Here is a 42,110-nt window from a genome sequence, read left to right on the forward strand (position 1 = left end):
AGGAACACCAGAACGGCAATGCCGATGGCGAGCCCGGTCAGCCGGCCAAGGGTGAGTCCCGCGATGCCCGCTTGCGCGAGGTCGTCCTGCATGGCGGCCGTCATGGCCGTGCGGCGTCGCGTGCGGGCCCGTTCTGGCCGCGGCCAGAACGACCACCAGATGCAGAAGAGCCCCGCCCCGAATACCAGGCCGATGACGCTCGTCATCGTAAGCTCTCCCCGGGCCACCTCACGAAGTCCCCCTTCATGCGCGGTCTCCCAGCACCTCTGCGACGTCAAAACCGGCGCGCGCGAAGCGATCCTGATGCGGTGGGAACCCGTCACCGCGCACGAGCGCGTCGTCCCGTTGAACGAACAGCTGGGACAGCTCGATCACGTCACCCTCGGCACGCCCTGGCACCGCGACGATCTCCCGCACGCGACGTCGACCGTCACGCTCCAGTGCCAGCTGCACGATGACGTCGATGGAGCTCGCAACGGTCGGCACGACGAAGCTGGTGCTGACGTTCGGGCCCGCGAGCAGCGGCAAAGTACACATCTTGACAATCGCCTCCCGCGCCGAGTTCGCGTGCAAGGTCGCCATGCCGGGCAACCCACTGTTCAAAGCAATGAGGAGGTCGAGGCTCTCCTCCTGCCGCACCTCGCCGACGATCATCCGGGAGGGCCGCATACGCAAGGCCTCCTTGACCAGGCGCCGAAGCGGGATCTCACCCGTCCCCTCGAGGCTGACCTGCCGGCACTGCATCGGTGCCCAGTCCCGCAGGCTGAGCTGCAGCTCAAAGACCTCCTCGCAGGACACCACTCGTTCATTGGCCGGGATCGCGGAGGCGAGGCAGTTCAGCATCGTGGTCTTGCCCGCCTGTGTACCGCCCGAGACCAGAACGTTCAGCCCGGATGCGACGGCCGCAGTGAGGAATCGCGCCGCAGGGCGGGTGAGGCTACCCATCCGAACCTGGTCGTCGAGCGTGCGGGCGCGGACAACGAACTTGCGGATGTTGACGAACCACGAGCTGCGGGTGACGTCTGGAATGACGACGTGCAATCGACTGCCATCCGGCAGCGCCGCGTCCACAAAGGGCGACGACAGGTCGATCCGCCGGCCAGACGGCTTGAGCATCCGCTCAACCAGGGTCTTGACCTGTTCATGGGTGAGGATGGTGGACGTCAGCTCGGCAACCCCCTCGCGCGCGATGAAGACGCACGCCGGGTCGTTGATCCAGATCTCTTCGACGGTCGGGTCATCGAGGTACGGCTGGATCGGTCCGTAGCCGAGCACGGCATCCAGCACGTGCCGAGTGGCCCTCTCCGCATCCTCAAGTGGCGCGAGTCCACCGCGGATACTGCGCTCCTCATAGTCCTCGACGACATCGCGGACCAGTGCCTGCAGGACGTCCCGGTCCCGACCTGGGTCCAGCCGCTGCCGGCGGATGAGCTCGCGCACCTCACCCTCGACTACCTCGATGCCGTCCATCACATCGCTCCCCAATCCTTCCGGCTCGCCCTCCACGGCCGCTCGCGCATCGATCAACCCAATGTGCTATCAAAACCGGCTTGACCAGATCTTGTACATTGATTGGCGAAACCCATACCAAACGCATACCTTCTGGCCGAAGCCCGCTGAGACCAGAATGCCAGGAAGTTCCTTCTCCACTCGAAGTTATCCACAGGCCCCTCACGGCCCTGCGCCCCTCGCCGCATACTTCGTGATGTGCCACCCGTTCCCGTCGCCGACGAACGCGCCGCCTTGCGCGTGTCACTCGTGCGAACCAGTGACGCGGCGACCCGCACCCTGTGCCTTCGCTACGCTCCCGGGACCCCGTGGTCCAGCGCGCGCGCCGCACTCAGGCGAGCGGGGATCGACCTGCCGGGAGCCCTGTATGCCGGTCACACACCGATCGAGGCGGACACGCCCCTTGGCCTGCCGCCCCTGATCAACAACTGCGTACTCACCGACCGCCCGTCGGATCCACCCGCCCGGCGGCTGCTCGAACTCGTCGTGATCGAGGGACCTGACACCGGCCGCCGAGTCACCGTCGGTGCAGCCGACATCACTGTGGGCCGATGGCACGGCTGCACCCTGAGGTTGGACGACCCGGACATCTCGAGGCACCACTGCACCATCGCCCTCGATCAGGGGCGCATTACGGTGATGGACTGCGCGTCGACCAATGGCAGCCATCTCGCCGAGCAGCGCCTACTGCCCCACGCCCCTGCCGAACTGAGGGTCGGCGGCCGGCTGCGCATCGGCTCCTCGACACTCTGCCTCATCCGGACCAGCGGGCCGCCGCGCGCCGTCGAGTGCGACGGTGCCGGTCATATCCTGGTCAGGCGCGCGCCACGCCGTGGAGACGCCACCCCTCCGGCTCGCATCGATGCACCGACTCCGCTGCGAGCCGTCGAGCCACGCTCGATGCCGTGGGCCATGGCGCTGCTGCCGCTACTCCTGGCGGTGGTGATGGTGCTGGTCTTTCACAACACGATGTTCCTCATGTTTGCACTGCTCAGCCCCGCGATGATCATCGGGCAGCATGTCACGGAGCGGCGCATCGGTGGCCGGAGCCGAAAGCGTGACATCCGCCAACATGCCTACGATCAGGCCGACTTCGCCGGCCGCCTCGCATCCGCCCTACAGACCGAGCTGTACGCACGGCGCCGCAGCAGCCCACCACTTACCGACCTGGCCCAGACTGCCGCGCTTCGCGACGAGCACCTCTGGGAGCGCAACCCCTACGACGCCGACTACCTCCTATGGCGGGTGGGCACGGGCACCCTGCCCAGCGACACTGTGGTCCACGACCAACGCGGCGACCGCCATGAAGATGTCGAGGAGTCTCCAGTCACGCTGTCGCTCCGGCAATCCCGAGTCACGGGCGTATGCGGTGACGCGACCGTCGTCGACGCCCTCCTCGCCAGTCTGCTGGTGCAGCTCGCAGTCCTGCACACCCCACGAACGACCCGTCTGATCATCCTGTGCAGCACCAGTGACCACGCGGCCCGCTGGTCGTGGGCGCTGGCGCTGCCGCACCTTTCGCCACGACCCGATGCAGGCGCATCGGTGTTTCTTGCCGACCCGGACACGCCGGGCTTCAAGCCCATGATCGCCGCGCTGACTGCCCTGGAGGCGAGCCGAGACTCCCCATCAGAAGTGGCCCCGCCGCATACGGTCCTCCTTCTCGACGAGGCCGCCGACTGCATGGCTCTGGCACCTGTCGCCGACATCGTCAATCGCGCGGCCGAGCTCGGCCTGACGGTCGTTGCGCGATCCCCGCAGCATGCCGACCTGCCGTCAGAGTGCACCGCGGTGGTCTACGTCGACCAGCGGCTGGTCCAGATTTCGGGGGTCCTGCACGCAAGCGCCACACCCGATCTGCCTACCGCGCCGCTGCTCCATGACACGACGCGCGCGCTTGGCGGCCTCGCGGATGCCACGCCAGACACGTCTGCCGCACAGCTTCCGAGTGACATTCAGCTCCTTCCGGTCTTGCACTCGGTGACCGGCGTCGACATCACCAACCAGACTGAGGTGGCGGCTCTTTGGGCCGCCACCCAAGGCTCCACTGCCGCTGTTCTCGGCGTCGATACTCAGGGCCCGACAGTCGTCGACCTGGCCACCGACGGCCCGCATGCGCTGGTTGCCGGCACCACGGGCGCGGGCAAGTCCGAGCTCCTGCAGACACTGATCGTGTCGCTCGCTGCCCGCAACCGCCCAGATCAGATGGTCTTCGTCCTCATCGACTACAAGGGCGGCGCAGCCTTCAAGGGCTGCGCTGACCTGCCACACACCGTGGGCCTGGTGACAGACCTGGATGGTCACCTCACCCGCCGCGCGCTGACATCCCTGGAGGCCGAGCTGCGTCGGCGCGAAGGCATGCTGGGTGCCGTCGGGGCCAAGGACATCATCGACTACCAGAACGCAGCGCGCGACGAGCCCCTTCCGCGGCTGGTCCTGGTGATCGACGAGTTTCGCGTTCTTGCAGAGGAACTGCCCGACTTCATCGCCGGGCTGGTCCGGGTCGCGACCGTCGGCCGGTCCCTCGGTATCCACCTGGTGCTCGCGACACAGCGCCCCGCAGGGGTGGTCTCGCCGGACATCCGGGCCAACGTCAACCTGCGCATCGCGCTACGTGTCAGGGACGATGCGGACTCTCTGGACGTGATCGGCAGTGGCTTCGCCGCCCGCATCAGCGCCGCCGAGCCGGGACGTGCCGTCCTGCGCGCCGGCGGTGGACCGGTCACCGTGTTTCAGACCGCTCGGATCGGTGGAGCCGGCCGCGGCAGAAGCGACGGTGACGTACAGGTGGCGACCACCGACCCGGTCACCGGTGCTCCCCTGTGGCGGGAGACGTCGACCGAAGATCAATACCCAACCGACCTTCAACGGTGCGTGCTGAGTCTGCGGGCCGCGGCGAGCGTACGGGATGCCACATCGCCCCGATCGCCCTGGTTGCCACCGCTGCCCGACCTGCTGGACATCGCCGATCTCACCGGAGAGGCACGCTGCTTCTCGAATGCCGTTGCGAACGCCCCAGGGTCCACCTGGATCGTTGCGCTGATGGACCTTCCAGCGGAGCAGCGGGTTCGACCCGTGGGGTGGTGCGCCGACCAGGACGGTCAGCTGTGTCTGGTCGGCGGCCCACGTAGCGGCCGCACGTCAGCCCTACGGACACTGGCAGCGCAGGCCTGCCGCCAAGAGACACCCGATGCGCTCCATCTCTACGCACTCGACTCGGGCGGCGGGCTGTCCGCACTCAGACACCTGCCGCACTGCGGAGCCGTCATCGGCCGAGACGACGTCGGCCGGCTGTCGCGTCTGGTGGACTGGCTCGGTGACGAGATTCGCACTCGTCAAGAACGATTCGCGAAGTCGCACTGCAGCAGCTACGCCGAGCATCTCGCCGCGTCGGATGACCGGGTGCCTCGCATCGTCCTGCTCATCGACGGGTGGGAGACATTCGCCGAGGTCAGCGACGAGGTGACCGGCGGTCGACTCGTGGAAGAGCTCGGGCAGGTCCTGCGCGACGGAGCCGCTGTCGGTGTGTATGCGGTTGCCACCGGTGGCCGCGCGCTCACCAGCGGCCGGGTCAGCGCCTGGTTCTCCACTCGAGTTGCGCTGCAGACAGGCAATGAGGCGGACCTGCTGATGCTCGGCCTGCGCGCCGCGCAGGTGCCCGACACGATGCCGCCGGGCCGCGGCCTGCTACTGCCGGATGCCACCGAGCTGCAGATCGCGCTGGCCGGTGGCCAGGTCTCGGGCGCAGCGCAGGCGCGCGCCATCGCCGCGGTCCCGCAAACCTGCGCACCGGGCTGCGCGGGGCCACGAACGTTCACCGGCCTGCCGCACCGGACCGCACGCGATGAACTGCCGTTGCACTGTCAGGACACCCTCCTGTTTGGGGTCGGGGGTGAGCGGGCGGCACCGATCGGCATCCCGTGGCCGGCTCGAGGTGGCCTGGCAGCGTTGATCGCCGGCCCAGCACGCAGCGGAAGAACCACCGCGCTGATCACCGCGGCGTGTGGCCTCGCGGAGCACGCCCCAGTCGCGTTCGTCGGATCACCCGGGCCAGACTCGTTACCCCTCGGGGTGACGGTGCACGACCCGGACGACGTCACCGGCGTTGCGCAGTGGTGCGGTGCGCATCCGGCCGGGGCGTTGCTGATCGACGAGGTCGACCGCATCGCGGGCAGTCCGAGCGAGGAGCCACTCCTGCAGCATCTCGCCAGGATCCGCGCCACCGGCGGCACGGTCATCGCCGCCGGGCAGGCCGGCGAACTCGCGAACATCTTCCGCGGCCTGGTCCCCGAGTTGCGACGCAGCCAGACCGGCGTGCTGCTGCAGCCCGGGCGACACGACGGGGACTTGTTCGGCATACGCCTCGGACCGACCGACCGGCCAAGACCAGGGCATGGAGTGCTGGTCGTGCACGGACGAGCGACCGAGATCCAGGTCGCGACGTGAGTCGACTGGTCCGACGGACGCGCGACAAACCGCCTCGATCTTCAGATCCCGATAACAGGCGCAGAGGCGCCATCTGCCGGAAGCCGAAACGGCATGCACGCACTGGCGGTCCAGCCGTGCCGTCATCCGTCCTGCCGAGGACGGGCAATCCGTTCATCGACAGCTCCACGTGGCCGAAGTCCTTCACCATCTCAACTCGATAGAACTGCGATCCGACGTCTTCTACACCGGGGAGTGGGTCGGCACCCTGCGCAACCACTCACCCTCGACCGTCCAACCCTCCAGGTCGGCGAGACCACGAAGCGAGTTCTGGTACGTCATGACGAGCGGCTCGACACATTTCCAGCCTGATCGCCACGCTCAGCAACGCAACCCCCGAGAGTTCTGCTCGAGCGGCTAGCACTCGAAATGGGATCGATCAGACCGGGCAGACCATGTCACGGCGTCTTCGGATCAATGACGGACAAGTGACCGAGACACCGTTCGAAGTGTCCGCGCAGTGGTTAGCGTCGGAAGCACCCTGCTCCCCGACCGATAGGACCAAGACTCGTGCCGAAGCCCCTCCGACTCGCCGTCGGTGTGCTGGGTGCCGCGCTTGCCGCATCCGCGGTCAGGCGTCCCCCTCGACCCGGGGTCGCGCCGCTTCCCGCCGACTTCCGGTGGGGCGTCGCCCTCGCCGGGGTCCAGTCGGAGGGCCACTGCCCCGACAGCAACTGGCGACGCTACAGCGAGCAGCACGCACCGACGGTGTCCGACGAGATCGGTGACACCGCCGACTGGTTCTGCCACGTCGAAGAGGATGTGGCACGCGCCAAGGACCTCGGCATCGGCACGTTCCGCTACTCCGTCGAGTGGGCCCGGACGCAGCCGGCGCCCGGTGAGCTCGACCCCGAGGGCTTCGCGTTCTACGACAAGGTGATCGACACGATCGAGGCGACCGGCCTGAAGCCGATGATCACGCTCGACCATTGGGTGTATCCCGGGTGGCTGGCCGACCGTGGCGGGTGGCTGTGTGACGACGTGGTCGAGCTCTGGCTGCAGCATGCGCGCCGAGTCGTCGAGCGGTATGCCGGTCGCGACGTCACCTGGATCACCATCAACGAACCCGGCATCTATGTCGGCTTCGAACGCCGCAACCGCAAGCTGGGTCGCATGGAGGTCGGCACGATGAAGCGCCGACTCGTCGAAGCGCACCGCGGCGCCTACGCTCTGGTCAAGTCGCTGGACCCGGGCGCGCTGGTCACCAGCAACATCGCCTACCTACCCGCGCCGCTGAACCTCATCGACGACCGGTGGTTCTTCGACCAGACGATCGACACCATGGACTTCCTCGGGATCGACTACTACTACGGCCTGTCCGTGGGCAATCCGACCGTGGTCAACGATCTCGTGGGTCGCCTGTGGCGGATCCGCACGCAACCGGACGGCCTGCTGCACGCCCTGCGCATCTATCACCGCAAGGCGCCACACCTGCCGATCTGGATTGTCGAGAACGGCATCTGCACCGACAACGGGAAGCCTCGCAGCGACGGACTCACCCGCAGCGACCACCTGCTCGACCACCTCTATTACCTGCAGCGCGCCGCCGACGAAGGCATCCCGGTCATGGGCTACAACTACTGGAGCCTGACCGACAACTACGAATGGGGCTCCTATCGGCCGAGATTCGGCCTCTACCGAGTCGACGTCCTCACCGACTCGGCCAAGACGCGCCACGAGACCGACGGCGTCGCCACCTATCGCGCCGCGATCGCCCGGAACGGTGTGCCCGAGGGCTACCGACCGGTGCGACGTGAGGCGTGGGGCTCCCCCGCCGCGCCGTGGTCGACCACCCTCGGCCGGCTGACCCACCAATGAACAGACCACCCGCCCCGTTGTGCGCGCCTCACGTGCTTGGTTCGAGCGTCACCTGGGATCCGGGCATCACTTGGGATCCGGGCGCCGATTGGGACTCGCGCGTCGCTGCAGACCGACGGCCATGAGCAGCACGCCGACCAGGATGAGCCCGGCGCACCACCACATGGCGCTGCGGTAGGCGTGCCCGACCACCGGGCCCACCCGGTAGTCGCTGCCGCTGAGACCCACCACCAAGGGCAGCGCCGCGATGACGAGCAGACCGGCCGTGCGGGAGACCGCGTTGTTGATGCCGCTCGCCAGGCCGCTGAGGTGATCGGGCGCGGCCGCCAGCACCGTGCCGGTCAGCGGAGCGACCAGCATCGACAGCCCGAGCCCCATAAGCACCACCCCGGGCAGGATCTGGGTGACGTAGGACGGGTGATCCGGTGCCAGCGCGAGCGAGCCGAACGCGACCACCAGCGTTGACCCGCCGGCGAGCATGGGGCCGCGCGCGCCATACCTGGTGGCGACGCCGCCGAATCGGGAGGCAAGGAAGAACATCATCACCGACATCGGCACGGTTGCCGCGCCGGCCGCGAGCGGCGACCAGCCGGCGCTGAGCTGCAGATAGACCGCAAGGACGAACATGCTCCCCGCCAGCGCGCCGTACACCATCAGGGTTACCAGGTTGATGATGCTGAAGTCGCGGTTGCGCCACAGAGAGGGCGGGACCATCGGGAACTGCACGTGGCGTTCGACAATGACGAACGCCGTCGCGGCGCACACCCCGATCACGAGTGCGGCAACAGTCGGCGGCGAGGCGCCCGTGTCGGGCCACGCCGTCAGGGCCCAGCTGAGGCCGGCGAGCGCGAGCGGGGCGAGCACCAGCGCGGGCAGGTCGACCCCGCGGTGAGCGTCGGCGTCGCGTGACTCCGGAGCGGTCCGCAGCAGCCACAGCACAACCGCCGCGATCGGCACGTTGATCCAAAACGCTATCCGCCAGTCGATACCGACCAGCCAACCGCCCACGACGGGACCACCTGCGGTCGCGATGCCGAGGGTGCCGGTCCATGCCCCGATGGCTCGCATCCGGTCATCTCGGTGGAAGGACGCCTGCAGCATCGCCAGGCTGCCCGGCGTCAGTAGCGCGCCCGCGACGCCCTGCAGCAGCCGGGCGAGGACCAGCAGCTGGATGGTCGGTGCGAGCGCGGTCAGCACCGATGCGACAGCAAACCCACCGACGCCCCAGGCATAGACCCGCCTGCGTCCGAGACGGTCGCCGAGCGAGCCACCTACCAGGATCAGTGACGCGAGGGTGAGCGTGTAACCGTTGACCACCCATTGCAACCCGGCGAGATCGGCATGAAAGTCGGCGCCGATGTGCGGAAGCGCCACGTTGGCCACGGTGCCGTCCAAGAACGCCATGCCGGACCCCAGCACGGTGGCCGCAAGCAGCAGCCGCCCCGCCGGCTCACTGGTCCGAAGGAGCCCGCTGTCGAGCGGTACGACTGGGCCGGTCACCTCCTGAGCAACCGCACCGGTGTCAACGGCATTCCCGCAGACCTCATCCGTCGAGTGGACCACGTAACCGGCGACTGGAGCACACACTTGTACTCCACTCGAGCCCTGCGTACTCCACTCGGGGGGCGCGGGGTCCGGCTCGGTGGCGCGGGGTGGGATTGGGGCCGGGTGGCCGTTCAGGCGTCGGGGTCGCCGAGGAGCGCACTGGCCCAGGCTGCGTGCGTCGAGTCGTCGCTGCTCGGATGGAAGAGGCCTGCCAGCACATCGCGATAGAGGCGGGACAGCTCGGAGCGGTTGAAGTAGGCCGATCCGCCGGCCACTCGGATCGCCTGCTCTACGACGCGCAGCGCCACGTTCGTCGTGCGCGACTTCACCGCGGACAGCTGCGGCAGCCACAGTGACCCGCGATCCACGCCATCGTCGACGTCCTGCGCCGCCTGCGTGATCTGCGGCCAGATCCCGTCCAACGCGATCGCCGCATCGGCGATGCGCCACCGCACGTCCGAGTCGCCGGCCAGCGAAGCACCGTCGTTCTGGCGCGAGGTGCGCCGGTGCGCGCTCTCGACGGCAAGATCGAGCGCTCGCTGGGCCACGCCCGCATACACCGAGGCCACCAAGATCTCGAAACTGGCGAAGATACCGACGATGAACGGGTCCGCCGTCGGGCCGGGCGGTATACGGCGCGCGATCCGCTCTGCCGGCGCCGGCGCGCCGTCCAGGACCGTGGTGCACGACTGAGATGCGCGCATCCCCAGGGTGTCCCAGTCGTCCTTGACCTCGACGCCACCGCCGTCGCGAGTGATGAAGCCGTAGACGCTGCGCGGTCCGTCACCGCCGCTGGCGTCGGTGCCGAAGGTGCCAAGGCGGGTCCAGGCCGGGGACAGTGACGTGAAGATCTTGGTGCCGTGGAAGGTGTAGCCGCCGGACCCGTCCGGCCGCGCCTCACTGTCGGAGCCGAAGAGCACCAAGTCGTTGCCGGGTTCGGAGATGCCGAAGCCGAAGACCTCGCCGGCGCCTGCCTCTTCGAGCACGAAGTCCATGGAGTCGTCCCCGCTGCGACGCACCACCTGGGCGACGCTCATCCACACCTGGTGCATGTTGACCGCGAGGGCCGTGGCTGGTGCGGCACCTGCCAGTCGCCGCTGCTCGCAGACCATCTCCCGCAGTGAGAGGCCTGCACCGCCCAGCTGGGTCGGCACCATGGCCGTGAGGTAGCCGGCCGCCTTCACGTCTGCGAGGTCCTCGACGAAGAAGGCATTGTCCCGGTCGTATCGAGCTGCTCGAGCACGGATGCGCTCGAGCAGCTCGTCGGTCAGGACCTGCCGAGACACGGCCCGGTCAGCGATCGCCGGGCGTGTCCATCACGGCGGAGTCGGGCCCGTCGTGATGCTCGATCTCCTCGGGTACGACAATGATCGGCCGGGTCCAGGCCCACACCGCCATGATGATCGAGACGATGATCAGTCCGATGCCCGTCCACAGGTTCAGGTTGAGCCCGTCACTCTTGGCGATCTGCTGGCCACTGTGATGCACGATCCCCATCACGGTGAGGACGATGCCGTAGATCCCGAGCAGCGCGGCGATGATGTTGCGGACGTCGAAGAGTCCCGCAGCGCTTCGACCGGAGCTGGTCTTTTCTGACATGGCATTTCCTGTTCTTCAAGTGCTGGAAGTCAGTTCGGGGCGCTTGGTCAGTGGAAGATGATGTTGAGGATGATCACCATCACCAGCGACACCAGCGCGAGCTTGACGGGCGACAGCCACCAGTGCGCGACTACCTCGTTGGCGCCGTGATGATCTCGCGGCGTCTCGGAGTGAACGAGACCGACCAGTTCGGCCGCAGGCTTGGGTGCAGTCACGAGACTGACGACGATGCTGACCACGATGTCGACGACGAAGGCCGCACCGGCGCAGACGAAGCTTGCGCCCTGACCGGACAGGTTGAGCACACCAACCGACATGCCACCAAGCGCATCCTGCGACAGGACGCCGACGACCACAGCACCGACCGTCCCGGACACCAGGCCGACCCAACCGGCCGTAGCCGTCATCCGCTTCCAGAACATGCCGAGGATGAACGTGGCAAACAGCGGGGCGTTGAAGAACCCGAACAGCGTCTGCAGATAGTTCATGATGTTGGAGTATTGGCTCGCGAACACCGAGGTGCCCACCGCGATGAACGTGGCGACGACGGTGGCGATCCGGCCGAACGACAGGTAGTAGTTGTCGTCGCGGTTCTTGACGATGTACGTCTCCCAGATGTCATACGACATCACCGTGTTGAACGCGGAGATATTGGCGGCCATACCGGCCATGAACGCAGCGAGCATGCCGGCGATGGCGACACCGAGCAGCCCATTGGGCAGCAGGTCACGCATCAGGAAGAGCAGCGCGTTGTTGTAGTCGGGGTTCTTCTGCCCGCTGAACGCCCCGAGACCGGCGGCGGCCATCCCCGGAATGATGATGATGAACGGGATGAACATCTTCGGGAAGGTGCCGATGATCGGTGCGCGGCGGGCCGAGTTCATGTCCTTGCTCACCATGGCGCGCTGGACCTCGACGAAGTTGGTCGTCCAGTAGCCGAAGGAGAGCACGAACCCGAGACCGAACACGATGCCGACCACGGAGAGGAACGAGCTGCTGAAACCGGTCAGACCCTGACCTGGCCAGGACTGCATCGGGTCGTGCGCGAAGTTCATCGAGTGCAGCTTGGCCGACAGTCCGCCCCAGCCTCCGATCTTGTGCATCGCGACGATCGTCACCGGCAGCAGCGCGGCGACGATGACGAAGAACTGCAGCACCTCGTTGTAGATCGCCGCGGACAGACCGCCGAGCGTGATGTAGGACAGCACGATCAGCGCCGCGATGATGGTGGAGATCCAGATGCTCCAGCCGAACAGCGTGTGCACGATCGTGGCGAGCAGGAAGAGGTTGATGCCGGCGATGAGCACCTGCGCGACCGCAAAGCTGATCGCATTGACCAGGTGCGCCGCGGGCCCGAAGCGCCGGTTCATGAACTCCGGGACGCTGCGCACCCCGGAGCCGTAGTAGAACGGCATCATCACCACGGCGAGGAAGAGCATCGCCGGGATCGCGCCGATCCAGTAGTAGTGGAAGGTCGCCATGCCGATCTGTGCGCCGCTGGCCGACATGCCCATGATCTCGGTGGCACCGAGGTTTGCCGAGATGAAGGCCAGACCGGTGATCCATGCCGGCAGGGAGCGCCCGGACAGGAAGAAGTCGATACTGCTGGAGACCTGGCTGCGCGCCAGCAGGCCGATCCCGAGCACGAAGCAGAAGTACAACGCGATCAAGACATAGTCGACCGGACTCGCGTCCAGTCTCAGCACGGATGCGTCCATCAGCATCAGGAGTGCCTCCCCTTCTGTTCCGGTCCAACGGCTCACGCTAGCGAGGCAATCGCCCGCGATGGGCAAAGGCGACCGACGTGTCGTCCACTGCTCTCGGCGGAGAGCAATTCCCGCACGATACGCCGGAGCCCCGAATCCGCGACGCAGGACGCGCCGACTGGTCTATACCAACCGTGTGATAGCTCGATCGTCACAGACCTGCGGAGGGAGCGTCCCGATCGGTAGGCTGAACTGGCGATGGCGCCCGTGCACCATCCGAAGGAGCACCTGATGGGAACCAAAGAGAAGTTCGTGATCGTCGGCGCGGGTCTGGCGGGGGCCAAGACTGCGGAGGCCCTGCGAGATCAAGGCTTCGACGGCCGGATCCTGCTGATCGGCGAGGAGTCCGACCGCCCCTACGAGCGCCCACCGCTGTCCAAGGACTTCCTGCGCGGCCGATCGGAGCGGAACACGATCTACGTCCACCCGCAGAGCTGGTATGCCGAGCACGACGTCGACCTGCGCCTCAAGACGTCGATCACGGGGATCAACCCGGCACGGCACGAGGTGAGTCCGGCCCTGGGCGAACCGATCGCCTATGACAAGCTGCTGCTGGCCACCGGGTCGACCCCGCGCCGTCTCACGGTCCCAGGGGCAGACCCGCACCGCGTGTTCTATCTGCGTCGAGTGGAGGACTGCATGCAGCTGCGGTTCGCCATGACGAGCGCCTCGAAGGTCGTGGTCATCGGTGGCGGCTGGATCGGCCTCGAGGTGGCCGCCGCCGCAAGTGAGGCAGGGCTGGACGTCACCGTGCTCGAGGCCGATGACCTGCCGCTGCTGCGCGTGCTGGGCAGCGAGTGCGCACAGGTCTTCGCCAAGCTGCATCGTCGGCACGGCGTCGACCTGCGCCTGGGCACCCAGGTCGTCGAGTGCACCGGCGACGACCCACGTGCTGCCGCCGGTGTGCAGCTCGCCGACGGCAGCGTGATCGAAGCCAACCTCGTGGTCGTCGGCGTTGGCGCGTCACCGAACACGGCTCTCGCGCGGGACGCCGGCCTGGTGCTCGACAACGGCATTCGCGTCGATGAGCACCTGCGCACCTCCGACAACGACATCTATGCGGTCGGTGACGTGGCCAACGCGTTTCATCCTGCGCTCGGCCGGCATCTACGGGTGGAGCACTGGGCCAACGCCCTGCATCAGCCCGCGGTTGCCGCGGCGTCGATGCTGGGTCGGGATGCGGTCTACGACCAGGTGCCCTACTTCTACAGCGATCAGCACGAGCTGGGCATGGAGTACCGCGGTTACGTGGAGCCGGGCGGATACGACGAGGTGGTCTTCCGCGGTGACACGGAGCAGCTGGAGTTCGTGGCGTTCTGGTTGCGCGACAAGCGCGTGCAGGCCGCGATGAACGTCAACGTCTGGGATCAGGGCGACACCATCGAGTCGCTGATCCGCTCGAACCGGCAGGTCGACTGCTCCGAGCTGGCCGACCCGCATACGCCGATGGCCGAGGCACTCGACGGCTAGCACACCTGCCGATCTGAGGCAGCGGCCTGGGCGCTACTGGCTCGCCGTCGTGAGCGCGGGTGGGGTTCTGCGCACGCCGTCCCGCAGGTAGATCGTCCTTCCCTGCATCATGGCCACACGGTGATAGCGACGTGCCAGGACCCGATCCAGCTCAGTCGTATGCGGGGCGCCCGGGTCCGATGTGACGAACCACGTCGGCGCCCGCACACCTCGAAGCGTCGAGGCGAGCAGGGTGTTGTCCGGATCGAGGGTCTCCGCAGGCAGGGCCCACAGGTAAGGGTACGGCGAGCGCAGGCCGGTGGCACGCATGAGCTCGGTATTTCCCCACACCGAGACGACGGTGTCGCCGGGACGGGAGACCTGGCCGATCGCGCCCCCGACCCGTGAAAGTCCTCCGTCGGTGGGCGCCAGCCCACCCACGATCGTCGAGACCACCGCAGACGCCGCCACCAGCCCGGCAACCGCCGCAGCGGGACGCCGATGATGCCCGGCGACGATCCCCACGCCGAGGGCGAGCGGCACGACCAGCTGGACGAGATAGTGCGAAAAGTAGTTCTGGCCCATGGCAACTGACGCGGCCTCGTAGATCAGCGTCACAGCCAGGGCATACGGCACGCACCGTCGAACTCTCGAATCCCTGCCGTCAGAGGGGTTGTCGTGCCGAGCGCGGATCACTGCGAGGGCCAGCAGCGCTGCAGAGAACGCCATACCGTTCAGCAGCACCAGCAGCATCATCGAGTGCTCACGAGCAACTATCGGAGCAGGCGATGATGCTGCCATCACGCGGTCGGCCTCCAACCGGAACCGATACATCGCAAACCACACGCCGGACAGAGAGGTGCCATGCGCAACCGTCCATCGTGCCATCACCAAGATCACTGCGATCGCTCCAGCGGCGAACCCCGCTGCGCACATGGCAATCCGGCGAATGCCAAGGGCGCGGCCGCCCATGACTACGAGGGCACCGGCAAACACCGCCACATCGACCATGTTCTGCTTCACCAGCACGGCCGCCGCGGCGCTCGTACCGGCGACCAGTCCTGCGAGCAGCATCGAACGGCCTGTAGCACTGAGCGATCCACTGACGAGGGCCGCGATGCCGACGGCGATGAACGGTGCCGCGAGCAGCTCACCATCGACCGACAGCGCGCCCGCATGACAGTTGCTCAGCAAGCCGCCGGCGACGATCGCAGCACACGTCGCGGCACGGCGACCGCCCAGACGGTTGGCCGTCCAGCCGACCACACCTACGGTCACCGCGGCAGCGACCGCGCCGATGACTCGCAGCGGCACCGCCCCGCCGAGCACTGCGGCCAACCGGAAGATGGTGATCAACAGCGGCGGGCGGTCGACCCAGAGGTTGCCGTAGAGCGAGGTGCCACCCGCATGCCATTGTCCGGCCACCGTGAGATAACCGGCCTCGTCCGACCCCAGGTTCTCCCCAGCAAGTGCCAGGCGGGCCAGGATGGTCACGATCATGGCCGCTACGACGCCCAGGGGGACGACCAACCGCGACGTCTGCCGGGATTCCGACCCCACCTGACGCGGCACAAGAACCGTCACCATTCGAGGCTAGGGAAAATTCCTGCCAACCACCTGACTGTTCCTTGGGCGCTGTGCGACGTCGACGCACAGGCCCCTGGCAACGCCCTTGACCGGCTGCTGGACCGGGTATCGGCCGCCGCCCGAAATGAGCGCCGGATCATCGTGCAGTCCCCGCCTGCCACGCTGTGACCGGCACTCAGGGTTCGGGCAAGGGAGAAGGCCCGGACTCTGCGAAGAGTCCGGGCCTTCTGTGTCCCGACGTGGGACCGCAGTAGCGGGGGTAGGATTTGAACCTACGACCTCCGGGTTATGAGCCCGGCGAGCTACCGAGCTGCTCCACCCCGCGTCGGTGATCCCTACCCTACGGGATCGATCAGGGCAGACACAAATCGAGGTCCGCGCTACTTGCCGGACGGACTGGCCGTGCTGGAGTTGGACGGCGTCGAAGGCGAGTTCGCATTGCCACCCTCGAGCTTCACGGCGCCCTCGATCGCCTTCTGCAGCTCCGCCTGCGCCCTGCCGTAGGCCGTCCAATCGCCCTTCTTCAAGGCAGCCTGACCGTCCTGGTAGTACTTCTCGACGTCCGCGAGAGCCTGGTCCAGCTCGGCGCTCGTGCCCTTGCTCGAGGACTTACCCGACGACGGAGACGGCGACGGCGTTGGGCTCGAGCCGCCCTTGGGGGTCACTCCGGCATCGCCGGCACTGGCTCCTGAGTTGCCACCGAAGAGGTCGTCGAGCGCGCCATCAAGTGTCGCCCCCCAGGCCAGCTTGTTGCCGAACTCCACGACGACCGCCCGCTCCAACGGGAACGACGTGGCGCCGTTGGCCTTCACATAGATTGGTTCGACATACAGCAGTCCCCCGCCGACGGGCAGCGTGAGCAGGTTGCCGTACTCGATCCGAGCACCCGACTGCGAGTTCAGCGTCAGGAACTGGGCAAGCGTCTGGGGGAACGACGACGACTTCGCGTTCGAGGAGTTGATGTCGTTCTGGAACTGCCCCGGACCCTTGACCGTGGTACTTCGAGGCATCTCCAACACCCGGAACTGGCCATAGTCAGCGGCCTTCTTGCCGGGCGTGGACCCCGGGTCGGAGTCGACCGACATGAAGGCCGCCAGGTTCTGCCGCTGCCCCGTGGGGATGAAGGTCGTGGTCAGCGAGAACGCCGGCTTGGACTGCCCCGGCATCGCCAGCGACAAGTAGTACGGCGGCTGCTGCTCGCCCGAGCTCTTCGTCGGGTCGGCCGGCACCTGCCAGAAGTCGTTACCCTGGAAGAACGAAGCCGGGTCGGTCACGTGGTACTTCGTGAGCAGCTCACGCTGCACCTTGAACAGGTCCTCCGGGTAGCGGATGTGCGACATCAACGCACTGGACATCTTGGACATCGGCTGCACCGTGCCACCGAAGGCGTGCTCCCACGCCTTCAGCACCGGGTCGGTGGGGTCCCACGCATACAGCGTCACCTTCCCGGTGTAGGCATCGACGGTCGCCTTGACCGAGTTGCGGATGTAGTTGACCTGGCCCTGGTTGATGCTGTGCACGTTGGAGGTGCCGGTGGTCAGCGAGTCGGTGGTTGCGGCGCCCAGGGACTGCAGTTCCGAGTAGGGGTAGCGCGCGGAGGTGGTGTATCCATCGACGATCCACTTGACGTCGCCGTTCACGACGACCGGGTAGGGGTCGCCGTCCACCGTCAGCCACGGTGCGACCTTCTTGACCCGATCGATCGGCGTGCGGTCGTAGAGGAGCCTGGACTCTTTGTTGATCACGTCCGAGAAGAGGAAGTTGTACTGCCGGTACTTGATCGCATACGCCAGCTTGCGAGTGAACGAACCAATGGACACGCCGCCCGAGCCGGCGTAGGTGGTCTTCATCTCACCTCCGGTCGCCGAGTCCGGATAGTCGAACTCGCGCTGCGGCCCACTCTTCGGGCCGCCGACGATCGAGTAGGACGATAAGGACTCCCCGAAGTAGATCCGTGGCTGGAACGTGCCGAGCTTGCCGACCGGCGGGATGCCCTGCTCGAAGAAGACCGGCTCACCGGAGTCCGAGCGCTGGTTGCCGTAGGCCGCGACGACGCCGAAACCGTGGGTGTACACGGAGTGATCGTTCACCCAGTTGCGCTGCCCGGCTGGAATACCGTTCAGGTTCAGGCCACGCACGCCGATCACGGTGTCGACGGACTTGCCGCCGATTTGATAGCGATCCACGTCCAGTGCATCGGAGAACTGGTAGTAGTTCACCCGCCCCTGCAGCTGCTGAAAGGTCGGCGACACCACCATGGGGTCGAGCAGCCGGATACCAGGCACCGTCGAGGCGTCCTTGCGCAACTGGCCCTGCGCGGTCTTGGTCGTCGGATTGTAATTGCTGGTCTTGACGTCGGTGAGCCCGTAGGCCTGCCGCGTCGCCGAGATGTTGCGGGAGATGTAGGGCGACTGCAGTGCCTGCTCCGACGGCTTGACCTTGAAGTTCTGCACGATGGCCGGGTAGATTCCGCCGAGCACGATCGCACACACCAGCAGCATCACGACACCGATCAGCGGCAGCCGCCAGGTCCGCGTCCAGATCGTGGCCACGAACAGCACCGCACACAGCACGGCGGCGACGGCGAGGATCTCCTTGGCCGGCAGCACCGCATGCTGACCGGTGTAGTCGATGCCGGTGATCAGGTTCGAGTTGGACGTCGTGAGCGAGTAACGGCTCAGCCAGTACGCCACTGCGCGCACCAGCACGAGAGCGCCGGCGATCAGCGAAAGATGCACTCGTGCAGTGCCGGTCGTGCGCGGGCCGTGCCCCTGCAGGGAGATGCCGCCGTAGATGTAGTGCGTCACCATCGCGGCGATGAAGCCGAGCACGATTGCGAGCGTCAGGAAGCCGACGATGAACTGAAACCACGGCAGCGTGAAGACGTAGAACCCGATGTCCTTGTGGAACTCCGCGTCCTTGGTCCCGAACGGCTGGCGGTTCAACCAGAGCAGAAGCAACTGCCATTGCCCGCTGCACGCCGACCCCGCAAAAAGACCGAAGATCACCGGGACGGCAACGAAACTGACCTTCCGAAACGGCTCCAGGACCTCGCGATAGCGGTCCATGCTGTCGAGCTCGGCCGTGGTCGGCGCGTAGATCGGCCTACGCGCGTAGGCGATCGCCATGCTGGAGTAGACCGAGCCGGCAACGACCAGCCACCCTACGACGAACATCGAGGTCTTGGTGACCAGCTCCGTGCGGAACACCGTGGAGAAACCGACGCTGTCATACCAGAGCTTTTCGGTCCAGAGGTTGGCCCACAGGCTGACCAGCACGATGACGACGATGACCGCAAACACGACCCACAACAGGCGGCGCCGTTGCGCGCGCAGCACGACCGGCATACCTACATGAGGGTGCGGAGGACGGTTCGAACCGTCGCCAGTGTCGTCCGATGAGCTCACGTGTTGCCCGTTCCTCGCGTGGTCAAGTGGCTCCAACCTAACGCCCGACCTTGTGGGTGCGAGCGAGGACCCATCACCATCGCGCAACGACTCGTACGGCAGCATGGTTCCATGCGAACCCCGCTCACCCCTCTGACCGAGTGTGCGATCGACACCGAGCGCCACGTCTCGGCCGCCGGGTGGGACCAGCCTCCCCGGCTCTTCGCGATCGCGGGCAACGCCGGTCTGGTGGAACGCGAACCCGCGCTCGCCGGCCAGCTCAGCGGCACCGACCCCGCCGCGCTGAGCACCATCGAACAGGAAGGCTTTGCCCCGACCTCGTCCCTGGAGTCGTTGCTCGGCAGGCTGGCCTGGCCACCCGAGGTTGACGGCGCCGCCATCGCGATCGAACGGATCGTGGTGCCGCCGGAGGCGGAGCGGGGCCTTCCCGATGACCCACAGAAGGCGACCGAGGTGCTCGCCGCGCACCCGGACCGGCAGGATGTGCGGCTGCTCGTCGCCGTCCTACGCACCGGTGAGTCCATCTGTCTGCTCCGACAGCGCGCCAACGACAGCGACGACAGTGTCGCGGTCGGGGACGACATCGCGCCTGGGCTGGTGCAGGCGCTGAAGGCGACTCTGGCCGACTGATCGGGCCCCGGTCGCCGTTCAGCAGCCGGGCAGTCCGGTCGTCTGGCCCGCAGCGACCTTCTTGACCACCGAGACGGCCTGCCCGAACGAGGAGATCTTGATGACGGTCAGCCCGGCGGGCACGTGCCCCTTGGCCTGGCTGCAGTCGCTGGCCGGTGCGAGGAAGTACTGGGCACCCGCGCTTCTGGCGCCGGCCAACTTCTGGCGGAGACCACCGATGGGGCCGACCACGCCGTCCTCGCTGATCGTGCCGGTGCCGGCGAACTTCTTGCCTCCGGTCAGCGAACCGGGCGTCAGCTTGTCGTAGATGGCCAGCGACAGCATCGTGCCGGCCGATGGGCCGCCGACGTCACCGACGTTCAGGTTCACCTTCGCGGGGAACGTGTAGGACGGGGTGATCCCGATGCCGAAGACGGCCCGGCCGGAATTGTCGGCGGTCGGCACCGACAGCCGGACGTCCTCGCCGTTGCGGCTGACCACCATCGCTACCTTGGCACCTGGTTTCACCTTGCCCATCACCTGAGCGACGGTGTCGAGTCGGTCGATCGCGGTCTTGTTGATACTCACGATCACGTCGCCGACCTTCAAGAGCTTGCCCGACGCCGCGTTGTCGGCGACCATCGCGACCTTGATCACCTCGGGCACCTTCAGCCCGCTGGCCCGCAGCGCGACGACCTTGGCGGTCTGCTGTGCATCGGTCATCTCAGAGGTGTTCTGCTGCTGCACCTGTTTGCCGCTGACACCGGACTGAAACCACATGCTCGCCGGGTCGATCTCGGCGTCGTGATCGAACTTCGCCCCGATCCACTCCATCACCGACACCGGATACTGCGGTCCACCGGCCATCGAGACGGTGGTGAAGTCGAGCGTGCCGCTGGTGGGGTAGGTCTTCGCGCCGGAGATCTGCAGGACCGGCTTGCCGTTGATCTCACCGAAGATGTTCTGCACCGGGCCGGGCCGCAGGATCGCCACCGGCACGTGGATGACATTGAGCAGCGCCACCGCAATCACGATGACGATCCCGACGGCGAGCAGGACGACATTGCGGGGTCGAAGACCTGCCCGACGTGGACCGTGCTGCTGCGCGTCGTCCTCGGCTACGGCAGTCCCACCCATTCATCCGTCCCATCGCTGAAGGCCTGGTGCTTCCAGATCGGCACCTGGTGCTTAAGGGTGTCAATCATTGCTGAACACACTGTGAGTGCGTCACCCCGGTGAGGTGCCGCCGCGGCGACCACGACCGCGAGATCGCCGACCCGCAGCGTACCGATCCGGTGGATCGCGGCGATCGCGGTCACCTCCTCGGTCAGGACCTCGGCGGCCACGCGAGCCAGTTCCTCGACTGCCGTGGGGTGCGCGGTGTAGTCCAGTTGCTGCACGCCAAGGCCCTGGTCCTGCGATCGGACCTGGCCGACGAACAGCGCGATGCCACCAGCGCGGTCGTCACGGACCGCTTGCATGACCTCGTCGACGGACAGCGGTTCGTCACGGATGTCGATCAGCCGAATTCGTGGATCCCGCGGTGTGCTCATCTGCCCATTCTCCTGATCTTCGGCGCCGCCGGCGCCTGCTTGCGGCCAGCGCTCCGACCGCGACTGCGACTCGGGCGACGTGAGATGGTTGATCGCGGCACGTGTCGGCGCGCCGTCTGGCCGGGTCACCGCGATCCGATCGCTGCGCCCTGAGCGAACGCGGCGACCTGTGGAACTCAACGGTGGCTCCTCGTGGTTATCTGGTGGGAGACCGACATCCTCTCATCCACCATTCGTGGCAAGGAGATCATCGTGGCAGACAACGACCCCGCCCAGCCCGACGGGCCCGACGAGCCAGACTTCGGGGAGCTGCTGCGCAACCTGATGGGCGGCAACCTCGCCGACAACCCCCAGCTGGCCGACGCGCTCAAGCAGCTTGGCCTGGAGAACATCGATCCGGCCATGATGCAGATGGTGCAGTCCCAGATTCAGGCCATGATGAGCGCGCCGGCCGACGGTGGTTTCAACGTGGCAATGGCCACCGATGTGGCCCGCAAGGCCGTCGCCGCCGAGGGTGACCAGTCGATCGGCGCAACCACCGCCCGCGACGTCGAGCAGGTGGCGCATGTGGCAAACCTGTGGCTCGATGAGGTCACCGACTTCCCCGCCACCAGCGGCGTCAAGGCGTGGAGTCGTGCCGAGTGGGTCGAGCAGACCATGCCGATGTGGCGTCAGCTGGTGGAACCAGTGGCCCTCGGGGTCGGTGCCGCGATCCAGAAGGCCATGCGCGAGCAGTTGAGCCAGCTCGGCGGAGCAGAGGCCGAGGAGCTCGGCCTGCCGCCCGGCATGGACCCCGCTGCCCTGATGGGGCAGATGGAGCCGATGGTGGCACGGATGAGCAGCGCGATGTTCGGTATGCAGGTCGGCCAGGCCGTTGGGGCACTCGCCGGTGACGTCGTGACCGGCACGGAGATGGGCCTACCTCTCGTCGAGGGCAACCCGGTCGTCGTGCTTCCGCACAATGTGGCGGCCTTCGCGGACGGCCTCAGCGTCGACGCCGGAGAGGTTCACCTCTACCTCGCCGTCCGCGAGTCCGCTCGCGTGCGGCTCTTCCAGGGCGTCCCGTGGCTCGGCCCGGCGCTGATCGCCGCCGTGCAGTCCTACGCCGGAGACATCAGCATCGACACCGAACGCATTGAGGAGGCCATCCGCGACGCGGACACCTCCGACCCCGCCGCCATGCAGTCCGCCCTGCAGGGGTCGATGTTCACGCCGGAGCCCAGCGAGGCCCAGCAGCGTGCGCTCGGACACCTCGAGACACTGCTGGCTCTGGTCGAAGGGTGGGTCGACGTCGTCACCGAACGGGCTGTCGCGGCGCATCTGCCACACGTGTCCGCACTCGCCGAGACAGTGCGTCGCCGCCGGGCGACCAGCGGCCCCGCCGAGCGGGTCTTTGCCTCCCTGGTGGGACTCGAGCTGCGGCCACGGCGGATGCGGGAAGCCGCCGCGCTCTTCTCCGCGCTCGAGGAGGCCAGTGACGCCGCCACCCGCGACGCGTCCTGGAAGCACCCGGACTTCGCACCGACGGGCGCCGATCTGGATGACCCGGCCAGCTATGTCGAGCGCCGCACCTCCGGCGAGCAGACGGTCCCCGAGCGCGACGCGATGGACGATGCGCTGGACCAGCTGCTCGCGCAGGGACGAGCCGAGTTCGACGCCGAGGGCGATGATGGTGGGCCCGACGACACCTCGCGCACAGCGGAGAGGGACTCGGACTCCGATGGCGGCGAGCCCACCTAGTGGCTCGCCCGAATCCGGTCACCCCAACAGGACTCGACCACCGCCGAACGAGTCGCAGCGTTGCCTTTCCGGGCTGCTTGGCTCTGCGGACACGCTCGAGTCCTGTTGGTAGGACGGGTCGCCTGACATGGTGACCCGAGCCACCGCGCCGGAGGGGTTCCGCCGGCTGCATGCCGACGCCCGCGCACTGCTGGCGGACTGGCGCACCCCGGATGCGGCGCAGGAGTCGCTGCGCCGGTCCTACCTGTCCCACCTGGACGCCCGCCCCGAGGCGATGTGGCGCGGCGGACCCGCCGAGCACTTCACCGCCAGCACGTTCGTCTTCGACCACGACCTGCAGCGGGTGCTGCTGGTGCTGCACAAGAAGGCGAAGCTCTGGCTGCAGGTCGGCGGCCACTTCGAGGAGCACGATCGGACCGTGGCCGAGGCCGCGACCCGGGAAGCCGTCGAGGAGTCCGGGCTTGCCTCGTTGCGCGCCCTTCCGCAGATCGTGCACCTCGACCACCACCAGCTCGCCGCCACGTTCGGCCGATGCCGCTCACACCTTGATCTGCGCTTCGCCGCAGTCGCCGACGAAGGAGCGACTCCCGTGGTCTCCCACGAGTCGCACGAGATCGCCTGGTGGCCGGTCGATGCGCTGCCCGAGCCGACCGACCCCGCGCTGCTCAGTGCCCTGCCCCGCGTACGCGACAGGCTGGCCGACCAGACCGCCTGACGACTCGTCACGGTCATCGCGGTCCTACTCCCACCCGGCACCGACGCCCCATTGTCCCCGCCGTTCGGCCCGCGTCGGGCTCACGCCTCGGGCGTGGCCGAATCGGTGTCATCGTCATCCATCGTGGTGCCCGAGCTGAAGGCGGCGCCTTCGAGGAAACCCCGCGCCCGCTCGAGGTGGGGGTAGTCGCGCAGGAGTGACCAGAAGCTCTTGCTGTGATCTGGCTGCAGCAGGTGCGCCAACTCGTGCAGCAGGACGTAGTCGATGACGTAGTCCGGCATGCCCTGCAACCGGTGCGACAGACGAATCGTGCCGTGCAATGGGGTGCACGAGCCCCATCGGCTGTTCTGGTTGGTCACCCACCGCACGGACTGCGGGTGCGCCAGTCCGCCGAGATGGCGCTGCGCCAGGCGCAGCGCACGCCGGTTCAGCTCGTCGTCTCCGAGCGGTCCTCTGGAGGTCTTGGCCTCGATCTTGCGCACCATCTCCTCCACCAGGCGAGATTCCTCCGCCTTGCTGAGGCGGGCGGGCACAAGCACGACGATCCGGTCCCCGTCGCGATATGCGGAGACGGTCCGACGGCGGCGGGCAGACCTGCGGATCTCAACCTGTGCCGTCGTCTCGGGCTGCACCGCGCTCATCCGGGGTGGCCTTGTGAGGTACCTCTCATAGGAAGAACCTACGTCGTTGCACCGACATGCGGGGCAATTCGGCGGGGCCGGTGGACAGATCCCCGTGCTCCCGGACGCAGCTGTGGATAACTTCTCACCCGTCTCCCCGGTCCGTGTCACCGTGGTCTCTCGCGCTCGCCGGAGCCCGGTGACGCAGCCTCTTTGAAGGACCGGCCATGACCCAGACCGCACCGCCCCCCGACATTCCACGACTGCGGGCACGGCGCCGCAACGACCATGAGGTCCAACTCGGGATGGGCGAGCGTCGGGGCACGATCCTGTCCGGACTGAGCGACGAGGAGACCCGCGCGATCACCGAGCTCGGCCCGCTCACCGCGTTCCAGTGGAGCCGGGCAACCAGCACCCGGCCACCATCGGCGCGCTGGGACCACATCGTCGAGCTCCTGGGCCGCGCCGCACACGAGGTCACGCAGCACGCCGGCCGGACCGGCACGGTGATCGTGGCAGGAAGCGGCCCGATCCCCGACGCGCTGGCGGGCGTGCTGACATCCATCGCCGGGCGCGTCATCACCGAGACGCACGAGATCCACCAGCTCGAGCAGGGCGTCGCCGGGCCGGCGCACCAGCCGCTCGACCTGGTCGTGCTGCCCTGCCAGGAAGGGCTCGCGCCGCCCATGTATGCCGGGTGGCAGCGCCTGCGCATACCTCACCTGCCCGTGGTCGTCGAGGCAACACAGGTGATGATCGGCCCTCTCGTGCGGCCCGGAACGCACGGTCCATGCCTGCGCTGCCTCGACCGGCACCGCACGGCTCGCGACCCGCACTGGCCCGACCTCGTGACGCAGCTGGACAGTGCCGGCCCGCTGCCGGGCGAGGTCACCACAGCGCCGGACCTGGTGGCGATGACTGCCGGACTGGTCGGCCTGACCACACGTGGTCTGCTGGCCGGCCGGCCACTTCCCGCCGGGACGTGCCTGTCGGTCGCAAGCCCCCGCCCGCAGGTGCAGTACCACGTGTGGACGCCGCACCCGGAGTGTGCCTGCATGCGGGCCGACCGGTCCGACACCCGCGGGGCAGTCTCGCGTGCCTGACCTCGCGGGAGACAATGGACTCATGAGTCGAACCCACGAAGGCGCAGTATGAGTGATCTGCCGCGCAGAGCGGTCTCGCGGACCGCACGACTGGCCACCTTGCCCCTGGGCTACGGGGCCCGGGCGGCGCTGGGGCTCGGCAAGCGCGTCGGTGGGCGCCCCGCCGAAGTGGTGGCGGCCGAGCTGCAGGCACAGACCGCCGCGCACCTGTTCCGAGTGCTGGGCACTCTCAAGGGTGGGGCGATGAAGTTCGGCCAGTCACTGTCGATGCTCGAGGCGGCTGTGCCGGAAGAGCTGGCGGGTCCCTACCGGGCAACGTTGACCCGGCTGCAGGACTCTGCACCCGCGATGCCGGTGGCCACCGTCCACAAGATTCTGGCCGAGGAGCTGGGGGTCGACTGGCGGGACCGTTTCGTCTCCTTCACCGACAAGCCGGCCGCGGCAGCCTCGATCGGTCAGGTGCACCGCGCCGTGTGGGAGAACGGCCAGGAGGTTGCTGTCAAGGTGCAGTACCCGGGCGCCGGCGAGGCGCTCATGTCCGACCTGAACCAGCTGGCGATCGTCGCCCGGTTGACGACCGGGTGGGTTCCCGGCCTGGACATCGGCCCGATCCTCGACGAGCTGAAGGGCCGGATGGCCGAAGAGGTCGACTACGACCTGGAGTCGGCCATGCAGGAGCAGTTCGCGCAGGCCTACGCCGACGACCCCGCATACCTCCTGCCGCAAGTGGTCGCGTCCTCCCAGCACGTCATCATCGGTCAATGGGTCGAGGGGATCCCGCTGTCCAAGATCATCTCCGAGGGCACCCAGGAGCAACGCAACGTCGCGGCCGCCCGCTACCTCGAGTTCCTCATCGGTGGGCCGGAACGCTCCGGCCTGCTGCATGCCGACCCCCACCCGGGCAACTTCCGCCTGCTGTCGGACGGGCGACTCGGCGTGCTCGACTTCGGCGCGGTCAACCGGCTGCCCGACGGCCTACCGCCCGAGCTCGGCCAGCTGGTGACCCTCGCGATGCAGGGTGACGCCGAGGGAGTGCTGGACGGCTTGCGCGACGAGGGGTTCGTCAAGTCCAGGATCAGCATCGACGCGGACGAGCTGCTCGACTACCTCAAGGTCTTCCTCACGCCGCTGGCGAGTAGCGAGTTCACCTTCTCCCGAGAGTGGATTCGCGGAATCTTCAACTACATCAACGATCCTCGCAGCACACAGTTTCGGGTAGGCCTGCGCCTCAACCTGCCGCCACGCTACCTGCTGATTCACCGCACCTGGCTAGGTGGCATCGCCGTGCTCTGTCAGATCGGCGGCACGGTGCCCGCCCGCGAGATCTTCGACCGGTGCGTGCCCGGCACCGAGCTGCCACCGGTGCGCTGACAGCGCCCTCACAAGCGTTGAAACCCCTGCTGCGACGGTTGTTCCAAACATGACAAAGCCGGCCACGGCAGGCGGCCGTGGCCGGCGTGGTGATCATCACCGCGTCTGACCGCGCTGTTCGACGCGCCGTCCTGAATCTCTCTGTGTCTTTGCGCGTAGGCGCTCAAGCTCGAGATGTCGACTCCTCGCGAGCTCGACATGAAGCAACTGATACATCGTCATTCTCCTGGACAGCAGGCTGTATCCCGAACAGGTAGGTCGGCGTGCCACACCGGATACGGTGCGGTGCCTATTCGTGCAACGGATCATGGTCGGCCTCAGGCGGCTTCGCGCTGCTTGCGCGGACGACCACGGGGGCGCTTTCGGGCGATCACGACGCCCTGCATGAAGAGCTCACCGCCCCAGACACCCCATGGCTCACGCCGGTCCTTGGCGCCGGCGAGACACTCCTGGCGCAGCGGGCACTCCCGGCACATCGTCTTGGCCAGCTCGACGTCCTCGGGTCGCTCGGCGAACCACAGCTCCGGGTCGTTCACCCGGCATGGCAGCTCCAGTCCCCTGTCTGCCGCCTTCGATGTCTGATCGATCAGATCGCACAGCATCATCGGTGGCACCTCCTTCGTGTTCGTGCTCCTGGTGCGGAGCTCGGGTGTGCACACAACGCCGCTGGTTCGACGCTGGATGGTCTGGGTGGTCGTGCTCTTGGGCATTGAGCTCGGCTTCCTGCTGGTCATGGGTGGACCGCAACACAAAAAGGGCCGCGGACCCTGGTGTCGGGTTCCGCGGCCTGAAGGACGACCTGCCTGCTTTAGCTGATCAGGCAGGTGGTCTATCTGGTGCGGAACGGCTGACACCGTCGGCAAACTTGTTGATGGACGGGTAGTCGATGACGCCGGCGTGAACGGCATCGCGAGCAGCGAAGGCCCGGTCACGCATGGACGTCTGCAGGACGCCGAGCGTGGGCACAGCGATCCCCTGGAATCCGCCGCCGACGGGTGAGAGGGTCGGCATGCTGATCTGGATACACCGCATATCGCCGCGCGTCATGTCTGTGGTCTTCATCTCGCCAAACCCTCCTTCACTGGTTCGCTGTCCTCAGCCGGCCGCCTAGACCTCTGAGCTGAACGTGCTAAACGTTACGTTGCTCCCTTGAGGCGTGGCAACTGATTTTCGGCCATTTTCGCAAGAACTTTTGCGAAACTCGCACCGTTGGATGCAATCTTCTTTTGCATCAACGGAATTCAAACGAAAAATAATCTGAAAACTAATCGTCGTCAGCGCTGCGCAGTGCCGCTACACACCGCTGCGCCAGTTGGTCCGGATCCTGCCCGGAGAGCACCCCGATCACGGATTCGCCGTAGGCCGCGAGCTTGCGGGCACCCACACCGGAGACGGCGGTCAACTCGGCAGGCGAGGTCGGCCGACGTTCGGCGATGGCGATCAGCGTCGCATCGGTGAACACCACGAACGCCGGCACCTTCTGCCCGGCGGCCACCGCGAGTCGCCAGCTGCGGAGTGCCTCGAACTGATCCTCGTCGTAGGTTGCGGGACAGTCCGAGCACCGCCCGATCTTGCGCTCGGCAGCCGTGTCGAGACTCGAGTCACAGGTGCGGCAACGCTTCACCCGCACCGGCTTGCGCGCCTTTGCAGCGGATTTGCGGGGTGCGCTGCGGGCACCGTCGCCGAGCAGGGAGGCGGCAACGTCGAGGAACCTGGACGGCCGGCGCGATGCCCGGCCCCCGGGGTTGCGCGCGGCCGCCCAGCTGAGCTCCAGGTAGCGGCGTGCCCGGGTGAGCCCGACGTACAGCAGCCGCCGCTCCTCCTCGATCTCGGCAGCGCCTTCGGCCATGGAGATCGGCATCAGCCCGTCGGAGCATCCGACCATCAGCACGGCATCCCATTCGAGGCCCTTCGCGGCATGCAGCGAAGCGAGGGTCACCCCCTCCACGGTCGGCGCATGCTGCTCGGACGCGCGTCGCTCCAGCTCCGCGACGAAGTCTCGCATCCGAAGCTCGTCCCGCTCGGCGAGATCGTCGGCCAGCTCCGCCACGGCGTTCAGCGACTGCCAGCGCTCGAGCGTCGCCCCGCCAGAGGGACGTTCCGGCGACCACCCGGCCGGTGTGATGACGTCGCGCACCAGGTTGCCCAAGGGCACGGTGCCGTCGTCGGATCGCACCGCCCCGCGCAGCAGCAGCATCGCGCCCCGGACCTCCTTACGCTGGAAGAACCGCTCACCACCGCGCACGAGATAGGGAACGCCGGCGGCCGACAGCGCCTGCTCGATCGCCTCCGACTGGGCGTTGATGCGATAGAGCACCGCGATCTGACTGGCGGGATACCCCTGCGCGAGAAGCGCCTTGATGCTCGACGCAGTGCCGGCGGCCTCCGTCTGGTCATCGGTGTAGGCCGTGAGCAAGGGCGCGGGTCCACCCTCCTGTTGCGCCTGCAGACGCACGGTGTCGCTGCGCTGCGGTCCTGACGAGAGCAACAGGTTCGCCAGGGCGATGATTTGCGGCGTGGAACGGTAATTGCGCACCAGCCGCACCGTGCGCGCCTGCGGATGACGACCGCTGAACTGCGTCAGGTGCTGCGGGGACGCGCCGGTGAACGAGTAGATGGTCTGCGCCGGATCGCCCACGACACACAGATCGCCCCGCCCGCCAACCCACAGGTCCAGCAGTGCCTGCTGGACCCGGTTGACATCCTGGTACTCGTCCACCACGAAGTGGCGGTACTGGCTGCGCACCTGCGCGGCGATGTCCTCCCGGTCCGACATGATGCCGGCCATGGTCAACAGCACATCCTCGAAGTCGATGACGCCGCGCGCGGTCTTCACCTCCTCGTAGGCCTCCCACAGCCGGGCCATCGCGGTCAGGTCCAGCTCCGCGGGTTCGCGCCCGGCGCGCTGGGCCGCGGATCGGTAGGTCTCCGGGGTCAGCATCGACACCTTGGCCCACTCGATCTCGGACGCGAGGTCACGAACCACCGTGCGGTCCAACTGAAGGCGCAACCTCGCGCCGGCCTCGCCGACGACGGGCGCCTTGTGGGCGAGCACCTCCGGTGCCGGCCCACCGATCGCCTGCGGCCAGAAGTAGTGCAGCTGACGCAGGGCCGCCGAGTGGAACGTGCGCGCCTGCACGGTCGGCAGCCCGAGCGACCGCAGCCGGGTGCGCATCTCCCCTGCGGCCCGCGCGGTGAACGTGACGGCCAGCACTCGCCCGGCCTGATACGCCCCCGAGTGCACGCCGTAGGCGATGCGGTGCGTGATCGCGCGGGTCTTGCCGGTGCCGGCGCCGGCAAGCACGCACATCGGCCCCAGCGGGGATGCCGCCACCTCACGCTGCTCCGGGTCCAACCCGAGGAGCACCTCGTCCGCTGTGATCACGAGTGCTTCCACAGACCGGAGACCGGACCGCCGTACCAGTGCTCGATGAGATGCCGCGCAATCGACAGCCGTGCCGGGACGGTGAGGGTCTCGTCCTTCAGCGCCTGCGCGAACTCCTCTCGACTGAACCAGCGTGCCGCACTGATCTCCACCGGGTCGGTGCGCAGCGTGGTCGCCGTGGCCCGCGCCGTGAACCCGACCATCAGCGAGGCGGGAAAGGGCCAGGGCTGGTTGCCGAGATAGCGCACATCGGTGACCGGCACGCCGACCTCCTCCATCACTTCTCGCTCGACTGCCGCCTCGAGCGACTCGCCTGGCTCCACGAAACCAGCCAGCACCGACATCCCCACGCCGCCACGGAATCGGGTGCCGTGTGCCAGCAGCAGTCGGTCGTCGTCGTCGACCACCGACATGATCACCGCCGCGTCGGTTCGTGGATAGTCCTCCGAGCCATCTACTGTGCACCGACGCACCCAGCCGGCCTCCATCACAGTGGTCGGAGCGCCGCAGCGCGGACAGAAGCCCTGCCGGGCGTGCCAGTTGACGATGCCGACTGCCGTGGTGACCAGGCTGACATCGACGTCGTCGCCCAGCTGCATACCGGCAGAGCGCAGCGAGTGCGTCTCGCCCGGCGCATCGTCCAGGTCGCGCACCACCGCCACCACCTGGATCTCGCGGGCAACACCCAGATAGATGGCGAGGCGGCCGGCGTCCGCAGCCTCGGGCGGACGCACTGCGAGGCGCTGGCCCGCAGCGTCCAGCACCACTCGATCGCCCCACAGATCCACCACCTGCGTGGCCGGATCGGCGAGCAGTCTCGGCAGCAGTTGCTCGTCCCGGCGGGAAGTACCGGCGCGATCATGGGTCGCGCGGGTCAGGATCAGGTCAAAAGGAGTTTGCGAAGTCGCGGGCACGTCTCCCAGGCTAAGGCGTCGGTCCGGCATACCGTGGGCACGTGCTTCGACGTCCGCTGGTTCTCGCCGCCCTCGCTCACTCTGCCGTGCCCCGGCTGCACCCTGTTTCGGTGCATGGCACGACCACGCGTCCGGGCGCGCACTACCAGGTCGCACTCGTGGTCACCGACGATGACCGGACCTGGGATGTGAAGGTTGCCCTCAGCGCGGCCGCCGGCGCCGCCCTGGAGCAGTCCGATGCCCTGACCCGTCTGCTCGCCAAGAGACTGCCGTATGCCGTGCCACGCCTCGAGGGGCTCACCGTCACCTCCGATGGGGACACCGTCGCCGTGCTGCCACATCTGCCCGGCGAGGCGACCACCTGGCGCACCCTGGAGGCCGGCGGTGCGCTGGCTCGCAGCGTCGGTAAGGCGCTGGCCGCCCTGCACGACATCGACCCACGGGTGGTCGAGGAGTCCGGACTGCCGACCTACGACGCCGACGCCTACCGGGCTCGCAAGCTGGCCGGCCTGGATCGCGCCGCCATCACCGGCCACGTGCCGGCCGGTCTGCTGGGCCGGTGGGAGCGAGCCCTTGAGGAGGTGACCTTGTGGAAGTTCGCCACCTGCACCACGCACGGCCCGCTCGAAAGCGCGGATGTGCTCGTCGACGGCGGCGTCACGGCGATCATCGGCTGGGAGCACGCCGGCGTCTCCGATCCTGCTGAGGACTTTGCGCCGCTCTCGGTGCTCGCGCCATCAGGGGCGTTCGACACCGTCATCGAGTCGTATGCCGGTGCCCGCCGGGACGCCCCCGACCCGCACCTGTCCAGGCGTATCCGCCTGGCGGCCGAGCTGCAGCGGGTCACCGCGCTCATGGATGCCGTCGCCGCTGATGATGACGAGCTCGTGCACCGGCGTGCTGCGGCACTGCGGCGGCTCGACGAGGAGACCGAAGGCGACGAGGGCTTGCTGCCGTCCACTCCCGGGCGTCGAAGGCCGCGGCCCGGCGACGCGGCGCAGCAGGATCCGGTCGATCCCGCCGACATCCGCGTCGTCGACCTGCACGACACCGGCGACGAGGACGAGACGGTGGAGATCCCCCTGCCGGACGAGGAAGACCCGGCCAATCGATCGAACGCGCCGGGCTCTGAGAAGTCCGAGCGGGTGGCACGCACCCCGCAGCCGTCGAAGAAGCCGTCGCCACCGGATGAGACCGCTGATGACGCTGAGGACGATGACCAGGCGGCGCCGGACGCCACCGCATCCTCGGACGCCGATCCCCAGTCCCCAAACGCGAGCCGGCCCGACGAGGGACGAGACTGACGAGTTGTCGAGGCGGCGACACACTCACGCCGCGGCGTGTGTCTCGCTCACGCCGCGGCGTGTGTCTCGGTTGATTCGAGCAGGTCGAGGCTGAACCGGGCAATGGCGGCGCGCTCGGTGGCTATGTGGTGAAGGGTGGACGTCGGCTTGGTGCCGAGATGCTCGAACGGCGGTGTCGAAAGTCCGGTGAACAACGCCAGGTGCAGCGGCAGAAGGAACAACGGAATGGAAAGTGCCGGCAGCGGCGCTGACCGATGGATCAGGTGGACTGAAATCCCAGCCTTCAGAGCGTCTCGCAGCTCGCCTCGGAACGGCGGTCACCCAGCGGGTACTGTGAGACGTCGTGTGGACGCGGAACGCACCCGTTCTGCGTCATCGCTGGGCGGGTTTCGGAATCCCTCGTTTTACGAGTCACACTTGATGTGCCGCAAAAGGTCCTCGTCCCGGGACGGCCAGGCGGACGACCTCTACGGGACGCGCAACGCCAGCGCCTCCTTCATCGACATCGCACTTTCCCGCCTTACCCTCATCGGGATCGCATTATCCGGCCCCGTTTCGCAATTTTCGGGCAGGATAGTGCGATCTCGCGCGAACATCGGTCCAAAGAGTGCGGCTTCGCGCAACAAGCCATCACCGTAGACCGACCGTCAATCGGACATCAGTTCCGGGGCTTTGCCTGCCGGTCCTTCATTGCTCGTCCGGCAGGTCGACAACGGCGAGCACGGACTCCAGGCCGATGAAGTCGCTGCCGTTCCGGGTCAGCAGTATCAGTCCGTGGCGTGCTGCAGTCGCAGCGATTTGCAAGTCCATGCGGCGTGGCCGCGGGTTGCGGCCGTGCTGGCGCACCAAGCTGGCCAGCGCCCCGTAATACTCGGCCGTGCTCACGTCGAACGACAGCACCTCGAACCGGTCCAGGGTCGCCTGCACGCGCCGGCGCCGGGACATCTGCGTCAGCGGGTCACTCGCGACGGCCACGCCGTACTGCAGCTCGCCGATCGTCACAGCCGAAACCGCGACCTCGTCGGCGAGCTCTGCGACTTGCGCCGCCGGGAAGTCGATCACCACCGAGGTGTCCAGCAAGGCACGACGCGGTCCGCTGGAGGTCAACGCCTCTGCCGGTCAAACGGGTCGGTGGGCTCATCCGGGCCGAAAATCTCGTCGTCGGCGGCCAGATCGTTTCGCCACGCCATCGGGTCGGGCACCGGCTCCGCGGCGAACGCCGCTGCCACCTCGGCGACCGGCACGAACCGCCGCAAGCCCGTATCGCGCTGATGTGGCACCACATCGGCCACCGGACGACCGTTGACGGTCACCACGAAGGACTCGCCGGCGGCCACCCGCCGCATGACCGCCGCATTGTCGTTGCGCAGTTCGGACTGCTGTATCACCACGCTCATAGCGATACTATAGCGTTCTTGTAGCGTCTCGTCGATCAGGTCCGTAGAGCAATCGTCTTGCAGTGCGGCCGTCATCGTCGTGGGCGTCCCGTATAGAACACCTCTGCGGAACGTGGACCGGTGTGCTCGATGATCCGCCCCGTCCGGCTGACGATCGTCATATTCGTCGCCGGTGATCGTTCCCCTACCGAGGCAGTCCGTTCAGACTGCCCTCGTGGTGCCATCGTTCGGCAGCAGATCGCATCACCCGTCGCCGGGGATGCTCTGCGGGGCCGAGCTGGGCGGGTTCAGGACGGTCCTGCCCTGTGGTGCTGGTGCCGTAGGTGTTCTTCTCCAGCGTGTTCCGGCGCGTGATCGCCGCCGGCTTCGTTCGGGGGCTGCTTGAGCTTCGGGAACTGTTGGGAAGAAGAGGTCCTCGATGGGCTTGTCGAAGAGGCGGGAGATGCGGAAGGCCAGCGGCAGCGAGGGGTCGTACTTGCCGGTCTCGATAGCAACGATGGTTTGACGAGACACGTTCAGATGTTCGGCGAGCACCGCCTGGGTCCACCCGTGCTCTTCGCGTTCCGAACGGATGAGGTTCTTCATCAGCGCCGGGGGGCTCCGACTGCGAGGTTGGTGATCTGCCAGGCGAGTACGCCGATGATGCACACCGGCCATCCTGCGTTCGGCACGCTGATCCCGGCCTGGCTCAGTGTGCCCAGGGTGAGGGCGGCCATCATGGCGAGGATGAACCCGACCGCTAGTCCGGGGAAGAGCAGTTTGACCTGGTATTCGTCCAGCTGCCGGGCTCGAAGCGCCGTGTTGACGACGAGCCACACCATGATGAGCAGTGACAGCGCCGCCGAGACCAATCGCCAGGGGCCGCCCGACAGGGACAGCGCGAGGCTGGCAAGCAGGTAGCACCCGCTGCCGAACCACATCCGCACGCGGAAGCTTCGCCGACATCGCAGGCGCGCTGCTGACCTGCCATCGAAGTCAAGGTTGCTTGTCATGCCTCAACGGTAGGCCGAGAGCACCGTGGAGTCAAGGAGACTTGTCATGTTGGGTCGCCCTTCGTCACGGACAGGCAATGCTCCACGAGCATCCGGAGCTGCTCCACGTATGGCTCACACCCGCACACGTCAGACGTGTGCAAGAGGTGAAACACCGCACGCATCCGGGTGGGAGCGGGACAGTGAACGGGTCATTGCTCGTTGCCGGCAGGGGTTCACGGTTGCGGGTTCTTTCGTGCACGATGAGGTGAGGGACACGAAGGACTTCGGGGAGGTGGAGCATGGTGGATGCGGTTGCCGAGATCCAGGCGGCCCGGGCACACACGCTGTCTGCGGGCACCGCTCGTATCGCATGTTCGACCGACAGGTCATGGTCGTGGCCGTCGGCGCCGGCCGATCCCGGGCGCAGCGCGGCACGTCGCGCCGGCCGGCGGGCCGCCAAGACTGTCGGGAAAGCCCTCGGCAAGGGCGCTTATCGACTGGCGACACGCAACCACGGCAGCGAGCATGATCCCTTTCACCAGGAGTTCTCCGAAGGGGTGATCGACCTGATCGGCCGACGGTCGATGATCCGCGACGGCAACGCCGGGAAGGTTCAGATCGGCGCCGAGCAGTGGTTCGGCCGGTCCGGGCGTGCCCGTAAGACCATGCACGCAGAGCCCGCGCGGGTCGCGTCGCCACTGTGGTTGGTCGATCTGCTCGGTGGAATCGTCCGGGCCGATGACCAGGGAGTCGACGACGTTGGCGGTGAGCAGTGGAGGCATTTCGCCGTGACCGTCAACTTGGCCGTTGCGTCGGCCGCGGTCGACGGCGGCATGCCAAGCCCGCGGCGTGACCGCCTCGAGGATCTGCTGGCGTTGCCGGTCGAGGTGTGGTTGGACGCCACCGATCTGCGTCGGATCCGTTACACCGAGAGCATGCCCTTCTCCACGGCGGTAGACGCCGTGACGTTGAGCGACTTCGGCGTCGATGTCGAGGACCTGGACTGGTCCCGGATCCCCTCATACCGCTCGCCCGGCGAGGCGCAATAGTTGCGCGACCGCGCAAAGGCCACAGTCCCACCTCGCACAGGTACGAAAGCAGGGGCACGCATCCGCACATATGTTGCACACCACCGGCTGAGGGTCAAATCGGCGCGACGCGTCCGGGGCTGTTCCACATCGCCATCGGCGCCCGAGACGCATCCAGAGGCGCTCCGTATGGCATCCCCATGTGGCATGCTCCGCATGCCAGCTCTATGGCGACGTTGCACGCGCCGGTCAGGTCCGGTAAGCATCCGAGCGGTGCCGAATCGCGGTGACCTCGACGACCCGATGAGCGTCGTCGAGGAAGTAGAGGATGCGGTATGTCCCGCGTCGCGCCGTCCACGCCGGAGCCAGCGGCGGCTCGAGCGGCTTTCCAACCCGGTGAGGGTTATCCAGCAGTGGCCCGGTGATGAATTCGTAGGCGGCTGTGGCCACCTTCTCCGGGAGTACCTCTGCGAGGGCTCTGGCCGCTGGACGGGCGATGCGCAACCGGTAGCGTTCACTCACTGTGGGAGGCGCCCGGCCTCGCGCATGGTACTGGCGAGCTGGTCTGCGTCGAGGTAGTCGTCGGCATCGATGGCTGTACGGCCCTCGCGGTGAGCAGCGAGCAGTTCGGTGTCGGACAGGACGGCGATGGTGTCTTGCAGCGTGTCGTAGTCGTCTGCGGACAGCAGAACAGCAGTCCGTCGACCGTTGCGCGTGATCTGAAAGCGCTCGTGTGTCGTGGTCGCCTCATCGATCAGTTGGGACAGGTGCGCTCGAGCGTCTGCAATCGGTAGTACTGGCATGTACGCAATTATAGCGCAGTTATCTCATATGTACGCAAGGCAGGCGCGGCAGCTCACCCATGTGAGCGAACTGGCCGGTCAAGGTGTGCCGGCTGTCGATCGTCAATCGACGCTTGTGAGCCAGTCCTCGATCGTGGCTACTCGGCGGACGTGTGGATGAAAGTAGAAGATGCTCTCACGCCGAATCGGACCGACGACGACCACATGGTCGAGCGCGCCCGTTGCTGCGCGTGCCAGAGCCGCCCCCAACTCGACGAACATCCCCCGCCCGTCGTCGTCTGATGTCACGACAATCACCGCGTCGGCATCAAGCACGGCCGCCAGCATTTCGTGCGCCATTGCAGCCGACGCGTCCGGACGGGAGGCATAGTTCTCGGCGACAAGGGCTTCCTGAGTCCAGTCCAACGTGAGACGGTGGCCAGCGGCCACCAGGGCCGACTGCACTTCTCGGACTGCCTCGGCATCGGCCAGGGGTCCGGCCACGTACACCTTCATCGGTTGGCCTCCTCGCACACGATCATCACTGCGCCGATCGTGTCACCGGATGCCGACAGTCAGGGGCGTCCCACGGCATGCGCCACCGACGTGGGACGTCCGTAAAGGACACGTTGTGGGACGATCCCGGAGATCTGAGCGCGGAGCCCCGATCTGCTGCCGGCTGTAGTCGGTGATGGTTCGGCTTGCGGAACGGCCGCGGATAGCGGATTAGTGTGCTGCTTCGGGTGCGTTGGTTCGGCATACCATCTGTGGTTACCCCACGGTCAACGTGTCACCGACCCTAATGACCCCTGTCGCTGCGACGTCGGCGTACATCGCAAGGAACATGTCGCGTTCTGCAGCCAATGGCTTGAGCCAACGGCCCTCTGTCCGGGCATCGTCTTGGTCGATATCGATCATGCGGCACCGCGGGACAGGCTCTACCACCCGCAGCTTCACGCCGCCGACACGGACCTCACTTCCGACCCATTTTTCTTCAATGAACGGCTGGTCTGAGGTGAAGAGGATGTTCACGCGCAGTCGTCGAGGATCCGACGAGATGCCCCATCGCTGAGCGCACCAGTCAAGTGTCGCGGTGCTAATAATGGACACTGCGCCCATGTCCTGATGTGGTATCGCGACTTCTGGGGCGACACGCACCGGCGCGCCCATCACGTGGCTGAGTTCGTCATCCAGGGCAGGGTCGCCGACCTTCCACGCACGGGGTCCGCAGGCCACAACGACCTGACCGGTGTCGTTCGTGCTGGCGGTGTAGTTGAAGACCGCGTCGCGTCGCCGAAACCGGCGGGTGTTCTTGCCAGAGGCGAAGTGGCCATCCTCGTCTTCGACGGCGAACCAACGATCCCCGCAGAGCCCGCGCGTATCGAGCCTGGCCGAGGCTAGCGACTCCCCACCCATGGACTTCACCGGGTAGCGCCGTAGCGAAACAACCGTCATCTGCACGCCCGAACGATAGTCCGCCACGCACGGACCTCTCATAGGCCGATCGTGAACCGGGACGGTGCCGCAGTGACCGTCCCGTATAGGACACCATGCGGGACGATCCTGGAGATCTGAGCGCAGAGCCCGGATCTACTGCTGGCCGTCACCGGTGGTGGTTCGGCATACGGAACGGTGCCAGCGGTGGCCAATGCCCGTTCGCCGAGAGCCGGGCGCTTCGACTCGTAGCTGGTGTGCGTTGCAGCGGGCGATCAAACACGCGTATTGTGTACACGAAGATACACAGGAGGCATCATGACTTCATCGGTTGGTATTCGGGAATTCCGCGCGGGACTGGCAGACTTCATCGCCTCGGCTGAGCCAGTCGCTGTCACGCGGCACGGCCACACGGTCGGCTGGTTCATCCCTACGCCTGTCGATCAGGACGCCGAGGTCGTCTCGCTGCGGACGGCCGCGACCACGCTGGACTCACTACTCGCCGAGCGCGGCGTCGATCCCGACGAGGTCGTCGCCGACTTCAAGGTCGCGCGCCGGGCCGATTGAACGTGGTGGCCAAACGCGGGCTGGTGCTCGACGCGAACATCTTGATCCGACTCGTGCTGGGAGTTCGGGTACGTGACCTCGTGCTCACGTACCTGGACCAGGTCGTCTTCTTCTCGCCAGTGGAGTGCTTCGACGATGCCCGCAAGTACTTGCCGGACCTCCTGTTGCGGCGAGGGGTCGACCCCGCGCCGGCGCTGGAGGTGCTGGACCACTTCGAGCAGTTGATCCGCCCACTGCACGAGTCCGTTTATGAGATCGCTCGCGACGAGGCCCTGGCTCGCATCGAGCAACGCGATGTCCGTGACTGGCCGATCCTGGCCGCCGCGCTGACCCTTGGCTGCCCGATCTGGACCGAGGATCAGGACTTCTTCGGCACTGGCGTCCCCACGTGGACCACGGACCGCGTCGAGCTATACCTGAACGGCCAGCACCCGCCGCTGACGTAGACCGCGCCGTGGACCTTCGCACGAGGTTCGCCATGCGGGGCCGGGGGCCAGGTAACTGTGTGCCTGTCGTGGGACAGCATGTTCAGGTGAACAGAGTCCACCTGACGGGCCTGCTCGTCTGCCACGGTGATGACGAAGTTGCTGTCGTGACGGAACATCTTGCGCGACACGTTGCGCTGACTCGCGCAGAAGAAGGCTGCATCTCGTTCGACGTGACTCGCAGCGACGACCCCTTGGTCTGGCGGGTCGACGAGTGGTTCCGTGACGCTGCGGCTTTCGCATCGCACCAGGAACGGGTCGCGCACAGCGAGTGGGGTCGATCTACCGTCGGCATCGAACGCCGATACGTGACGGAGGGTGCTTGACGGTCAGCCGCCGCAAAGGGATCCCCAATGTGGCATGCTCCGCATGCCAGTGATCGGCAAGCGGTGCGCCGTCATCGTCTTGGGCGTCCCGTTTAGAACACCCCTGCGGAACGTCGACCGCCGTGCTCGTGATCGGCCTCGCCCGATCGGAGATCGGCTCATCGATCGCCGGTGACCGTTCGTCCTGCGGAACGGTTATCGAAACAGTTGGGGTCGGGCGTCGGAGCAGCATGGGACCATTGCCCAATGGGCGAAGATGATCGCTGGCCGTTGCTTGTCCAGGAGGCGAGCAAGGTGTGCGCCGCGGCGCTCGCGCCTCACACCGGCAGCGATTGGAAGAACGCCAACGCCCGAGATCTGAACTGGTCCGTCTGGGACACGGTCGTGCACGTCAATGATGACCTGTACTTCTATGCAGCCCAGATCCTGCTGGCTGACCGGTCGGACTACGTCTGCTTCGAACTCGCGCCCGACGATCACGCGACCCCGGACCGCCTGCTGGCGGCGATGAATATGAACGCCCAACTGCTTGCTGCGGCAGCGACGGTCACACATCCACAGTCTCTGGGCCAACATGTTTACGGAGCATCCGATCCAGCCGGCTTTGCGGCCATGGGTGTCGTTGAACTCTTGGTACACACCTTCGACGCGATCCGCGGACTCGAGCCCTTATCGCAATGGCGTCCGCCCGAATCCCTCGCCCGCGCCGTCCTCGCGCGGCTTTTCCCGCACCGGCCGCGGATGACACCTGACGCGGGCCAGGGTCACATGTTGCTTTATGTGACTGGCCGATCACCCCTCGGCGAATTGGCTCGCCTCACTGAATGGCGCTGGTACGGATCTCCCATTTGACACCTCCACCCCATCAGATGCAGCCGCGCACCATCCACGGTGGCAAGCAATCACCGTGTGCCGATCGGGTATCGGGACGGCGGTTCAGGCAAACTCAAACGTCAGTCAACTCATAGTTGACGAGGATTCGAGGTCAACGTAGAGTTGACATGTGCGGGTAACGGAGTCGGCCTTCCGGCATGGGATCTCTGAGGCTGACATCCTGCATGCTTTCCAAAACGCGGTCCGTTTGGTGGAGATCGAACAGTACGGCGAGGAGCGGCTTATCGTCATCGGTCCTGACCGGTCAGGCAACTGGCTCGAGCTGGTAGCGATGCCGGCAGAATCTGCCGATCGCATCATTCACGCTGACCGACTACGACCGAAGTTCTACGAGTTCCTGAAGTGAGGTGATCCGATATGGCAACGACGAACATCAACGACGTCGAGCGAATGCTCGACGACCTCGACCCCGCGATGGTCACAGCACACGACGCGGTGCATTTTCGGCGGATCCTGGCGGCCCAGGACGGTGTGATCCGTGCCGATCGTGAACTGCACGACGCCGTCCGCGCGGCGCGCGACGCCGGGGATTCCTGGCTGAGTATCGGCATAGCTCTGGGCGTGACGAAACAGGCTGCACAGAAGCGCTTCGGACACTGAGTGAGCAACTCGACTTCCGAGCGTCCACCGGTACCGGATGACTGCCCAGATTGGATCGGCGATCCCTGCGGGACGGCCCCGGTCCCGCGTGGTTTGCCCGGGCTTGGCGCCAGCGCGAGCCCTGACCGGTGAACGATCCGCATGCGGAACGTCTATCGAGACAAGCTTGCCTGGACCTCGATCGACGACCTACAAGTCGTCCGGTGACGCGCCATCTTCACCTGATAGCAACTGACGCGCGAAGACTGTCGCGATGAACGATCGGTATCTGTGACTGCCGGGTGTTTGGCATGGTGGCCGTATGAGCAGTTACGTCGTTACCGATATCGAGACTGACGGTCCTTGGCCGGGCGCGCATTCGATGCGTTCCTTTGCGTCCGTGGCGGTGACAGCAGATGGCGAGGAGCTTGGCGTGTTCGAAGCAGTGTTGGAACCACTGCCAGGCTCGCAGCCAGACCCGGACACGTATGCATGGTTCCAGGACCAGGAAGGCGCGTGGGCAGCAACGACCGAAGGTGCGCGTCCGATACCAGCAGTCATGGACGCGTACGTCCGGTGGGTGCAGGACCTTGGCGTCAGCGCAACCTTTGCAGCATGTCCGCTTTCCTTCGACGGATCGTGGATCGACTACTACCTGCGACGATTCACCCGCTATGGATTAGCACAGGGCCCGGCAGAACGGGACCGTCTGTTTGTCGGCCCCGGACTGTGCCTCGCCAGTTACACTGCGGCAGCCCTCGGGAAACCGTTTCACGACTTTTCCCCAGCCGACATACCGATCAAATGGCTAGGTGACGTCCCGCACACGCATCACGCGATCGATGATGCGCGTGGCTACGCCAACCTTCTACGGGAACTGCATCAGCGGATCAGCCAAGGCCACCTGCCCTGATCCACCTCGCCAGGTATCAGTCCGGCGCCTCAGTGATACATCGCTCAGGACGTCCCGCAGGCTGATCGTCTTGTGGCATGCTCCGCATGCCTTGCGGACACGGTCAGATCGCGTGCACCGTATGGAAGAGGCGAATTCAGGCGGTCGTCGCAACGGGGGGAGTTTCTGGGTCAAACAGTAGACGTTGCATGGCTTGCGCGGGTGTGATCCAGCCCAGTGTCTTGCGGGGTCGGGCGTTGAGCTCGGTGGCGA

41 protein-coding genes, 1 tRNA gene and 1 pseudogene (1 of these 43 only partly in view) are annotated in these 42,110 nt (G+C 66.8%); 17 read left to right on the forward strand and 26 right to left on the reverse strand.

Annotation, left to right across the window (positions count from 1 at the left end; translation table 11 throughout):
• Window positions 1-206 carry the start of a type II secretion system F family protein gene (locus FGL98_RS14355; protein WP_146317602.1) on the reverse strand. The gene continues 658 nt to the left of window position 1, outside the view, so 206 of the gene's 864 nt are visible here — the first part of the coding sequence; its start codon is at window positions 204-206; the stop codon falls past the left edge of the window.
• A gap of 37 nt (window positions 207-243) precedes the next feature.
• Entirely contained in the window at window positions 244-1,470 is a 1,227-nt protein-coding gene (locus FGL98_RS14360) for a TadA family conjugal transfer-associated ATPase (protein ID WP_146317604.1), read from the reverse strand.
• A gap of 237 nt (window positions 1,471-1,707) precedes the next feature.
• Here FGL98_RS14360 and FGL98_RS14365 point away from each other — a divergent pair, with 237 nt between their 5' ends.
• Window positions 1,708-5,955: a type VII secretion EssC family protein gene (locus tag FGL98_RS14365; RefSeq protein WP_146317606.1), complete on the forward strand. Its 4,248-nt coding sequence runs from the start codon at window positions 1,708-1,710 to the stop codon at window positions 5,953-5,955.
• A 118-nt stretch (window positions 5,956-6,073) separates the two neighbouring features.
• Here FGL98_RS14365 and FGL98_RS27135 read toward each other — a convergent pair.
• Window positions 6,074-6,214: pseudogene (locus FGL98_RS27135) on the reverse strand (DUF1961 family protein); the annotation flags it as partial.
• A gap of 290 nt (window positions 6,215-6,504) precedes the next feature.
• Here FGL98_RS27135 and FGL98_RS14375 point away from each other — a divergent pair.
• Window positions 6,505-7,812, forward strand: a complete 1,308-nt coding sequence (locus FGL98_RS14375) for a family 1 glycosylhydrolase (protein WP_222432185.1) — start codon at window positions 6,505-6,507, stop codon at window positions 7,810-7,812.
• Between the two features lie 66 nt (window positions 7,813-7,878).
• Here FGL98_RS14375 and FGL98_RS14380 read toward each other — a convergent pair whose 3' ends face one another.
• The 4 genes from FGL98_RS14380 to FGL98_RS14395 all read right to left on the reverse strand — a co-directional run bounded on the left by FGL98_RS14380 (window position 7,879) and on the right by FGL98_RS14395 (window position 12,674).
• Window positions 7,879-9,399, reverse strand: coding sequence for an MFS transporter (locus FGL98_RS14380; protein ID WP_246136553.1), 1,521 nt, complete (start codon window positions 9,397-9,399; stop codon window positions 7,879-7,881).
• An 89-nt stretch (window positions 9,400-9,488) separates the two neighbouring features.
• Entirely contained in the window at window positions 9,489-10,643 is a 1,155-nt protein-coding gene (locus FGL98_RS14385) for an acyl-CoA dehydrogenase family protein (protein WP_146317610.1), read from the reverse strand.
• A gap of 7 nt (window positions 10,644-10,650) precedes the next feature.
• Complete coding sequence (locus FGL98_RS14390; RefSeq protein ID WP_146317612.1) at window positions 10,651-10,956, reverse strand: hypothetical protein; 306 nt, start codon at window positions 10,954-10,956, stop codon at window positions 10,651-10,653.
• 47 nt (window positions 10,957-11,003) lie between these two features.
• On the reverse strand, window positions 11,004-12,674 hold the full coding sequence (locus FGL98_RS14395) for a sodium:solute symporter family protein (protein ID WP_146317681.1): 1,671 nt from the start codon (window positions 12,672-12,674) through the stop codon (window positions 11,004-11,006).
• Window positions 12,675-12,953: 279 nt separating this feature from the next.
• Between FGL98_RS14395 and FGL98_RS14400 the strand changes: the two genes are divergently transcribed.
• Window positions 12,954-14,192, forward strand: coding sequence for an NAD(P)/FAD-dependent oxidoreductase (locus FGL98_RS14400; protein ID WP_146317614.1), 1,239 nt, complete (start codon window positions 12,954-12,956; stop codon window positions 14,190-14,192).
• Between the two features lie 33 nt (window positions 14,193-14,225).
• Here the strand turns inward: FGL98_RS14400 and FGL98_RS14405 are convergent, their stop codons facing one another.
• The 3 genes from FGL98_RS14405 to FGL98_RS14415 all read right to left on the reverse strand — a co-directional run bounded on the left by FGL98_RS14405 (window position 14,226) and on the right by FGL98_RS14415 (window position 19,105).
• Window positions 14,226-15,755 (reverse strand): hypothetical protein, encoded by a 1,530-nt coding sequence (locus FGL98_RS14405; RefSeq protein WP_146317616.1) that lies wholly within the window; start codon window positions 15,753-15,755, stop codon window positions 14,226-14,228.
• A 254-nt stretch (window positions 15,756-16,009) separates the two neighbouring features.
• Window positions 16,010-16,083, reverse strand: a tRNA-Met gene (locus tag FGL98_RS14410).
• A 55-nt stretch (window positions 16,084-16,138) separates the two neighbouring features.
• The gene (locus FGL98_RS14415) at window positions 16,139-19,105 is read right to left on the reverse strand and encodes a UPF0182 family membrane protein (protein ID WP_146317618.1); all 2,967 of its coding nucleotides are present in this window, start codon (window positions 19,103-19,105) and stop codon (window positions 16,139-16,141) included.
• 171 nt (window positions 19,106-19,276) lie between these two features.
• On the opposite strand from FGL98_RS14415, the gene FGL98_RS14420 reads away from it, so the two are divergent.
• Window positions 19,277-19,795, forward strand: a complete 519-nt coding sequence (locus tag FGL98_RS14420; protein ID WP_146317621.1) for a PPA1309 family protein — start codon at window positions 19,277-19,279, stop codon at window positions 19,793-19,795.
• Between the two features lie 18 nt (window positions 19,796-19,813).
• Here FGL98_RS14420 and FGL98_RS14425 read toward each other — a convergent pair whose 3' ends face one another.
• Both FGL98_RS14425 and FGL98_RS14430 read right to left on the reverse strand, forming a co-directional pair.
• Complete coding sequence (locus FGL98_RS14425) at window positions 19,814-20,911, reverse strand: YlbL family protein (protein WP_146317623.1); 1,098 nt, start codon at window positions 20,909-20,911, stop codon at window positions 19,814-19,816.
• Window positions 20,893-21,327: a molybdenum cofactor biosynthesis protein MoaE gene (locus FGL98_RS14430; RefSeq protein ID WP_146317625.1), complete on the reverse strand. Its 435-nt coding sequence runs from the start codon at window positions 21,325-21,327 to the stop codon at window positions 20,893-20,895. The genes FGL98_RS14425 and FGL98_RS14430 overlap by 19 nt, the downstream gene beginning before the upstream one ends.
• Before the next feature lie 252 nt (window positions 21,328-21,579).
• Between FGL98_RS14430 and FGL98_RS14435 the strand changes: the two genes are divergently transcribed.
• Window positions 21,580-23,067: a zinc-dependent metalloprotease gene (locus FGL98_RS14435; protein ID WP_246136554.1), complete on the forward strand. Its 1,488-nt coding sequence runs from the start codon at window positions 21,580-21,582 to the stop codon at window positions 23,065-23,067.
• Between the two features lie 127 nt (window positions 23,068-23,194).
• Window positions 23,195-23,782, forward strand: a complete 588-nt coding sequence (locus FGL98_RS14440) for an NUDIX hydrolase (RefSeq protein WP_146317627.1) — start codon at window positions 23,195-23,197, stop codon at window positions 23,780-23,782.
• A gap of 80 nt (window positions 23,783-23,862) precedes the next feature.
• Here the strand turns inward: FGL98_RS14440 and FGL98_RS14445 are convergent, their stop codons facing one another.
• Window positions 23,863-24,423: a M48 metallopeptidase family protein gene (locus tag FGL98_RS14445; protein ID WP_146317630.1), complete on the reverse strand. Its 561-nt coding sequence runs from the start codon at window positions 24,421-24,423 to the stop codon at window positions 23,863-23,865.
• Between the two features lie 206 nt (window positions 24,424-24,629).
• Here FGL98_RS14445 and FGL98_RS14450 point away from each other — a divergent pair, with 206 nt between their 5' ends.
• Both FGL98_RS14450 and FGL98_RS14455 read left to right on the forward strand, forming a co-directional pair.
• A complete protein-coding gene (locus FGL98_RS14450; protein ID WP_146317632.1) occupies window positions 24,630-25,505 on the forward strand; it encodes a TOMM precursor leader peptide-binding protein in 876 nt (291 codons plus the stop codon).
• 48 nt (window positions 25,506-25,553) lie between these two features.
• Window positions 25,554-26,876: an ABC1 kinase family protein gene (locus FGL98_RS14455; protein ID WP_146317634.1), complete on the forward strand. Its 1,323-nt coding sequence runs from the start codon at window positions 25,554-25,556 to the stop codon at window positions 26,874-26,876.
• A gap of 317 nt (window positions 26,877-27,193) precedes the next feature.
• Here the strand turns inward: FGL98_RS14455 and FGL98_RS14460 are convergent, their stop codons facing one another.
• From FGL98_RS14460 to nudC, 4 genes are all read right to left on the reverse strand, one after another.
• Window positions 27,194-27,610 carry a WhiB family transcriptional regulator gene (locus tag FGL98_RS14460; RefSeq protein WP_425460997.1) on the reverse strand — a complete coding sequence of 139 codons (417 nt, stop codon included), beginning with the start codon at window positions 27,608-27,610 and terminating at the stop codon, window positions 27,194-27,196.
• 82 nt (window positions 27,611-27,692) lie between these two features.
• The gene (locus FGL98_RS14465) at window positions 27,693-27,938 is read right to left on the reverse strand and encodes a hypothetical protein (RefSeq protein ID WP_146317636.1); all 246 of its coding nucleotides are present in this window, start codon (window positions 27,936-27,938) and stop codon (window positions 27,693-27,695) included.
• A 202-nt stretch (window positions 27,939-28,140) separates the two neighbouring features.
• Entirely contained in the window at window positions 28,141-30,258 is a 2,118-nt protein-coding gene (locus FGL98_RS14470; RefSeq protein WP_146317687.1) for an ATP-dependent DNA helicase UvrD2, read from the reverse strand.
• Entirely contained in the window at window positions 30,258-31,175 is a 918-nt protein-coding gene (nudC, locus tag FGL98_RS14475; RefSeq protein WP_342779981.1) for an NAD(+) diphosphatase, read from the reverse strand. Before nudC ends, FGL98_RS14470 begins: the two co-directional genes overlap by 1 nt.
• Window positions 31,176-31,216: 41 nt before the next feature.
• Here nudC and FGL98_RS14480 point away from each other — a divergent pair, with 41 nt between their 5' ends.
• On the forward strand, window positions 31,217-32,479 hold the full coding sequence (locus FGL98_RS14480; RefSeq protein ID WP_146317640.1) for a phosphotransferase: 1,263 nt from the start codon (window positions 31,217-31,219) through the stop codon (window positions 32,477-32,479).
• A 47-nt stretch (window positions 32,480-32,526) separates the two neighbouring features.
• On the opposite strand, the gene FGL98_RS25465 is transcribed toward FGL98_RS14480, so the two are convergent.
• The 5 genes from FGL98_RS25465 to FGL98_RS14500 form a co-directional block, all read right to left on the reverse strand.
• Complete coding sequence (locus FGL98_RS25465) at window positions 32,527-32,700, reverse strand: hypothetical protein (protein ID WP_186526179.1); 174 nt, start codon at window positions 32,698-32,700, stop codon at window positions 32,527-32,529.
• A 466-nt stretch (window positions 32,701-33,166) separates the two neighbouring features.
• The gene (locus tag FGL98_RS14485; protein WP_222432186.1) at window positions 33,167-33,559 is read right to left on the reverse strand and encodes a type II toxin-antitoxin system VapC family toxin; all 393 of its coding nucleotides are present in this window, start codon (window positions 33,557-33,559) and stop codon (window positions 33,167-33,169) included.
• A 23-nt stretch (window positions 33,560-33,582) separates the two neighbouring features.
• A complete protein-coding gene (locus FGL98_RS14490; RefSeq protein WP_222432187.1) occupies window positions 33,583-33,951 on the reverse strand; it encodes a type II toxin-antitoxin system Phd/YefM family antitoxin in 369 nt (122 codons plus the stop codon).
• Window positions 33,952-34,119: 168 nt separating this feature from the next.
• Window positions 34,120-34,461, reverse strand: a complete 342-nt coding sequence (locus tag FGL98_RS26940) for a helix-turn-helix transcriptional regulator (RefSeq protein WP_146317642.1) — start codon at window positions 34,459-34,461, stop codon at window positions 34,120-34,122.
• Window positions 34,461-34,868 (reverse strand): hypothetical protein, encoded by a 408-nt coding sequence (locus FGL98_RS14500; protein ID WP_146317644.1) that lies wholly within the window; start codon window positions 34,866-34,868, stop codon window positions 34,461-34,463. The genes FGL98_RS26940 and FGL98_RS14500 overlap by 1 nt, the downstream gene beginning before the upstream one ends.
• A gap of 281 nt (window positions 34,869-35,149) precedes the next feature.
• Here FGL98_RS14500 and FGL98_RS14505 point away from each other — a divergent pair, with 281 nt between their 5' ends.
• Window positions 35,150-35,899 (forward strand): hypothetical protein, encoded by a 750-nt coding sequence (locus FGL98_RS14505; RefSeq protein WP_146317646.1) that lies wholly within the window; start codon window positions 35,150-35,152, stop codon window positions 35,897-35,899.
• 228 nt (window positions 35,900-36,127) lie between these two features.
• Here FGL98_RS14505 and FGL98_RS14510 read toward each other — a convergent pair whose 3' ends face one another.
• From FGL98_RS14510 to FGL98_RS14525, 4 genes are all read right to left on the reverse strand, one after another.
• On the reverse strand, window positions 36,128-36,400 hold the full coding sequence (locus tag FGL98_RS14510) for a type II toxin-antitoxin system RelE family toxin (protein WP_222432188.1): 273 nt from the start codon (window positions 36,398-36,400) through the stop codon (window positions 36,128-36,130).
• The gene (locus FGL98_RS14515) at window positions 36,397-36,681 is read right to left on the reverse strand and encodes a type II toxin-antitoxin system Phd/YefM family antitoxin (protein WP_146317648.1); all 285 of its coding nucleotides are present in this window, start codon (window positions 36,679-36,681) and stop codon (window positions 36,397-36,399) included. The genes FGL98_RS14510 and FGL98_RS14515 overlap by 4 nt, the downstream gene beginning before the upstream one ends.
• 102 nt (window positions 36,682-36,783) lie before the next feature.
• On the reverse strand, window positions 36,784-37,176 hold the full coding sequence (locus tag FGL98_RS14520) for a hypothetical protein (protein WP_146317650.1): 393 nt from the start codon (window positions 37,174-37,176) through the stop codon (window positions 36,784-36,786).
• 255 nt (window positions 37,177-37,431) lie between these two features.
• Entirely contained in the window at window positions 37,432-38,142 is a 711-nt protein-coding gene (locus tag FGL98_RS14525; RefSeq protein ID WP_186526180.1) for an MOSC domain-containing protein, read from the reverse strand.
• Window positions 38,143-38,412: 270 nt separating this feature from the next.
• Between FGL98_RS14525 and FGL98_RS14530 the strand changes: the two genes are divergently transcribed.
• The 7 genes from FGL98_RS14530 (at window position 38,413) to FGL98_RS14560 (ending at window position 41,858) form a co-directional block, all read left to right on the forward strand.
• A complete protein-coding gene (locus FGL98_RS14530) occupies window positions 38,413-38,661 on the forward strand; it encodes a type II toxin-antitoxin system Phd/YefM family antitoxin (protein WP_246136555.1) in 249 nt (82 codons plus the stop codon).
• Window positions 38,662-38,666: 5 nt separating this feature from the next.
• The gene (locus FGL98_RS14535) at window positions 38,667-39,107 is read left to right on the forward strand and encodes a PIN domain-containing protein (protein WP_146317654.1); all 441 of its coding nucleotides are present in this window, start codon (window positions 38,667-38,669) and stop codon (window positions 39,105-39,107) included.
• Between the two features lie 86 nt (window positions 39,108-39,193).
• The gene (locus FGL98_RS14540; RefSeq protein ID WP_222432189.1) at window positions 39,194-39,472 is read left to right on the forward strand and encodes a putative quinol monooxygenase; all 279 of its coding nucleotides are present in this window, start codon (window positions 39,194-39,196) and stop codon (window positions 39,470-39,472) included.
• A gap of 246 nt (window positions 39,473-39,718) precedes the next feature.
• A complete protein-coding gene (locus FGL98_RS14545; protein ID WP_146317656.1) occupies window positions 39,719-40,324 on the forward strand; it encodes a hypothetical protein in 606 nt (201 codons plus the stop codon).
• Window positions 40,325-40,475: 151 nt separating this feature from the next.
• Entirely contained in the window at window positions 40,476-40,712 is a 237-nt protein-coding gene (locus tag FGL98_RS14550) for a hypothetical protein (RefSeq protein WP_146317658.1), read from the forward strand.
• 11 nt (window positions 40,713-40,723) lie between these two features.
• Window positions 40,724-40,966 carry a hypothetical protein gene (locus FGL98_RS14555; protein ID WP_146317660.1) on the forward strand — a complete coding sequence of 81 codons (243 nt, stop codon included), beginning with the start codon at window positions 40,724-40,726 and terminating at the stop codon, window positions 40,964-40,966.
• A 301-nt stretch (window positions 40,967-41,267) separates the two neighbouring features.
• Complete coding sequence (locus FGL98_RS14560; protein WP_146317662.1) at window positions 41,268-41,858, forward strand: 3'-5' exonuclease family protein; 591 nt, start codon at window positions 41,268-41,270, stop codon at window positions 41,856-41,858.
• Window positions 41,859-42,110: the final 252 nt, after the last annotated feature.

It is taken from the genome of Leekyejoonella antrihumi (assembly GCF_007845645.1).
In the GTDB taxonomy this organism is placed as follows: domain Bacteria; phylum Actinomycetota; class Actinomycetes; order Actinomycetales; family Dermatophilaceae; genus Leekyejoonella; species Leekyejoonella antrihumi.

Coding starts and splice junctions, on each gene's coding strand:
- FGL98_RS14360 (WP_146317604.1), bottom strand. CDS start 1,470: ATGGACGGCATCGAGGTAGTCGAGGGTGAGGTGCGCGAGCTCATCCGC.
- FGL98_RS14390 (WP_146317612.1), bottom strand. CDS start 10,956: ATGTCAGAAAAGACCAGCTCCGGTCGAAGCGCTGCGGGACTCTTCGAC.
- FGL98_RS14395 (WP_146317681.1), bottom strand. CDS start 12,674: ATGGACGCATCCGTGCTGAGACTGGACGCGAGTCCGGTCGACTATGTC.
- FGL98_RS14400 (WP_146317614.1), top strand. CDS start 12,954: ATGGGAACCAAAGAGAAGTTCGTGATCGTCGGCGCGGGTCTGGCGGGG.
- FGL98_RS14415 (WP_146317618.1), bottom strand. CDS start 19,105: ATGCCGGTCGTGCTGCGCGCGCAACGGCGCCGCCTGTTGTGGGTCGTG.
- FGL98_RS14420 (WP_146317621.1), top strand. CDS start 19,277: ATGCGAACCCCGCTCACCCCTCTGACCGAGTGTGCGATCGACACCGAG.
- FGL98_RS14425 (WP_146317623.1), bottom strand. CDS start 20,911: ATGGGTGGGACTGCCGTAGCCGAGGACGACGCGCAGCAGCACGGTCCA.
- FGL98_RS14430 (WP_146317625.1), bottom strand. CDS start 21,327: ATGAGCACACCGCGGGATCCACGAATTCGGCTGATCGACATCCGTGAC.
- FGL98_RS14440 (WP_146317627.1), top strand. CDS start 23,195: ATGGTGACCCGAGCCACCGCGCCGGAGGGGTTCCGCCGGCTGCATGCC.
- FGL98_RS14445 (WP_146317630.1), bottom strand. CDS start 24,423: ATGAGCGCGGTGCAGCCCGAGACGACGGCACAGGTTGAGATCCGCAGG.
- FGL98_RS14450 (WP_146317632.1), top strand. CDS start 24,630: ATGACCCAGACCGCACCGCCCCCCGACATTCCACGACTGCGGGCACGG.
- FGL98_RS14455 (WP_146317634.1), top strand. CDS start 25,554: ATGAGTGATCTGCCGCGCAGAGCGGTCTCGCGGACCGCACGACTGGCC.
- FGL98_RS14460 (WP_425460997.1), bottom strand. CDS start 27,610: ATGACCAGCAGGAAGCCGAGCTCAATGCCCAAGAGCACGACCACCCAG.
- FGL98_RS14465 (WP_146317636.1), bottom strand. CDS start 27,938: ATGAAGACCACAGACATGACGCGCGGCGATATGCGGTGTATCCAGATC.
- FGL98_RS14490 (WP_222432187.1), bottom strand. CDS start 33,951: ATGACGGCCGCACTGCAAGACGATTGCTCTACGGACCTGATCGACGAG.
- FGL98_RS26940 (WP_146317642.1), bottom strand. CDS start 34,461: ATGAAGAACCTCATCCGTTCGGAACGCGAAGAGCACGGGTGGACCCAG.
- FGL98_RS14500 (WP_146317644.1), bottom strand. CDS start 34,868: ATGACAAGCAACCTTGACTTCGATGGCAGGTCAGCAGCGCGCCTGCGA.
- FGL98_RS14505 (WP_146317646.1), top strand. CDS start 35,150: ATGGTGGATGCGGTTGCCGAGATCCAGGCGGCCCGGGCACACACGCTG.
- FGL98_RS14515 (WP_146317648.1), bottom strand. CDS start 36,681: ATGCCAGTACTACCGATTGCAGACGCTCGAGCGCACCTGTCCCAACTG.
- FGL98_RS14520 (WP_146317650.1), bottom strand. CDS start 37,176: ATGAAGGTGTACGTGGCCGGACCCCTGGCCGATGCCGAGGCAGTCCGA.
- FGL98_RS14530 (WP_246136555.1), top strand. CDS start 38,413: ATGACTTCATCGGTTGGTATTCGGGAATTCCGCGCGGGACTGGCAGAC.
- FGL98_RS14545 (WP_146317656.1), top strand. CDS start 39,719: ATGGGCGAAGATGATCGCTGGCCGTTGCTTGTCCAGGAGGCGAGCAAG.
- FGL98_RS14555 (WP_146317660.1), top strand. CDS start 40,724: ATGGCAACGACGAACATCAACGACGTCGAGCGAATGCTCGACGACCTC.
- FGL98_RS14560 (WP_146317662.1), top strand. CDS start 41,268: ATGAGCAGTTACGTCGTTACCGATATCGAGACTGACGGTCCTTGGCCG.